This is a genomic window from Streptomyces sp. SA15 (assembly GCF_002291145.1).
Lineage (GTDB): Bacteria > Actinomycetota > Actinomycetes > Streptomycetales > Streptomycetaceae > Streptomyces.
In genome coordinates this window covers 113,310-168,095 of record NZ_NTGE01000150.1, presented here as the reverse complement: position 1 = coordinate 168,095, position 54,786 = coordinate 113,310, and the positions used below count along the sequence as shown (strand labels likewise).

Sequence of the window (54,786 nt, the reverse complement as noted above, 5' to 3'; positions counted from 1 at the left end):
CGGGGCGCCTCATTCTCAGACGATCTCGGAACTCCGCCGAGCCGACTTGGAACGCTGGCTGGATGAAGCATCTCGCGAAGGCGCGCCGCCCGGCGGGCAGGGCGTGCCCGTCAGCTGGCCCGGGGCCAGGAGCGCAGCAGCGCGTTGATCTTCTCTGCGGTGCAAGTTGGGTCGAGGAGCAGGTCTTTGAGGGCGATGGCGTCGTCGCGGGTGGGTTTGACGGAGATGCCGGCGGCTTCCAGGTACATGACGCCGGTGGCGGCCGCGACGGCCAGATTGGAACGCTCCAGCCAGCGGCATCGGCCCAGGGTGTGCACGAGGGCTGAGGCCTTGGCGTAAGGGCCGTCGTAGACCTCCCGTTGCAGCAGTTCAGCCTGGTGGCGTGCGACGGCGGCGACGGGGACGCCGTAGTCGTCGGGGGCGGGATCGTTGGCTCCGGCCACCTCGGCGACCTGCAGGATCCAGGGGACGTCGATGTGCAGTTGCATCAGGCGGCGCGCGCTCCGGGGGACGTCTGTTGTGCGTTCTCGGCCTCGTCGAAGACGTCCTGGTGTTCGGCGAGGAAGCGAGCGGCGGCCTCTACCGCGTGGGCGCGCAGGCCACTGGCGTCGTCCTGGACAAGGCGGGCGAGGTAGTCGCCGACACTCAGGCCGAGGTCCGCCGCGCGCTTCTTCGCGAGGTCCGCGACGTCCTGATCCACTCGTGCGCCCAGTTGTTTTTGCTTCTTTGCTGCCATGCGTGCATGGTAACATCCGTTACCGCCCTGCGGGTGCCCGGGGGCGCACGGGCCTTCCACCGGGGACCGGGCGCGCTGGGTGTCCATCTCAGCGGTGGGACTGGGGCCTCTCTGCGGGCCCGGCGGACGACCGGGAGTCGATGACCGCGGAGCTGGCCGCGAACGCACTGGAGCACAGCGACAGCCGGACTGTCACGGTTGCTTGTCCCCTCACCGCCGAAACAGCGACGATCAGCGTGAACGACGAGGGCGACGGCCGTATGGCAGTGCCACCTCTGCTGTCGTGGCTTCCAGGCCCGGAGCTCGAACACGGCCGCGGCCTGCTGATCACAGACGCGCTCGCCGCCCGCTGGGGCACCCGGCCGTGCGGCAACCGGCCTGACCGTCTGGGCCGAGGTCCTCGTCGTTGCAGAATTTCCCAATCTCCTTGGCCTGAGACGATTTGTTCCTTCATTCTGAGCCCATGAGATGGATCGGGGGAATGCGGCGGTTCGCCGGTAGGGTCGGGCTGTCGCTCCTGGCCGCCGCGCTCTTCGGCGTGGCGCTGTATATGGCTTCGCTCGGCATACAGAAGACGACGCAGTGGCTGACCGTGTCGGGCGGCGTGCTCGCGCTGGTGCCGGTGGTGCGGCAGCCGGTGAGGACCCTGGTCGGCTGGGCCAGGCATGGCGGCACGCTGTCCCGGGCCCAACTGCCCAACGTGATTGACCTGTTGGTGCGGTGTGTGCGGGAGAAATGGATCGCCGAGGAGGGGGAAAGCCGCCACCACGACCCCCGCGCGTTCTTCCCGATCCACTGGTCGGTGACCCCGGCGGCTCGAGCCGTCATGACCTGGCTCACCTGGGCCGACCTGCTGACGGATGCCCAGACACCGCCGGGCCACGGCCTGGATCCGCGGGCGCCCGTCGGGGAGTACGAGGCGCTGCGTGAGACGTATGCGCGACAGCTGAGGTACGGGCGGCTCGTCGTCCTCGGCCGGGGCGGCGGAGGCAAGACGCATCTGGCCCGCCGCCTCGCCCGCGATCTGTTGGAGGAGCGGGAGCCGGGCGGGCCGGTGCCGGTCTTCTATTCGCTCGACTCGTGGGACCCGAACGAGGAGGAACTGCGCTCCTGGGTGACGGGCCTGCTGACACGTGACTTCACCTGGCTGGCGACGCCGTGGGCGGAACCGCCCGAGGAGGGACTCGACGGGCTCGACGCCCCCGATCGCAACCCGCGCGCCGTGGAGCGGCTGGGTGCCCGACTCGTGCGCGACGGACATCTGCTGCTGGTCCTGGACGGGTTCGATGAAATCCCGGAGTCATCCCGGCCCAAGGCGCTGGAGCGGCTCGTGGAGTTCGGCGCGTACGCCCCGCTGGTCATCACCAGCCGCACTGACGAATACCGGCAGGCCGTCGACGTGGTGGGCAGCGGGCTTCCGGCCGCCGCCGCAGTGGAGCTCTCACCGGTGTCCGGCGAGGCCGTCAAGGCGTATCTGGAGTACAACACCGCCCATATCCCGCCCGGCCGTTGGAACGCGGTCTGGGAACTGCTCGACCGCACGCGGAGCAGCCCGGTCGCCGACGTGCTCCAGGTCCCGCTGATGGTGTGGCTCGCGCGCAACGTGTACGCGCCCCGCGACTCCAACCCGGCCGAGCTGGTCATCTTCGAGCACCCGGAGGCCGTCGAGAAGCATCTCCTCCAGGAACTCGTCAGGGTCGCCTACGACCGGCCCGACCCTGAACGGCACAGCGGTCCCTGGACCGTGCTCCGCGTCCGGCGCTGGCTGCGGTTCATCGCACAGTGGGTGGAGCGGGAGGGCCGGCGCGACATCGAGTGGTGGACGTTGCCGTCGGCGGTCACCTCCACCACGGGGCGGCTGGTGAGCGGACTGCCGGTGGGACTCGCGGCCGGAGTGCCGTGCGGGTTCGTCATCACGGAGCTGTGGGGGTGGCCCGCGGGGCTCTCCTCGGGGGCGGCGCTCACCGTCCTCGGCTGTGCGCGTGCCTTCTCCCCGGCCCTGCGGCCGCTGGGCGAGCGGGTGCAGGGGCCGGTGCTCGGGCGGGCCTGCGCCCTCGCCGTCGGACTCGCGGCCGGGATGCCCGCAGTGGTGGACGGAGAACTCGCCCTCGGGGTCGGGCAGGGCACGTCCACCGGCATCCTCGCGGGACTCGCCGCCGGGTTCGTCATCCACGGGGGCCGCACGAAACCCACCGCTATGCGGGTCCGCATCCGGGGTCATCGGCTGAACATCCTGCGCCGCGTCAGCGCGGGACTCCTCCTCGGTCTGCTCTTCGGCACCGTTCTCGGCCTCCTGCTCGGGCTGGTCAATGGGCCCACCACCGGCCTTGTATTCGGCGTTCTGTCGCTCGCGATGGGTCTGGCCCTGGGCATCGTCGACAGCCTCCACCTTTGGATCGACAACCCGGCCAACCTCAACCGCTCGGTCAGCCCCCGCTCCGTCCTCGGCGCGGACCGGGCCGCCGCGGCGGCCCGGGCGCTGGTGGCGGGCCCTGTGGTGGCCGTCGGGGCGGGGTTGACGGCCGGGTTCGGACTGGGCGCGCAGACGGGGGTGCTGGTGGGCGCCTTGGTGGGTTTGGCCTTCATGGCCACGGACCGGATGGTGGGGGTGACCGGCACCTGCTGGGGCGCGTTCGTCCTCACCCGGGCCTGGCTCGCCGTGTCCCGGCAGGTGCCCTGGCATTTCATGGGCTTCCTCGACGACGCCCACCAGCGCGGCCTATTGCGCCGCAACGGCCCGGTCCACCAGTTCCGCCACATCCGCCTGCAGAAACAGCTCGCGGAGGACCCGGTGGCCACTCGGCCGTCGGCCCCCTGACGCTGCTGGCCCCTGCTGGGACACAGCTGGCAGGGCAATTGCCCCGCGGGCGTCGCCGTCGGCGCGGCCGAGCCGCTGTGCGTCGGCGCGGAGACCGTCGTACCGCTGCCCGCTGAACAGGTCCAGTTGCTCAGGCCGGACTCGAAGCCGGCGTTCTTCGCGTTGTTCCGCGGCGGGCGCGGCGGGCGCGGCGGGCGCGGCGGAAGCGGCGGACACCGGGCCCGCGCCCGCCGTCCCGAGGCCGAGGACGGCTTGGTCCAGACCAATTCGCCTGTCAATAGCGCTCGCTCAACTCACCCCCGCCACGAAAGTCGTCGTGGCAAGTGCGCCCCATCTACCCCGGAATCGCCCCCTTTTGAGCCCACAAGAGAAGCAGGAAGTCACAGAAACGCTGTTCTCCGGTCATAGAGCCGTGGATACAGTGCTCAGGTAGTTACGCAGTGAAGTCGACCGGGTGCGCCGGAGTCACGCCGACGGACCGACGGGCATGGGGATTCGGGGAGCTGCGTTGTGCCAACTGCCATTGCCGTGACCAGCGCCGACATGGCGCTGCCGCCGCAGGACGAGCGAACCATGCCCGCGGCCGTCCTGCCGGACCTGGACCGCCAGTCCCTCGACCAGTCGCTGGCCGCTCTGCAGTCGCTGATCGACCAGCACGGGCATGTGATCGTCGTGTACTCGGGCGCCGTCTCCCCGGGAGTGGAGCGGCGCCTGTACACCGTACGGAATCTCCTCGAGAGCGACCGGATCGCCCTGTTCCGCCCGGATCTGCCGCCCCTCGGGCTCGCCGTCCTGGCCCGCCAGTTGCGGCAACTCGCCTCCTGCGACCTCAGCCCCGGCGTGCTCGCCTCCGCCGGCCGGCTGCTCACCCACTATCTCCACGCCGGGGCGCTCCTCGGCTCCGTCGCCAAACTCGACCGCGTTCCCGTGGGCCTCAAGTCGCACGCCAAGTCCTGGGTGCCGGGAAGTCAGTTCGGCGTGCTCGCCCATCCGCAGCCTCAGCTCGTACGGATCGGGCCCGGCGCCACCCTCGCGGGGCCGGAGTTCGCCACGTCGATGCTCGTCGCCAAGGGGCAGATCCAGTCCGACTGGGTCACCGCCGACCTGGCCAGGGCCTGGAGGGTCCAGGGCCTGCGCGAGGCCCCGCTGCCTGCCGAGTCCTCGGCCTGGTGGGGGACCGGCAAGCTGATCGAGTTCTGCACCTTCCTGCCCGACCTGTCGGTGCTGTACCAACTGGTCGCCTCGGTACGGCAGAGCGCCTGCCACTGGTGCGGCATCGAGGTCATCGGCGACCGGTGCGTCTTCTGCTCCGCCACGGCACCCGTATCACCCGCGTACGAGAGCTCACGTGTCCAGGAGACCTACGAGACCTCATCCGCGTACGGCAGCTCGCGCGCGTTGGAGAGGTCACCCAGGTATCAGAACCAACTGCCCGCCGGGCCCGGATGAGCCGAACCGGCCGCCCCGTACCACCCCCGACCCCCGCACGACCCAACCCCCCAATGAGGTTGCACGGTTCATGAACTCCCGTCAGCGCCGCGGCGTGATACTCCTGCTCCTGTCGGTCCTGTGCGCCCTCGGCGCGTTCGCCGGCGTGCTGTCCGTCATCAACGACGTCGAGTCCAAGGTCGGCCCCGAGGTCACGGCGTACCGGCTGAAGTCGGACGTGAAGCCCTACACCAGCCTCAACGCGGGCCAGTTCGAGAAGACCCGGATGCCCGAGCGCTGGCTGTCGGACACCGCGGTCACCGACCTCGCCGAGATCCGCGGCAAGATCGCCGTCACCACGCTGAAGGCGGGCTCCCTGCTGCAGAGCGACATGATCGTCGATCAGCCCGCTCTGCAGCCCGGGCAGCAGGAGGTCGCCATCATGATCGATGCGGCGACCGGCGTCGCGGGAAAGATCACGCCGGGTTCGACGGTCAACGTGTACGCCACCTTCGAGGGACAGCGGGAGGGTGACCCCGCTCAGTCCAAGATCATCGTAACCAATGCCCGGGTCCTCGACGTCGGCGACCTGACCCCCCTCAAGCCCGATGCCGACGACCGCGCCCGGCAGGAGACCGACGCCGTCCCCATCACCTTCGCGCTCGCCACCATCGACGCCCAGCGCATCACGTACGCCGAGTCGTTCGCCGAGGAGGTCCGGCTCGCGCTCGTCGCGCCGGGCACCGACACCGCCGTACCGGAGCAGGACCGCACCTACGAACTCGCGAAGGACAAGTGAGGCCCGCATGCCCACGAGGATCCTCCCGGCCGTCGGAGACGTGGACGCGGTCCGGTCCATCACGACGCTGCTGAGCCAGCTACCGGACGCCGAGCCGGTGCCCCCGGTCGTCGACTCCACCCAGCTCATCGACACCCTCGCCCGCCTCGCCGCCGAGTCGATCGACGAACTGCCCGAGGTCGTCGTCGTCCACGAGCGCATCGGCCCCGTCCCGGCCCTGGAACTCATCCGAGAAGTCGCCCTCCGCTTCCCGGCCGTCGGCGTCATCCTCGTCACCTCCGACGCCAGCCCCGGCCTCTTCCAGGCCGCCATGGACTACGGCGCCCGCGGCCTGATCGCGCTGCCGCTCGGCTACGAGGAGCTGGCCAGCCGCGTCCAGGCGGTCGCCCAGTGGTCGGTGGGCGTACGGCGCCACCTCGGCGCCGGCGGCGATGTGTTCACCGGCGTCGGCGGCACCGTCGTCACGGTCAGCGGCTCGAAGGGAGGCGTGGGGGCGACGATGACGGCGATCCAGCTCGCCCTCGCCGCCCAGGCGTCCGGCCGCAGCGCCGCCCTGCTGGACATGGACCTCCAGACCGGCGACATCGCCTCCTACCTGGACGTCCAGTTCCGCCGGTCGGTCGTCGACCTCGCCGCCATCACCGACATCTCGCCGCGCGTCCTCGCCGACGCCGTCTTCCGCCACGACACGGGCGTGGCCCTGCTGCTCGCCCCCGGCGACGGCGAACGCGGCGAGGAGGTCACCGACCGCGCCGCCCGCCAGATCGTCAGCGCCCTGCGCTCCCGCTACGAGGTCGTCGTCGTCGACTGCGGCGCCCAGCTGAGCGGCGCGGGCGCGGCGGCGGTGGAGATGGCCGACATGGCGTTGCTGGTCACCACCCCGGACGTGGTCGCGGTCCGGGGAGCCAAGCGGACGGTCCGGATGTGGGACCGGCTGCAGATCCGCAAGGCCGAGGAGACGACCGTCGTCGTCAACCGTCATACCCGCGGTACGGAGATACAGCCCCCGCTGATCCAGAAGATCACCGGCACGGCGATCGCGGGTACGGCGATCCCCGCCAACTTCAAGGAACTGCAAGGCGCGGTGGACGCGGGCCGCGTGCACGAGCTCGACAGCAGGAGCACGGTGAAGCAGGCCCTGTGGGGGCTCGCCGGTGAGTTGGGGCTGGTCAAGGCGTCCGAGGGGGCTCACCGGGGTGGCGGCAGGCTCCGGGGGGATCGGGGGGCGGTCAGCTTCCGGCGGCGCAGAGAGCTGGGGAGGTAAGGGTGCGTGATCCCAGGCGGCGGGACGACGGCCAGGTCACCATCGAGTTCCTCGGCATGACCCCGCTGATCATCCTGACACTGGTGCTGATGTGGCAGTTCGTGCTGCTGGGATACACGTACACGCTCGCGGGGAATGCTGCCGACGAGGCGGCGCGGGCGGGGACGGAAGTTCCGAACGGGGGTGCGCGGCAGGCCGCGTGTCAGCAGGCGGGCCTGGACAAGCTGCCGGACGCGTGGAGCGGCACGGTGGAATGCGACACGGCCGGTGGCTACGTCACGGCAACCGTCAAGCTCGAGGTCCCCGTCCTCTTCCCCGGCGCGATCGGCTTCCCGTTCGATGTCGAGGGCCACGCCGGCGCCGTAGAGGAGGTGAAGGACTGAGATGCCGTACGACGGTAAAGGCCGCGATCGAGGCCAAGTGGCCCTCGAGTACCTCGGCTTCCTCCCGATCCTGGTCCTCGTCGCGATGGCCGGCGTACAGCTCGGGCTCATCGCCTACACCGCCCAGCAGGCCGGTACGGCGGCCAGGGCCGGGGCGCGGGCCGCCTCGCTCGACCCGGGCACCGCCCAGGAAGGGTGCCAGAACGCGGTCAGCAGCTGGCTGGCCGGCGAGACCGAGTGCGGAGAGGCGCGCGGCGCCGACGAGGTCACCGTGACCGCCACCGTCGACATCCCGTCGATCGTCCCCGGCTGGAACTTCGATCCCGCCACCAAGACCGCCACCATGCCGCTCGACGCGACCGCGACCACTGACTGACGCAGGAACGAGGAGCACCCCACCATGAGCCTGCGAGCACGCATCAACACCCCCGAGGAGAACGGCAGCCGGGGCGAGGACGGCCACCTGGTCTCCTCCTACCGGGCCAAGCTGCTGGAGGAGATCGACCTCGCGGAGATGAGTTCGCTGGCGGCGGCCGAGCGCAGGGCGCGGCTGGAGCGGGTGCTCGGGCACATCATCAGCCGTGAGGGCCCGGTCCTGTCGACGGTGGAGCGCTCCCAGCTGATCCGGCGGGTGGTCGACGAGGCGCTCGGCCTCGGCATCCTGGAACCGCTGCTCGAAGACGCGTCGATCACGGAGATCATGGTGAACGGCCCGGACGCGATCTTCGTCGAACGCGGCGGCCGAGTCGAGCAGTTGCCGCTCCGCTTCCCCTCCCACGACCAACTGATGCAGACGATCGAGCGGATCGTGTCGACGGTCAACCGGCGGGTGGACGAGTCGAACCCGATGGTCGACGCCCGGCTCCCCTCCGGCGAGCGCGTCAACGTCATCATCCCGCCGCTGTCGTTGACCGGCGCCACCCTCACCATCCGCCGCTTCCCCCGCTCCTTCACCCTCCAGGAACTGGTCGGCTTCGGCTCTCTCGACGAGCACATGCTGTACCTGCTCGCGGGCCTGGTGCAGGCGAGGTTCAACATCATCGTCTCGGGCGCCACGGGCACCGGAAAGACGACCCTCCTGAACGCGCTCTCGGGCCTCATCCCCGACACCGACCGCATCATCACCATCGAGGACTCGGCCGAACTCCAGCTCCAGCAACGGCACGTGGTCCGGCTGGAGTCGCGGCCGCCGAACGTCGAGGGCAAGGGCCGGGTCACCATCCGCGACCTGGTCCGCAACTCGCTGCGCATGCGCCCCGACCGCATCGTGGTCGGTGAGGTCCGTGGCGGCGAGTCGCTGGACATGCTCCAGGCGATGTCGACGGGCCACGACGGCTCGCTGGCCACCGTGCACGCCAACAACGCCGAGGACGCGCTGATGCGGCTCAAGACCCTCGCGTCCATGTCGGACGTCGAGATCCCCTTCGAGGCGCTGCACGACCAGATCAACAGCGCCGTCGACGTCATCATCCAGCTCACCCGCTTCGCCGACGGCGCCCGCCGCATCACGGAGATCGCCCTGCTCGACAGCCACGGCAGCGAGCCGTACCGGCTGGCCACGGTCGCCCGCTTCGACGCCCAGCCGATGTCCGCCGACGGCCGTATCCACGGCGCCTACCAGCACTTCCCCCTCCCACGCCGCACCGCCGACCGCCTCTACATGGCGGCCCAGCCCACGCCCCAGGCCTTCGGCGTGGCCCACTCCGCCGACCAGCTAGCCACCCGAGAAGCCAGGTAGGACCGCCCCCATGGAACTCGAGACCCTCGTCACGCTCACCACCGGCATCACGCTGCTGACCTGCGTACTGGCCGTCGTGGGCGTGCACACGTACGCCAAGGGAAAGGCCCAGCGGGCGGCACTGGTCGACCGCCTGACCTCCGCCGGCCAGATACCGGTCACCGGCCGCCGACGCCACTTCCGCAACCTGGACCGCCGACTGCGCCGTACGAACCTCGGCCGGAAGCTGGAACTCCGCCTGGTGGCGACCGGCCTGGACATCACCCCCGGCGAGTTCTTCGCCGCCATGCTCGCCGTGGTCGCCGGCCTGTGGCTGATCGGTCAGGCGACCCTGGCGCCCTTCTTCGGCCCGCTCGCGGGTCTGCTGGGAATCTGGGCGGCGGTCCAGTTCCTCAACTGGCAGCGGCAGCAGCGCATCGAGAAGTTCATCAACCAACTCCCCGAACTGTCCCGCATCCTGGCCAACGCCACCCACGCGGGCCTGGCGCTGCGTACGGCGATCGGGATGGCGGCGGAGGAACTGGAGGCACCGGCGGGCGAGGAGCTCGCCAAGGTGGCCAACCAGTTGGCGGTCGGCGCGACGATGGACGACGCGCTGGGAGAGATGGCGGACCGACTCCCGTCCCGGGAGCTGGTCGTCCTGGTCACCACCTTGGTCCTGTCCAACAGGGCGGGCGGCCAGGTGGTGAGCGCGCTGCGCAACCTGACGGAGACGCTGGAGGAGCGCAAGGAGACGAGGCGCGAGGTCCGCACCCAGCTGTCCCAGGTCAACATGACCTCGTACGCGGTGCCGGTGCTGGGCGTGGGCTCGCTGTTCCTGATGAACGGCGTGAAGGACGGCGCGCTGGACCGTATGACGGGCTCACCGGTGGGCCAGGGGGCGGTCATCATCGCCTTCGCGCTGTATGCGGTGGGCTTCATCCTGATCCGCCGCCTGTCCCGTATCGACGTCTGAGCCGGGAGGGACGGACACATGGCACTCCTGCTGGCACTGCTGATGGGCCTCGGCGTCTGGGGGATCTTCGCGGGCATCCGCATGTACCGGGCGGAGGCGAAGCTGCCCGGTGACCTGGCGGTGGCCCTGGAGGTCGGCGCCACCCGCACCGGCGCGGTGGACTCCCTGATCGACCGCCTGGGCATGCGCTACGCCCCCGCGGTCCTACGCCTGATGGGCCCCAAGCAGGTCGCCAAGTACCGCCGCAAGATCGACCTCGCGGGCAACCCCGGAGGCCTGACCATCGACCGCTACGCGGCCCGCAGGGCGGTCTACGGCTTCCTGGGCGGGGTCGGCTTCCTGGTGTTCCTGCTGCGGGGCGACGTACTGGTGGCCCTGTTGCTGCTGGCCTTCGGCGCGTTCTGGACGGAGGTCGGCATCTGGTCGGCGATCCGGATCAGGAAGGACGTGATCGAGCGGACGCTGCCGGACTTCCTGGACGTACTGGCGGTGGTGGTGAGCGCGGGATTGGGCTTTCGCCAGGCGCTCGACCGCGTCGCCTCGAAGTATGAAGGCCCCTGGGCGGACGAACTCCGCATCACGCTCCGCCAGATGGACCTCGGCATGAGCCGCCGCCAGGCCTTCGCGGAACTGCGGCGCCGCAACGACTCCGAGCAGGTGGCGATGTTCGTGACGGCGTTGCAGCAGGGGGAGGAGCTGGGGGCGCCGATCGTCGACACGCTGGTGTCCTTGGCGAAGGACATGCGTCGCACGGACGCGCAGAACGCCCGCCGGAAGGCCGCGCGGGCGGTTCCCAAGGCCACGATGATGATCACGACGTTCATGGTTCCGGCGACGATGATCCTGTTGGGGGCGGGGTTGATCTTGGGGTCGGGGACGGACTTTGGGTCGATTACGGGGGAGTAAGGGGGGAGAGTCATGTTGACGGTGAGGTCGGCGCGGGCGAGGAAACCGGTGCACGGAGGCGAGGTCGCCGATGGCGCCCTGCCCCCACAGGGGCCACCCGCAGAGGACGACGAAAGTAGAACGGGTGGTGCGGGTGGGAACCAACACCCGGCCGAAGGCCGGGCGCACTCCAACACACCCGCACCCGCAATCCCAGTACAGGTAAACGCCCTCCAAGCCATGTGCCGCCAGGTATTCGGCTTCCGCCTGGCCATGATCGCCCTCGCCGCCCCCGCCGCCCTCCTCAACGCCACGCCCGGCGTCGGCGCCCGCCTGGTCGGCGCAGCGGTAGTCCTCACCTTCATGACCTCGTACGCCCTCTTCAGAGACTGGGAACGCTTCGGCCCCCTCCTCCTCCGCCACCCCACCCTCCTCGCCCTGGACACCCTCTTCGGCTCCCTGCTGCTGATCTCCGCAGGCCCGGACAGCACCCTCGCCTACGTCAGCGTCTGCACACCCCTCCTGGCCGGCATCGCCTACAGCTGGCGAGGCGCGGCGGTCTTCGCCTCCCTCCAGTCCCTGATCCTCCTCCTGGTCCACACGACCCTGGACAACGGCCGCACAAGCCCCGCCGAGGCCCTGCTCCTCCCCGGCTTCTGCGTCATCACGGGCGCGGTCGGCTCCACCCTGCGCAACCTGATGCTCCGCTTCGGCGCGGCCACGCAGGCCCTGACGACCGTCAAGGCCCGCCTGGCCGTCACGGAGGCGGTCAGCGCGGAACGGGCCCGCCTGGCCAGAGAGATGCACGACTCCGTAGCGAAGACCCTCCACGGCGTGGCCCTGGCGGCTGACGGTCTGGCCGACTCGGCGGGCGCACGCGTCAAGGACCCCGCCCTCATCAAACAGCAGGCAGAACTGGTCGCCCGCTCGGCCCGCAGAGCGGCAGCGGAATCCCGAGAACTCCTCGCGGACCTGCGCCGCGAATCCGACCCGGCCCACACGACGGACGTACTGTGCGAACTGGCGGCCCGCACCCAGGACTTCACGACCCGCACCGCACTCCCGGCGACCTACACGCCCACCGGCGACCGATCGACGACTCCCCGTGTCCCACCGGCCGTTGCCCGCCAACTCCTCGCCATCGTCGCGGAAGCCATGGAGAACACCCACCGGCACGCGTCCGCGACCCACGTCGACGTACGCGCCGGAGTCCATGGCGACCTCCTACGCATCAGCGTGTACGACGACGGCCGTGGCCTGCCCTCCGACACCACCCTCGAACACCTCCGCAGAGCGGGCCACTTCGGCCTGGTCGGCATGGTCGAGCGGGCGGCGTCGATCGGAGCCCGCATCGACATCGGCCAGGGAGCCCACGCGAAGGGCACGGAAGTCCGAGTGGAACTCCCCTTGGCAGCCCTGAAGCCACACACCACGCCCTGACCTCACCCCCAGAAGAGGAGGCCAAAGATGCCCCGCACCCCCCTACGGGTCCTCGTGGCGGACGACAACCCGGTGGTACGGGCAGGCCTCACCGCCCTGCTCACCGGCCGAGCGGACATCACGGTCGTAGCGGAGGCGGCCGACGGCCGGGAGGCCTGCGAGGCGGCCGACCGCCATCACCCCGACGTGGTCCTCCTGGACGTCCGCATGCCCGGCATGGACGGCATCGCGGCACTCCCCTACCTGGTGGGGATCGCCCCGGTGATGATGCTGACGTACAGCCGAGAGGCGGAGATCGTCCGGGAGGCGCTGCGGCGGGGAGCGTGCGGTTATCTGGTCCACGGCGAGTTCACGGTCGACCAACTCGTCACGGCCGTACGGGCGGCGGCCGCCCCGCGTACGGATGCGACTGCATACGAAGATATGGAAGCCATCATTCCGCAGATGAACCGTGAACTACCCTCTCCACCAGGTCATTTCCCCTTGAGAGGCGACCCTTTACCCCTCACTTCCCGCAAAGGGCTTTCGCAACTGCAACCGAGTATGGGACAGTCATCGAGGTTGCGGTTCCGGCTGAGTACGAGGGAGGCGGAGATCATGGACCTCATCGCATCGGGCATGAACAACCAGCAGATCGCCGCCACCTGCTTCATCAGCGAGAAGACGGTCAAGAACCACATCAACCGCATCTTCGCCAAGCTGCACAGCACGCGCCGCTCCGAGGCGGCGGCGAAATGGCTGGGTACGGCGCCGGGTTCACTCCGAGGGCTGGGGTGAGCGGTGGTGAAGCGAGGGGGGAATTGGGCCCTGGGGCCCTGTGCCGGACGGGTCTTTACGGTCTACGGTGCGCGTGCCGGAGGCGACGACACCCGAGGGGCAGACCATGAGCAACTGGATCAACACGACCGTCTCGTACGTTCGGTCCCGCGCCGCTCGCAACGACGAGGGGCAGACTGCGGTGGAGTACCTGGGGATCATTGCGGTTGTGGTGGCGATTGTGTTGGCTATCACGGGGACGGATATCGGCAACACGATCTACACCGCGATCACGGACAAGATCAACGAAGTCATCGGTGGTTGACACGGCGCCGTAGGTACAGCGACGCAGGGCAGGCTTTCCCCATCTACATCATGGTGGTGGCGGGCCTGCTTTTTCTCGCGTTCGCCTACCTCGCGGTCGGCCAGGCCGCAGCGAATCGAAACGGTGCCCAGACAGCCGCCGACGCGGCGGCGCTCGCGGCGGCCCTTGACACCCGGGACCAACTGGCGGGCAAGTGGGTGGAGGACGTACTCGACCCCACTCAATGGCACGACATCTTCCACGGTGACGTAGAGGGACTCGTCGACTCCTGCTGGCGCGCCGACCAGCTTGCCGCGCAGAACGACGCTGAAGCGTACTGCCAGCCGGACGGGCCTTTGGCCTACACGGTCGACGCGCAGACCAACAAGACCGTCGGAGACTCGATCGTTCCTGGTAACGAGGCCAAGCAGTCCACAGAATCCGCCACCGCCGTGATCGAGCCGCTCTGTACGTTCCCCGGGGAGGACGTCGGGGACGGCGTACTGCCAGAGCTCACCTGCGAGGACGGGGTGGTCTGGGAGCTGGACCCTGACGACCTCACCGATCTCCCGGATCCCGAGGACCTCTTCGACGTCCACCTGGCAGATTGACAAGCGAACGACGAGTGATGAAGGAAGCAGAGTGATGAGCATTCGGTTCACTGCGAAGGCCCGTAGGGGGATGGTCGCGTTGACCGTCGCGGCCGGACTGGCCGTCGGTGTGGCCGGCTGCGGCGGAGGCGGCGACGACAAGAAGCCGGAAGCGTCGGCGTCTGCTTCCAAGGATGGGTCCAACCCGAGTCCTCAGGAGGGTCAGGCCGACGAGCCGTTGGCGGAGCTGAAAGGGGCAAGTGGCCTGCTCCTCCAGATCACCTCTGCTCAGCGTGATGCCGGCGGCTTCGTCACCGTGAGCGGTGTCCTGAAGAACGACGGCGCCCAGCGCATCACGGTGCCCCCTGCGGTGCGGGGGGACGAGACGGAGATCCTTCGGCACGGCATGTCGCTCGGGGGCGGGACCCTCGTGGACAGCAAGGAGAAGAAGCGCTACTACGTGCTGCGTGACACGGATGGCCGTCCGCTCACGACCACAGGCTTCTCGTCGCTAAAGTCGGGTGAATCCCTCGCGGTATTCCTCCAGTTCCCGGCACCTCCGACGGGAACAGCCGAGGTGACCTTCCAATTGCCGACCTTCGCCAGTGCCCCCATCGAGATCTCTGGGTGAGGCACACCATGACACCCACGGCACCGCGCCTGACTCTGACCCTCACCCTCGCCACGATCCTCATCCTCACCACAACGCCGGCCCAAGCCGACGACAACCCCAGCGTGCCCCCAGGCACCGAACCCACCGCCACCGCCCCCGTAAACGTCGACGCCAACGACCCCGACCTCAAGCTCCCCGAGGGCGCCACCCTCGCCGAGTCCAAGGTTCTCGACATCAAGCTGGTCGTCGAAGACCAGAGCGGCGACGAACGCCGGGAAGACACCAACGCGGACGTGAAGTTCGCCCTCCAGGCCGAGGTGCTGTTCGGCAAGGACAGCGCGAAGCTGAGCGCGGAGGCGAGGGCCCGTATCTCGACGATCGCCGAGGAGATCAAGACCCAGAACTCGACGAGGATCCGCGTCTTCGGCTTCACCGACAACCTCGGCTCCTCCGCCCACGGCGACGTCCTGTCCCGGCAGCGCGCCAACGCCGTACAGGCAGTCCTGGACCAGGAGCTGAACGACTCGAACATCACGTTCGAGGTACGCGGCTACGGCGAGCAGTACCCGATCTCGTCCAACGCGACGGAGGCGGGCCGTAAGAAGAACCGACGGGTCGAGGTGTCGTTCCCGCGGACGGAGAACTGACCGCACGGCAACCGGAAGGCATACTCACCGGCATGCCCGACGCCATGATTCGCGTAGCCGCCGAAGTCCACGACCAGCTCGCCGCCGTGGCCAAGGCACGTCGGATGAGCCTCCGTGCCCTGGTGCAGGAGATCGCCGCTCAGACACTGACCCCCGAGCAGATCAAGGAGCGCGCCGATCGCACCCGTACCCTTCTCGCCGAGCGGTTCGGGCACTACGTGACGGACGAGGAATCCGCCGAGATGCGGCGCAAGATGCGAGAAGCCGCCGCCGCGCACCGTGCTGCTCTCGCGGAGGCGGAGCCGACCGTTAGCAGGTCCCCAGCTCCCGGCCTTCCATGCCGCTGCGTCCAGTGTGACGTGCGCCTGTGGGCGCCCGTCCTGCGCCTCCGGGAGGCTGAGCGCGAGCGCACGGGGTTCGTGGCGCGCACGCGGGTGTCCTGCCGGATGCTCGTTGGAGTGACCGTGTTCCAGAAACGAGGTGCGTGCTTCGAAGTGCTGCTTACGTTCGCAGGGTGATCGAACCGTACGTGATCGAGTTGGAGCCAGAAGTGAGGGGCTGGCTGGAAGGCCTCTCCCCGCAGCACTACCGCCAAGCGGAAGAGAAGGAGCTGTGCGAAGCCGAGCATGGACCCGCGCATGATGAGTTCACTCGTGAGTTCCGGGAGGATCTGTGAACCACACCCGCTGGAAGCTGTCGCGGGAACGTAGAGCCGCTGAGGACTGCGTCGAGCCCTCGGAGGTGGTTGCGGAGCGTGAGCAGATTCGTCTGGCGCTCGCACTGGGACAATTGGTCTACGACCGTCGCGTGGCCCTTGGACTGACCCAGACGGCCTTGGGTGAGCGCCTTGGGATGACCGCCGACGAAGTGGAAGCCGTCGAACTGGGCGGTTTGCTCCCGATCACCGCGGATCTGCTGGTCAGGCTGGCGGCGGCACTCGATGTCACGGTTGACCTGCATGTCGTTTCCGATGGGAGCAACACTGTGGTGTTCGACGAACACGCGGCGTGAAATAGGAGTGTCGACCGCGATCGTCACTCTGCCCCATGGGCAACCCTCATACCGTCATAGCCCTGTCTCCGCCAACAGCACGTGCCGCCAGCACAACCGTGACATCCCAGGTGCTCGGTCCGCTGGCGCATGCAGCGATCGCACATGGCTCACCCCGGCTCGCATCGTGGGCGCTCTGATGTGACGGAGCGCTTGAAGGACGTCCTGCGGGGCACGGGTGTCTGAGAAAGTCGCGTTAGCAGTTGCTGTGCGGCGTGCGTTCAGTTCTTCTCGCTTGGTGACGCAGAAGGAGTTCACCGAGAACTGAGCGGCAACCCTTCCGGCCGTCGGGGCGACCTCAGGTAAGGACAACCGAGGAAGACGGAAGGGAGTTGCCTCGTGTCACGTACGTGGAGAAGCAGCAGCCTGGCGGCGGCGGCGGTCTGCGTCGTCGCCCTGTCGGGGTCGCTGACACCCGTTACGGCCGCACACGCTCCGGGCATGGTCCCCGCGGGCGGTAGTAGCACGACCGCGGCGACCATCGCGTTCCCTGGAGCCGAGGGGTTCGGGGCGCAGGCCACCGGGGGCAGGGGCGGCGAGGTGTACCACGTCACCAACCTGAACGACTCCGGTCCTGGCTCCTTCCGCGACGCGGTGAGCAAGGGACCCCGAATCGTCGTCTTCGACGTGGGCGGTTACATCACGCTCGCCTCGCCGCTGCACGTCGCCAGTGACATCACCATCGCCGGGCAGACCGCTCCGGGCGACGGGGTGGCCACCCGGGGGTACCAGGTCTCCTTCTCGAACTCCGACAACGTCATCGTCCGGTACATGCGGTTCCGGCACGGTCTGACGCCGAATCAGAATCGCGATGCCGTGGGGATCGACAAGGGCAGCAACATGATCTTCGATCACGTCTCCACTTCGTGGGGGCGCGACGAGACGTTCTCCATCAACTCGAGCACCGACATCACCGTGCAGTACTCGATCATCGCCGAGGGTCTCGCACCGCACTCGTGCGGCGGCCTCGTGCAGAGCGACGGGGTGACGCTGGGCCACAACCTGTACATCCACAACAAGACCCGTAATCCGAAGTCGAAGGGGCGGCTGCAGTACGTCAACAGCGTGGTCTACGACTGGGGATCGGACGCCTACATCCTGGGCGACTCGGCGGGCGTCAGCAACGCCAACGCCATCGGGAACTACTTCGTCAAGGGCCCCTCGTCCAGCGGCGGGCCGTTCTCCCGGGCGAACGCCAACTACCGTATCCACGCCGCCGGGAACTTCTACGACGGTGATGTCGACGGGCGGCTCGACGGCCGCGAGACCACCCGGGCCGACCTCGGCCCCGCCACCGTCGAGGACAAGCCCTTCGCGTTCCCGCCGGTCACCGTGGAGACGGCACAGCAGGCGTACGACGCCGTACTGGCGGGCGCGGGCGCCTCGCTGCACCGGGACTCCGTCGACACCCGCCTGGTCAACGACGTGGTCCACCAGACAGGAGGCATCATCAGCGACCCGGCGAGCGTCGGCGGCTTCGGTACCCTGCGCGGCGGCACGCCGCCGCCCGACACGGATCGCGACGGCATGCCGGACGCCTGGGAGCGCGGGCAGGGACTGAACCCCGAAGACCCGTCCGACGCAGGCCGTACCGACGGCGGCGACGCCAACGGGTACACCAACATCGAGAGATACCTCAACGAGCTCGCGGGAGGGTGACGCCGTATCCGTATCTCTCCACGGCTCTCCCTACGGGCGCAGGAGCAACTTGCCGCGCGCACGGCCGGACTCGCTCAGCTCGTGCGCCTTGGCGGCGTCGGCGAGCGGGAAGCTCCGGGACGACACGAACGCCCGTACGCGCGTTGTCGGCCTCGCCGTCTCCGCCCTCGCCGAACTGCGCTCCCGGGTCGAACTCGACCGGACGCCGGCGGAGGAGCGGGCCGGGGACGCCTTCGAGCGGCTCGCTGTGTCACTGCGCCGGGTCCTGCGCGCCCGCGGCGTACGGCTGGAGCTGGGCCCGCCCGGCGCGGAGGAAGGCGCGGTCCGGCTGCTGCCCGCCGATGTCACCCACACGACGCTTGCCGTGGTCAGGCCACCGTGCACGCGTCACTGGACGACCAGGGCCTCGGTCCGGACGGTGACGGAGAGCACCGCGTCCACGTCGGCTGGAAGGTCGGTGCGGACACACTGCGCGCCAGCGTGCGGGACAACGGGCCCGGGACGCTGTCCCGCGGCACCCTCGACGCCCGCCGCGTCACCGAGCGTCTGGCACCGCTCGGCGGGTACGGGTGCTGGTGGTACGGGCCCGCGGACCGGCTGCGACGGCGTTGAGAAATGCCGTACCGGAGGTGTCGGTAAGTACACCATCGGCTGGGTGGGCAGAGCCATCGTGGGATCTCAAGTGCGTTCGTAGCCTCGTCGGTATGGCTGACAAGGGAAACAGTGGCGGCGCGCATGCCGCAGACAGCAGTACGGACACGTACGGCACGGCCCCGTATTCCTCGGGTTCCTCGGGTTCCTCGGCACTGTCGCGACGCCACGCGTTACGGCGGCTCGCGGCGACGGCCGGCGGCGCCGCACTCGCCGTAGGCGTCGGCGCGGGAGCCGCTCGGGCGGTGACCGACACCGGCCGCACCACAGGACGTACCCGCACCGGCGTCCGCACGTATGTCCTCGTCCACGGCACGCACAGCGCCGGCGCGTTCTGGACAGCGATGGGGAGGGAACTGGCGCTGCGCGGACATCGCGTCGTCGCCGTGGACCAACCCCTGCACGGCACCGAGCGGTTCATACCGGCCGCCTACCAGACACAGGACCTGCGCGCGCTCGCGACAGAGCCTTCGCCCGTCGCCGCGCTCACCCTGGACGACTTCGAGCGGCGCGTCACGGGCGCCGTACGCCGTGCCGCGCGGCTCGGCGGTCCCGTGGTGCTGGTCGGGCACAGCATGGGGGGCGCCTCGGTCAGCAGGGTCGCGGACGCCGTACCCGAACTCCTCGCGCACATCTGCTACATGGCCGCCTTCTGCCCGAGCCGCAGCATGCCGTCCCTGAACGCCTGTACGGCGTCTCCCGAAGGGCAGCGCGCCATCAGCCCGGTGGAGCAGATCGTCGGCGATCCGGAGAAGCTGGGCGTGCTGCGCCTCAACTGGCGGACCGCGGACCGCCGTGACCTCGCGGTGTTCAAGGAGATGATCTGCGCGGACCACACGGACGCCGAGTTCCTGCGGGTGATGGAGGGCATGCAGACGGACGAGTCGATGACGGCGTACGCGGGGCGGGCCGTCGGCCGGGCGGGGACGTGGGGGCGGATTCCGCGCACGTATCTGCGGTTCGGCAAGGACAGGACCGTATCGACCGAGCTTCAGGACCGCATGATCGCGGAAGCCGACGAACTCACCCCGGACAACCGCTTCATGGTCCACAACTTCCCGAACGCCGGGCACCTCGGCCCGCCGGACCCCACCCGCGTGACGGACCTGGTGCACGGCCTGCCCCTCTAGGGCGCCTGTCCCGGTGGTCGGCAGGGCTGTGACCTGGTCCTACGGCCGATGTCAGTGGGGGCTGGCATGGTGGACCCACTGACGTCACACGGAGGGCAAGGGGCAGGCCGATGGGGGACTTCTTCGAGCGGATCGTCGACGTGGAGGTGACGGACGCGGACGCCGGGCCGCTCGCGGAGCGGATCGTCGACTGGATGGTCGAGGACGGGCTGATCACGCGGGAGGTGTCCGGCGACGGGGTGTACAGCCCGAGCACCGACACCGGATACCTCCCCGGCCCCAACTGGCGCCGCTCCGTGGCCGATTCCCCGGACCCGGACCCGACATGGCTTCCCGGCCCTGTCGCCGTCATGGTCGGCCGGGACTACTACGTCGGGGGCCAGGGAGTGGACGAGGCGGACGCCGCGACCTGTCCGCGCTGCACCGCGAGGACCGTGATCATCGACTACCCGGAGGAGTTCGAGCCGGACGATGAGGCCTGGCAGCCCTTCGCGGTCGGTATAGCGGCATGGAAGGAGACCGGTGAGGGCAACGCCGTCTGTCCGTCCTGCGCGGCACAGGTCCCGGTCACGGAGTGGGATTTCGGCTCCGGCTTCACCCTCGGCACCCTGGCGTTCGACTTCTGGGACTGGCCGCCGTTGTCCGCAGGGTTCCTCGCCGAGTTCGCCGGCCGACTGGGCCATCGTACGGCGGAGCAGACGGGCAAATTCTGAGTGGCGCGGTCCTGATCGGCAGCGATTCGGCGGATCGCCCGGACAATCCCTACTCGGCCACCACCTCCACCCGCACCCCGACCCCTACCCCCCACCCCGCCATCACCCCGGCCTCCGCCTCCAGCACATGCCGGGCCCGCACCCGCGGCAGCCCCAGCCGCCCCGGAGCCATGGTGCGTACGGCGATGACCTTGAGGTCCCGGTCGAGGTAGGCGACATCGATGGGGATGCGCATACGGAAGGTGTGCACGCTGTTGGCTGGAGAGAGCAGGATCGCCCCGTTGACGGAGTCACGGCCCAACAGCCCTTTGGTCCGAGCCCGATACGACGCCGCGATCTCCAGCGGAACCGAAACACGCCCCTGGCCCCCATGGACGACCAACTCCCCCCGCCCGTCACTCCATCGCCCCATACCGCCCCCTCATCCGGCCGGCGCCCCCGATGGGGCGGCTGACTCGTAAAGATGTTGTCCGACGCGGTGGCGGTCGGTAGGAAGTTCTCATGACTGGACTCGGTGCCGTGTTCCGCCCCCAACTTCCCCCCGAGCGGCTGCGCGCGCTCGCCCGGCTCGCCGACGAGACCGGGCTCGAAGAGCTCTGGCTGTGGGAGGACTGTTTCCGGGAGGGCGGGATCTCCACCGCGGCGGCCGCCCTCGCCTGGACCGAGCGTGTGCGCATCGGTGTCGGGCTGTTGCCCGTGCCGTTGCGGAATGTCGCCATCACCGCGATGGAGGCGGCCACGCTGCACCGGATGTTCCCCGGGCGAGCCATCCTGGGCGTCGGGCACGGCGTGCAGGACTGGATGGGGCAGGTCGGCGCTCGCGCCGAGTCGCCGCTCACGCTGCTCCGTGAGCATCTCACCGCGCTGCGCGCCCTGTTGCGCGGGGAGCGGATCACGACCGACGGACGGTACGTCAAGCTGGACGACGTCGCCCTCGACTGGCCGCCGGACAGTGCCGTCGAGGTGCTCGCCGGTGCCACCGGGCCGCGCACGCTGCGGCTGTCCGGTGAGGCCGCGGACGGCACCGTCCTCACCGCCTCCACCGCGCCCGACGGCGTACGACGGGCGCGCGGGCTCATCGACGAGGGGCGCGAGGCGGCCGGCCGCACCGACCCGCACAAGGTGATCGTCTACCTCCTCACCGCCACCGGCCCCGATGCCGCATCCCGGCTGCGCGCCGAGCTGGTGGACGAGGGTCTGGAGTCCGTCCCGGACCTCGGCGTCGCCGGGGACGCCGGCGCGGTCGCCGAGGCCGTCCAACGACTGGCGGACGCCGGCGCCGACACGGTGATCCTCCAGCCGACCGCCGACGAACCGGACCCGGAGGGCTTCCTGCGGTTCGCGGCGGAGGAAGTCCGGCCGCTGGTGCCGTGAACGGACGAGCACGTTCTGCTGGTGTTGCCGGGATCCTCAGTTGGTAGTGCCGGGGTCCTCAGTGCCGAGAAATCAGCAGCGCCCACCGACAACGCCCTGCAACGATCACCTCATGGCCGAGCAAGAGCAGACACGCACCTTCGAAGACCTCGTCGCCGAAGGCACCGCCGTCCCCACCGAGGGCTGGGACTTCTCCTGGTTCAAGGGGCGGGCCACCGAGGCCCGGCCCTCCTGGGGATACGCGAAGGCGATGGCCGGGCGGCTGGGTGGTGCGACCGCCGCGCTCGACATCCACACCGGGGGAGGGGAGGTCCTGGGCTTCGCTCTCGGCGCCGCCGCGCAGGCACCCGTGCTCACCGTCGCGACCGAGGTCTGGCCGCCGAACGTCGCCAAGGCCACCGCCCTGCTCCGCCCGCGCGGCGTCGCCGTCGTGGCCTCGCCCGAGGGCGCGCCGCTGCCCTTCGCGGACGACACCTTCGACCTCGTCGTGAGCCGGCACCCCGTGCGTCCCGACTGGCCGGAGATCGCCCGTGTGCTGGAGCCCGGGGGCACGTACTTCGCCCAGCACGTGGGCCCCGGCAGCGCCTTCGAGCTCGTCGAGCACTTCCTCGGGCCCCAGCCCGACCAGCGGCACAGCTCCCGCCACCCCGACCGGGAGCGCGAGGACGCCGAGGCCGCCGGCCTGGAGATCGTCGACCTGCGCGCCGAGCGGCTCCGCATGGAGTTCTACGACATCGCCGCCGTCGTCCACTTCCTGCGCAAGGTGATCTGGATGGTCCCGGGCTTCACGGTCCAGGAGTACGAGCCCCGACTTCGCGCGCTGCACGAGCGGATCGAGGCCGAAGGCTCCTTCGTCGCGCACAGCACCCGCCACCTCTTCGAGGCCCGCAAACCAGGCCGGTGACCCTCACGCGTGCGGCCCCACCGTCACCTCCCCGATCACCAACTCCGCCCGGGCCTGAAGTACTTCGCCCACCCGCGCCGCCCGCTCGCCCAACTCCCGCTCCTGCCGTGCCGTCAGGCTCCCGAGCGGCTCCACCGTGACGGTCGTACGACGTCCCTGGCGCCGCTGGTGCCAGACCCCGGCCACCACATCGTCGACCAGCAGCACCGGATAGTTCCCGGCCTGGCCGCCCGCCAGGGCCCGCCGGTACGCCTCCCCGGGGAACAGCAGCTCGCGGGGCTGCGCGGCGATGCCGTACGCGTCGAAATACGGCAGCAGCCGCACATCCCGGACCGGCCCCTCGGGGAAGACGGTGTCGCCGGCGACCACCCACGCGCGCGTGCCCTCGAAGACGACCTCCTCGATCTCGCCCGCCGCCGCAAGCTCCCCGAACAGCCCGCCGGCCCAACCGGTCGGCGCCGCCAGCCACTTGGCGAAAAACGCCGCGGTCGACGGCCCATAGGCGTGCAGATACCGCCGTACGAGCTCACGTACCGCCTCCCGCGGCGGCAGCGGGTCGAAGTGCGGCGGGCGGGTGTACGTCACCTTGCGGCCCCGATTCGGCCCGAAGCACAGCGCGCCCGACTGGCCGGCCCGGTGCATCACCTGCCGCCAGCGCGGCCACATGTCCTGGAACGCGGGCATCACCAGGTCACCGGCCCAGGAACCGGTGCGGGCGACAACCTCCTCGCCCAGCTCGTCGAGGGTCAGACACACGCCCTCGAGGGCGTCCCCGATCGCCGCCACCACCTGCTCGGCCTGCTCCTCGCCGATCCGGACGTCCGCGGGGAAGGGACTCGGGCCGACCGGAACCGCCGGCAGCGCGGCGCACCACAGTGGCAGGTCGCCGGTGGCGAGCAGATGTACGGTCCCGCGCGGACCGTACGTCTTCACCAGCGAACGCTCCTCCCAGAGCGCAGCGCGTACGTCCGCCCGTGTCGTCCCGGTGCCGCGCACCCCCACGGACACCTCCGCCGCGGACAGCACCTGCGCGTGCGCGGCGAGCATCGCGCCGACGACGTCCGCGACCGGCGTACCGGCCTGGGCCGGCGCGACCAGGAACTGCCGTTCCAGCCGTCGCGCGCTTGCCTGGGCCCAAGTGAGGTTCAAGGTCATGGCCCGACGGTAGGAGGCAATGAGGTCAGATCCTGTCCGCTTCCGCATTGTTATCCGCAGCGGCTGGCCTTCCCTTTCGCCTCTGGCGTAGGTTCAGACCAAGTCAATTCGCGCCAGCAAAGCTGCGCGGGCGGCACCGCGCAGTGGAGGGGGCTGCGCGGCGCCGCGACCCCCTGCGAACGTCAAGGGGCCGTTCATGGCCGGGGTCACCCGGGGGAGGGAACCCGGTTCCCTCACGGCTCCACCCCGAATCCACCCGGATCCGGCCATGAACCAGCCACAAAACCGCCCTCGCGTGGCCACCGCCCCGTTGCCGCCCGACTCCGGAGAGTAGTTGTGGCACGCCAATGCACGCAGCATCACTTACAAAGGGTTATGGTGGAAGCCCCCCCTCGGGCCGGTCCGTCTCCCCCCCACGGACCGGCCCGTTTTTCTGCCCACGAGGGGGATCGTTCTCCGTGCACGAGGGGGCCTCCCCAAGGCGCGGCAACTGTGCCTACCCAAGGGGTGCGGGGCTGTGACATATGCGGCTCCGCCGCGTGGGCGCGACCAGCCCCCACCGGCCCGCAGCCGCCAGAACACGGACGCACCACCCACCCAAGGCGCCCCAGCCCGCCCGCGCGATACCCTTCGCTTCGCGGGGACCGCCACCGCACGGAGGGGCTGACAATCACGTGAACCTGCGCGACACACTGCGCAGCCTGCTCGTCAGGCTGTACGCACGCCGGGTGGAAGGCCACCTGGACCACGCCCAGGTGCCCAAGCACATCGGCGTCATCGTGGACGGCAACCGGCGCTGGGCGAAGGCCGCGGGTTCCACCACCGCCCAGGGTCACCGGGCCGGTGCGGACAAGATCGAGGAGTTCCTCGGCTGGTGCACCGAGACGGACGTCGAGGTCGTCACCCTCTGGCTGTTCTCCACCGACAACTTCGGCCGGCCTCAGGAGGAGCTCGCCCCGCTCTTCGGGATCATCGAGGACACCGTCCGCTCCCTCGCCGCCGACGGCCGCTGGCGCGTGCACCACGTCGGCACGCTCGACATGCTGCCGCAGGGGATGCAGCGCACCATCAAAGAGGCCGAGGAGTCCACGGCGCACGTCGACGGGATACTGGTCAACGTCGCCATCGGCTACGGCGGCCGCCAGGAGATCGCCGACGCGGTCCGCTCGATGATCCTCGACGCCGCCGACAAGGGCACCTCGATGGAGAAGCTCGCCGAGTCCGTCGACATCGACATGATCGGCCGTCATCTCTACACCGGCGACCAGCCCGACCCCGACCTCGTGATCCGTACCAGCGGTGAGCAGCGTCTGTCCGGATTCATGATGTGGCAGACCGCCCATTCGGAGTACTACTTCTGCGAGGTCTTCTGGCCGGCCTTCCGCAAGGTCGACTTCCTGCGCGCCCTGCGTGACTACGCGGCACGCCACCGCCGTTACGGCGGCTGAGGGACCCGATCCGGCGCGGTACGACGCGGTACCGGCGCAATCCCGGCGTAATCCCCGCAAGGGCTCCGCGGTCTGTGCGGTCTTTCGAAGCGCGCCCGAGTACCCCCTTTTGGGACGGAAGTAACAAGGAGTTCACCAGCGCGCCGTCATATGCGCTGGCATGGCACCGCATGTTCGAGGGCATAAGCCAGTCAGGTCGACACCCGAACCACGGGTGTCGGATCTCAGCGGGCGGCACGGGGCCGTCCGCCCGGGAGGCCCTTTGCACCAGCCCGATCGTGCGGTCACAGCACGGACGAAGGCGGAGGGCCGGTTCTCGGCCCGTGCAAGCGGCCGTCGACCGGTCCAGTTCCACTCCGTCGCTCCCCGACCTCATCCGAGGGGGTACGTCCTTCCGTGGTGACCAGCACAAAGCGCCACAAGCCAGACCGGCGCACGTATGTTCTCGACACCAGCGTTCTGCTGGCCGATCCGCACGCCCTGAACCGCTTCGACGAGCACGAGGTAGTGCTCCCCATCGTCGTGGTGACGGAGTTGGAGGCCAAGCGGCACCATCCCGAACTCGGGTACTTCGCCCGGCAGGCACTGCGCCTGCTGGACGACTACCGGGTGCGGTACGGCCGTCTCGACGCCCCCATCCCGACCGGGGACCTCGGCGGCACCGTGCGTGTCGAGCTCAACCACTCGGACCCCAGCGTGCTGCCCAGCGGCTACCGCCTGGGGGACAACGACTCCCGCATCCTCGCGGTCGCCCGCAATCTGCAGGCCGAGGGATTCGACGTCACCGTCGTCTCCAAGGACCTGCCGCTCAGGATCAAGGCCTCGTCCGTCGGTCTCCTCGCCGAGGAGTACCGCGCCGAGCTCGCCATCACGGACTCCTCCGGCTGGACCGGAATGTCCGAACTGACCCTGTCCGGCGAGCAGGTGGACATCCTCTTCGAGGAGGGCCACCTCCACGTCCCCGAGGCCGCCGACCTGCCCGTGCACACCGGTCTGACCATCCAGTCCGAGCGCGGCAAGGCACTGGGCCGGGTGTCGCCGGAGGGCAGCATCCGGGTGGTGCGCGGGGATCGCGAGGCGTTCGGCATCAAGGGCAGGAGCGCGGAGCAGCGCATCGCGCTGGACCTCCTCCTCGACCCGGACGTCGGGATCGTCTCGATGGGCGGCCGGGCCGGCACCGGCAAGTCGGCGCTGGCGCTGTGCGCGGGGCTCGAGGCGGTCCTGGAGCGCCGTCAGCACCAGAAGGTGATGGTCTTCCGCCCGCTGTACGCGGTGGGCGGGCAGGAGCTCGGCTATCTGCCCGGCTCCGAGGCCGAGAAGATGAGCCCCTGGGCGCAGGCGGTCTTCGACACGCTGTCGGCGGTCACCAGCCGCGAGGTCATCGAGGAGGTCACCGCGCGGGGAATGCTGGAGGTCCTGCCGCTCACCCACATCCGCGGCCGCTCCCTCCACGACGCGTTCGTGATCGTGGACGAGGCGCAGTCGCTGGAACGGAACGTCCTGCTGACCGTTCTGTCCCGTATCGGGGCGAATTCACGGGTGGTTCTCACCCATGACGTGGCCCAGCGGGACAACCTGAGGGTGGGTCGATACGACGGTGTCGTCGCCGTCGTCGAGAAACTGAAGGGACATCCGCTCTTCGCCCACGTCACGCTGACGCGGTCCGAGAGGTCCCAGATCGCGGCCCTTGTGACCGAAATGCTGGAAGACGGGCACATCTGACCCACACACCCCATCTCGGGGTGGTTACGCGACAGTTGGCGCCGTCCGGGAAAGGCAGTGAGCCTAGCCGGGCGGCGCCTTCGCGCGTGGAGCTTTCTCAGAATCCCCTGGGTCAAACAGGATGTGAGCTTTCACACGCAACACAGAATTGCCTTGCGGCGTCCGGTTACGGCAGAGTCTCACTCCTGTCAGGCCCCGCATACGACACATCTGTACCCCCAGCGGTACGGCACAACAGAAGCACCACCATCAACTCCATATGGCTGTCGTATGCCGCCCGAGTTACCACGCGGCGCTCCCCGCAAGGGAGTTGCCCACCGGGCCCGCGCCTCCCGTGACCCCGTAGTTGGGGAGGCCAGTGCCAAGGGGCACGATTGCGTCCGCCAGGGTCACCGAAGCGGGCGATGCTGGAAGGAAACCGTGTGAGCCCGATTTCGGTCCGGGGATTCGCAGTGGCCTCCGCCACGGCGGTCACCGCTGTCGGAAGCGTCGTCGGAGTTGCCTCGGGCAGCACCGCGCAGAACAACGACGCCGAGGCGACGGCAGCCGACTCGACGCTCCTGGCGGACATACCCGCGGGTCAGCAGGCTCAGGTGCAGACCGCGTCCCTGACGCAGCAGGCCGACGCACAGGCCATCGCCGCTGACGCGAGCGCCAAGAAGATCGCGGAGGAGTCGGCCCGCAAGGCGGCCGCCAAGACCGCGCAGGAGAAGAAGGACGCCGCCGAGAAGGCGGCGCAGGCCGCCAGGGACAAAGCCAAAGCGTTGGCCGATGCCAAGGCGAAGGCGGCCAAGGACCCGTCCGACTTCCCCGTCTTCAGCTCGTACTCCGTCTCGCAGATCCAGTCGATGGCGGCGCAGGTGGTTCCGAGCGGGCAGTTCCAGTGCTTCAGCAACATCGTGGACCACGAGTCCAGCTGGAACTACAAGGCGGTCAACGCCTCCTCCGGGGCCTACGGCCTCTTCCAGGCCCTGCCGGCCTCCAAGTACTCGTCCGTCGGCTCCGACTGGCGGACCAACCCGGCCACCCAGATCAAGTGGGGCCTCAACTACATGAACGACCGGTACGGCAGCCCCTGTGAGGCCTGGACCTTCTGGCAGGCCAACCACTGGTACTGAGCCCTCGCGCCGTCGGCCTTTCGCGCCCGGCCCCGTCTCAACCTCGCGCAGCCCCTCCCCGTCCTTAGGGGAGGGGCTTTCGCCCTGTACGGTCTGACGGGACGACTCCGGGGGAGTGGTGGGGAGAGACGGGGGAAGAGGACGGATCATGTCGCGAGTGCCAGGGTGGCTCGGTCGGGTCGGCGCCGGACTGACCGCGGTCAGCGAGAGGTTGGACGAACGCCGCGCCGAGGTGGAGCGGGAGAACGCCGAGGCCGAGCCGGCCCCGCCCGCCGACCACGCAACCCCGCTCTCGCCCGCCGACCACGCAACCCCGCTCTCGCCCGCCGACCATGCAGCCCCGCCCTCGCCCTCCGACCACGTTCTACCGCCACCGGAGCACGCTCCCGCGCCGGCCGCGCGCCCCGACCCCGCGCACGCCGTGCCGTGGGGGATGCGGGTGGCGGCCGAGGCCGGCTGGCGGTTGCTCGTCCTCGCGGGCACGCTGTGGGTGTTGATGCGGGTCATCAGCGCCGTACAGCTGGTGGTGCTGGCGTTCGTGGCGGCCCTGCTCATCACGGCCCTGCTGCAGCCGGCGGTGGCACGCCTGATGCGGATCGGCTTTCCACGCGGTCTGGCCACCGCCCTCACGGCGATCCTCGGCTTCGTCGTCATGGGCCTGATCGGCTGGTTCGTGACCTGGCAGGTCATGGAGAACATCGACAATCTCTCCGACCAGGTCCAGGACGGCATCGACGAGTTGCGCAACTGGCTGTTGAACAGCCCCTTCCACGTCACCGACAAGCAGATCAACGACATCGCCGAGAACCTGCGGGAAGCGGTCGGCGCGAACACCGACCAGATCACCTCGGCGGGCCTGGAGGGCGTCACGGTCGTCGTCGAGGCGCTGACCGGCATTCTGCTGGCGGCGTTCTCGACGCTCTTCCTCCTCTACGACGGCCGGCGCATCTGGGAGTGGACGCTGAAGCTGGTGCCTGCGGCGGCGCGGCCGGGTGTCGCGGGCGCGGGTCCGAGGGCGTGGCGGACGCTGACGGCCTATGTCCGCGGCACGGTGATAGTGGCGTTGATCGACGCGATCTTCATCGGCCTGGGCATCTACTTCCTGGACGTACCCATGGCCGTCCCGCTCGCCGTCTTCATCTTCCTCTTCGCCTTCATCCCGCTGGTGGGTGCGGTGGTGTCGGGTGCGCTGGCGGTGGTGGTGGCGCTGGTGACGCAGGGCGTGTTCACGGCGGTGATGACGCTGGTGGTGGTTCTGGCGGTGCAGCAGATCGAGGGCCACATCCTGCAGCCGTTCATCCTGGGCCGCGCGGTGCGGGTGCACCCGTTGGCGGTGGTCCTGTCGGTCGCGGCGGGCGGGATGGTCGCGGGGATCGGCGGTGCGGTGGTGGCGGTTCCGTTGGTGGCGGTGACCAACACGGTGGTGGGCTACCTACGGGCGTACTCGGCTACGGCGCCGACGGATCCGGGACCACCGGCGCCGTAGCGGACGGTTCGCCTGCCCACCACCCCGCTCGGTGGGTCGGAACCATCCGCCACCCGACTCGGCCAGCTGGCCGATGACGCTCGCCCTGGTGGTGCACCTTTCGAGGTACCGAGTCGGGTGGTGGGTGGGCATAGGCCGGGGGTCCAGGGGGCGGAGCCCCCTGGCGGGGTCGAAGGGGTGGCGCCCCTGGTGATGGGACGGGTAGGGGCGGCGGGGGCGAAAAAGCCGAGGGCCCCGCCCACCACGTAGGTGCACGGGACCCCGGAGACACGGCCGAGTTACTCGGAGAGCACCGCTTCCGCATCCAGCGTCACGCCGACCGCCTGGATCACCGAGGCGATCTTGAACGCCTCCTGGATCACCTCCCGATCCACCCCCGCCTTACGCAGCACCTGCTCATGCGAGTCGAGACACATCCCGCAGCCATTGATCGCCGACACCGCGAACGACCACAACTCGAAGTCGACCTTGTCGACACCCGGGTTGCCGATCACGTTCATACGGAGACCGGCCCGCAGATTGCCGTACTCGTGGTCCGACAGCAGATGCCGCGTGCGGTAGAAGACGTTGTTCATCGCCATCACAGCGGCCGCGGCCTTCGCCGCCGTATACGCCTCCGGCGACAGATTCGCCTTCGCCTCCGGCCCCAGCTCCCGCAGCACGATCGGCGACCGAGAGGCGATCGCCGTCGCCAGCACCGTGCCCCACAACTGCTGCGCCGGCAGCTCGGAGTTGCCGATGACCGAGCCCAGGTTGAGCTTCAGGTCCTTGGCGTAGTCCGGTATCGCGGACTTCAGGGAATCCAGCGACATCGGATCACTCACCCGCCAGCAGCTTGACAGGGTCCAGCGTCTCGTCGCCCTTGCTCCAGTTGCACGGGCACAGCTCGTCCGTCTGGAGCGCGTCGAGGACCCGGAGGACCTCCTTCGGGTTACGGCCCACCGAACCCGCGGTCACCATGGAGAACTGGATCTCGTTGTTCTGGTCGACGACGAAGACCGCGCGCTTGGCGAAGCCGTCCTCGTCCTCGATGCCGAGGTCGCGCATCAGCTCGTGCTTGGAGTCGGCCATCATCGGGAACGGCAGGTCCCGCAGGTCGTCGTGGTCCTTGCGCCAGGCGTGGTGGACGAACTCGGAGTCGCCGGAGAAACCGAGGACCTGGGCGTCGCGGTCGGCGAACTCCTCGTTCAGCTTGCCGAAGGCGGCGATCTCGGTCGGGCACACGAAGGTGAAGTCCTTGGGCCAGGCGAAGATCACCTTCCACTTGCCTTCATAGGTCTTGTGGTTGATCTTCTCGAACTCCGCGCCCTTCTCCAGCGAGACGCAGGCGGTCAGTTCGAACTCGGGGAACTTGTCACCGACAGTGAGCACACGCTCTCCTTGCAGCGAAGAAACACCCGATATGTGCCAGGTGTTTCCCATGGGTTGGACGATCCCGATGGTGGCACAGGGTGCATTGATTACGGAAATAGCTACACTCGGTCGAGTTGATCGGGAGCGGCTATTAGTGACCGTGAGTGAAGCATGACCCTGAACAGAAGTATGGCCCTGAACAAGAAGAAGCAGCCCAGCCTCGCCCAACTGCGCGCCTTCGCCGCCGTCGCCGAGCACCTCCACTTCCGTGACGCGGCCGCCGCGATCGGCATGAGCCAGCCCGCCCTCTCGGGCGCCGTCTCCGCGCTTGAGGAGACCCTCGGTGTCACCCTGCTGGAGCGCACCACCCGGAAGGTGCTGCTCTCACCCGCCGGCGAGCGGCTCGCCGTACGCGCCAAGGCCGTACTGGAGGAAGTGGGGGCGCTGTTGGAGGAGGCGGAGGCCGTCCGGGCGCCGTTCACGGGCGTACTGCGCCTCGGTGTCATCCCCACCGTAGCCCCCTACCTCCTGCCGACCGTCCTCCGGCTGGTCCACGACCGCTATCCGGATCTCGACCTCCAGGTCCACGAGGAGCAGACCGCCAATCTCATCGAGGGGCTCACCAGCGGACGCCTCGACCTGCTGCTGCTCGCCGTTCCCCTCGGCGTCCCGGGCGTCGTCGAACTCCCCCTCTTCGACGAGGATTTCGTGCTCGTCACGCCCCTCGACCACTGGCTCGGAGGCCGCGAGGGCATCCCGCGCGAGGCGCTGAAGGAGCTCAACCTGCTGCTCCTGGACGAGGGTCACTGCCTGCGCGACCAGGCCCTGGACATCTGCCGGGAGGCGGGACGCGAGGATGCCCCCGTCACCACGACCGCGGCCGGGCTCGCCACCCTCGTCCAGCTCGTCGCCGGCGGCCTCGGCGTCACCCTGCTCCCGCGCACCGCCCTCAAGGTCGAGACGACCCGCAGCGATCAACTCCTCACCGGCTACTTCGCCGACCCCGCCCCGACCCGCCGCATCGCCCTCGCCATGCGGACAGGGGCGGCGCGGAGCGCGGAGTACGAGGAACTGGCGGCCGCCCTGCGCACAGCCCTGCACCCGCTGCCGGTACGGGTGTTGGACGCCGACGCCTGAGAACGGTCGTAGCAGAGACAGCCGTAGGACACACGGCCGTACGAGACACGGCCGTACGAGACACGGCCGTACGAGACACAGCCGTACACAGGCCACCGGCCCCTCCCCGAAGAGAAGGGCCGGTGGCCTGCGACTCACTCCGTCCGCAACCCGTCCGGCCGCATCAGCCGCAGCAGCGGCGGCAGGCTGAGCAGTGTCACCACCAGGACGACCGCCGCGCCGACGCCGGTCATCGACAGCACGCTCGGCCAGTCCACGCGCACCGCGTTGTCCGTCATCCGCAGCAGCACCGCGCCCAGCGTCATCCCCACCACCGACGCCAGCAGCAGGCCCAGCGCGATCGGGATCGCCGTCTGCCAGAGCACCGACAGGCTCAGCGTGCTGCGCCGGGTGCCGAAGGCGACCAGGGACGACAGCAGCTTCTTACGCTCGCGCAGCTGCTCCAGCTGCGACACCAGCAGGCTCGCCCCGATCAGCGCCAGCACACACGCGGCGCCCGCGAACAGGCCGGTGCGGATGGCGGTGTAGCGGTCGGCCCGGTCGACCGAGTACCAGTCCATGGGCTCGTTCAGCGGGTCGATGCTCGCCGCCGTGTTGCGCACCAGGTCGCGCACGTCCGGCACGGACTCGTCGAGGTTGAGATACAGCTGCCCGCTCAGCGCCGGCGCGGCCGCCTCGGGCAGTGCGCTCGGGGTGAGCAGGAAGCCGCCCCGCTGCGAACCGGTCGGGCCCTCGCGGGTCTGCGCCTGCTTCAGGTCCGACGGCAGTACCCAGGGGGTCTCCGCGGTCCTCGGGCCGCCCTCGTAGGACGGGTCGAAGTACAGCGTGCGGCCGGCTCTCGCCAGCTTCGGGGTGTCGTCGTACTCGGCACCCCGTACGGCGAACACGTCGCCCTCCCGGCACGAGGGCAGGTCGGCGACCTCCCGCAGCGACGCGCAGTCCCCGACGGTGACCGAGGCGCCCAGCTGCGGATCCGTGCGCCGCTCGCCGAGATAGCCCTCCGAGTACGCATAGATCTTGCGCACGCCCTCGGTCCGCCGGAGCTTCTCGGCGGCCTCGTCGAGCGGCATCTCGCCCGGCGGCACCTGCACCTGCATCTGCGCCAGCGAGACGTCGTAGCCGGTGTCCTCCGTGTAGTTGCCCTCCACCCCGGCGAACAGCATCTGCAGCGCGATCGCCCCGGCCACCGCGACGGCGATGCCGTTGACCATGCGGGCCGCCGTACCGCTGCTCAACTGGAGCCTGCGTACGGCCAGTTGCCAGGCCACGCCGCCTCCGCCGAGTCGGCCGACGACCGTTTCGACGATCCACGGCAGCAGCGCGGTCACGCCGATGAGCAGCAGCATGACGCCGCCGATGACCAGGTACTGGTTGAAGTCGCCGTCGTCGCGGCCCTGCCCGATCATCGGGTAGAGCAGCGCGAGCCCGGCCAGCGGCAGCAGCAGCCGCCACCACAGCCGGCGCCGCGCGGGCTTCGCCGTACGCACCACGCCGAGCGGCTCGATCACGACACCGCGCAGCGCGAACAGCGTGACCAGAACGGCGGCCGCGGGCACCGCGAGGCCGACGAGAAGGGCCAGCGCGGGGGAGGGGTTGAGGTAGCTCGGGAAGACGCTGATCTCGAAGACCTCCACCGAGCCCGCCACTTGACGGCCGATCAGGAAGAAGACCGCACCGAGGACCAGCCCGAGCACCGCGCCCGCGAGCGCCTCACCGGCGGCGATCCGCCGGGTCATCCGGCTGTCGGAGCCCACCAGCCTGAGCGCCGCGAGCCGCCGGTCACGCCGCTCGCCGCCGAACCGTACGGCCGCGGCGATGAAGACGGCGACCGGCATCAACAGCACCACGAAGACCACGAGGATCAGCATGATCAGTACGGGATCGGCGTCCTCGGAGGTCGGGTTTCGGTCGCCGAACCCGTCGATCCGGGACACCCGGCCGCTGTCGACGTGCGCCGCGAGCCCGTCGCCGCCCCGGTAGAAGGCGAGCTCGGCCGAACCGACCAGCCCGCTCTCGTCGATCGTGCCGACCACGCGCTGCGGCAGCCGCTCCCGCAGCAGCTTGCCGTCACTCGACTCCAACAGCTTCTTCAGCGCGGGGGAGACGACCATCTCGCCCTCCGCCGGAAACTCCTCCAGCCCCGGAGGCAGCGGCGCCCGTGCCCCCTCGGGCTCCAGCTCCCGGCCCCGGACGTCCTTGTCGCGGAAGGTCGTTCCCACGTTCGCGACCAGCAGCGTGTCGTTCGCCTTCGGCAGGGGCTTCTCGCTGTAGGAGATGTCCATGCGCGCGGCCTCACGGTCGCCCCGTACCGCCAGCGCGTTCGGGATCGCGGTGGTCAGCAGCAACAGCGCCACCCCGAGCCCGACACCGACGGCCGTCAGCAGGGCCCGGACCCAACCCTCGCGCCCGCCGGCGAAGGCGAACCGTACCCCCATGGCCAGATCCGCGGCCCACTGCCGCACGCTCATACGATCCGCTCCATGTCCCGGGACTTCCCGTCCCGTACGACGATCTCGCGGTCGGAGTACGCGGCCACCCGCGCCTCGTGCGTGACCAGCACGACGGCGGCGTTGGTGGACCGGGCGGCGTCCGTGAGCAGCTCCATCACGCGCTCGCCGTTGAGCGAGTCGAGCGCGCCGGTCGGCTCGTCCGCGAACAGCACCCGCGGGCTGGTGACCAGCGCCCGCGCGACGGCGACCCGCTGCCCCTGACCGCCGGACACCTCGCCGGGCCGCTTCTTGCGCAGGTCGTCGACCTCCAGCCGCTCCATCCAGGACAGGGCGGTCCGCTCGGCCTCCTTCCGGGAGGTGCCGTTCAGCCGGAGCGGCAGGGCCACGTTCTCGACGCAGGTCAACTCGGGCACCAGCTGCCCGAACTGGAACACGAACCCGAACTCGCTGCGCCTGAGCGCACTGCGCTGGGCGTCGTTCATGGTGGCCATCTCCCGGCCCTGGTACGTGATCGAGCCCGAGTCGGGCGGCACGATCCCGGCGAGACAGTGCAGCAGCGTCGACTTGCCGGACCCGGACGGGCCCATCACCGCGACGACCTCACCGGGATGGATGGAGAACTCGGCGCCGTCGAGCGCGAGGGTCGGCCCGTAGGCCTTGCGCAGCTGCTCGGCCGCGAGCAGGGAACCGGCGGGAGGAGTCACTTGGTCACCGCCTCGGCCAGCTTGTCGAGCCGCGCGGCGGTGAGCTCCAGCCAGCGCAGATCGGCCTCGAGATGGAACAGCGCGTGGTCGCAGATGAGCTGGTCGGCCAGATCACCCTTCCGCTTGCGTTCGGTGAGCATCCGCATCATGCGCAGGTGCTCGGCGCGCTGCGTGTCGAGGATGTCGGACGCGTCGCGCCGGGTGAGCAGCGCGAGGACGACCTTGGTGTACAGCGTGGACTGCAGATACGGCTCGGGCTTCTCCGGCGTGGCGAGCCACCGCTGTACGTCGGTGATCCCGGCCTCGGTGATCGCGTACCGCTTGCGCTCCGGTCCGCCGCCGGGCTCGATCCCGTCGACCTCGACGAGCCCGTTCTTCAACAGCCGGGACATCGTCGAGTAGACCTGGCCGTAGTGCAGCGGCCGGTCGTGACCGAACTTCTCGTCGAAGGCCCGCTTCAGGTCGTAGCCGTGGCGCGGGCCGGACTCCAGGAGTCCTAGGAGGGTGTGACCGATGGACATGGGAGGACTGTACATGCGGTGTATACGCCGCATGTATACGTTGAGTGTTTAGATCGGGACGGAGGATACGGCGGTGCAGGTGGGGGCCCATTGTCACGGTTCTGCTACATGGCCCGAGCCTCCGGGCGGCGGGCTCCCGGGCGGCGAGCCTCCGGGCGGCGAGCTCCCCGGCGGCCGGCCCCGGCGAGGCAACGGACCCGTCTCCTTGGGCAGTCGGCCCGCCTCCGCCAACGCCTTCCGCAGCAGGAACTCGATCTGCGCGTTGGCCGAGCGCAGCTCGTCCCCGGCCCACCGCGCCAGCGCGTCGTACACCAGCGGGTCCAGCCGCAGCAGCACCTGCTTGCGCTGCTGCGGCCGCCGCTTGGGGGAGCCCCCCTGGGAAGGTGCCGTCACTGGTAGAGGGTCCCGGTGTTGAGGACCGGCTGCGGCGACCGGTCACCGCACAGCACCACCATCAGGTTCGACACCATCGCCGCTTTCCGCTCCTCGTCCAGTTCCACGATGTCCCGCTCGGAGATCCGCGCCAGCGCCGCCTCGACCATCCCCACCGCTCCGTCGACGATCTGCCGCCGCGCGGCGACGACCGCGCCGGCCTGCTGCCGCTGGAGCATCGCCGAGGCGATCTCGGGGGCGTACGCGAGGTGCGTGAAGCGCGACTCGATGATGTGCACGCCGGCCGCCTCCACGCGCGCGTGCAGCTCGACGGCCAGCTTCTCGGTGATCTCCTCGGCGTTGCCGCGCAGCGAGAGGCCGTCCTCGTCATGAGCGTCGTACGGGTACTCGATGGCGATGTGCCGCACCGCCGCCTCGGTCTGAGTGGAGACGAACTCCAGGAAGTCGTCCACCTCGAAGGTGGCCTGGGCGGTGTCCTCGACCTTCCACACCACGACCGCGGCGAGCTCGATCGGGTTGCCGTAGGCGTCGTTGACCTTCAGGACCGCGGTCTCGTGGTTGCGGACGCGGGTGGAGACCTTCGTCCGGGAGGTGAACGGGTTCACCCAGCGCAGCCCGTCCTCGCGGATCGTCCCTCGGTAGCGCCCGAAGAGCTGGACGACCCGGGCCTCGCCCGGCGCCACCATGTTCAGCCCGCACATGGCGAGGGACGCGGCGAGGGCGACCAGGATGCCGCCGATGATCAGGCCGGCCTTGGCGCCGGTCCCGTCGACCGCCGTCGCGGTCACGACCATGCCTATGCCGAGCAGCAGTCCGGCCAGGCCCAACAGCAGCGCGAGCCCGCCGCCGATGCTGTGCGCGGCGAACTCCCGCACGCGCGGGGCGGGCATCTCGGGTACGTCGGCGGTGGGTTCGGAGTCTTGCGTGGGTGTGTCGTGCGTGGGCGTGTCGTGCGTGGACATGGAGTCCCCCGTTTCTGTTACGGCGAAGCCCTGGCCGGCTCCGCTCATAGCTTCAGTCTATCTAAGTGATATCACTTTACCCCGTCCCGGCAACCCTGACCCCTCCTCGATGGTCGGTTCCATGGAGGCGGGTGCTGATTGTCACGTCCGTAAAAGACCGGATCGAACGCCCTTTGTCACATCAAGCGGTGTTAGTTTTCTCAGCTGATGTGAGCCAGGAACCCTGTGTGACTGCCGAGAACGAAGCGGAGCGAACGGACCCATGGGACGAGCGGAAGAGAGACGAGCGCGCCAGCGCGGCGGTCACCGCGCGGCGCCCAAGAGCCGCCGCCGCTCGTCTCGCGCGGCCGGCAAGACCGGGAAGACCGGGAAGAGCGGCATACGCAGGCTCTTCACCTGGAAGAAGATCCTCGGCACGTTCTTCGGCCTGTGCCTGCTCGGCATCGGCGCGTTCATCGCGCTGTACCTGATGGTGGAGGTACCCAACGGCAACGCGGCGGCGCAGGCCGCGCAGCGCCAGAGCAACGTCTACAAGTACAGCGACGGCACGACCCTGGCCCGCGACGGTGAGGTCAACCGCGAGATCGTGGACCTGTCCAAGGTCCCGAAGGACGTCCGCTATACCTTCGTTGCGGCGGAGAACAAAACCTTCTACACGGACGCCGGCGTCGACCTGAAGGGCACGGCCCGCGGTCTGCTCAACACGCTGTCCGGCAAGGGCAAACAGGGTGGTTCGACCATCACCCAGCAGTACGTCAAGAACTACTACCTCGACCAGGACCAGACCGTCACGCGCAAGCTGAAGGAACTGGTCATCGCGTTGAAGGTGGACCGCGAGAAGTCCAAGGACGACATCCTCGCCGGCTACATCAACACCAGCTACTACGGCCGTGGCGCCTACGGCATCCAGGCCGCCGCCCAGGCCTACTACCGCGTCGACGCCGAGAAGCTCACGGTCCAGCAGGGCGCGTACCTCGCCGCGCTGTTGCAGGCGCCGAGCCAGTACGACTGGGCGGCGGCGAGCGAGACCGGCAAGAAACTGGTGAAGCAGCGCTGGAACTACGTCCTGAACAACATGGTCGAGGAGGGCTGGCTGGACAAGGCCAAACGCGACGCCATGAAGTTCCCGGTGCCGAAGGATCCGCAGGGCGCGCCCGGTCTGGACGGCCAGAAGGGCTACCTGGTCGACCTCGCCAACCGGCAGCTCGAACAGCAGTTGATGGAGCAGCAGGGCATCTCGCAGTCCGAGGCGGAGGCCCAGGTCGAGGACCAGGGCTGGACCATCACCCTCAACATCGACAAGAAGCGGCAGGCCCAGCTGGAGAAGTCGGTCAAGGCGGAACTGACCAGCAAGCTGGACCCCAAGAAGCGGTCGGTCGACAAGAACATCCAGGCCGGCGCCGTATCCGTCGACCCCGAGACGGGGAAGATCGTCGCCCTGTACGGCGGCGTCGACTACTACAAGCACTACATCAGCAACGCGACTCGCACCGACTACCAGCCCGCGTCCACCTTCAAGCCGGTGATTCTCGCCGCCGCCCTGGAGGAGAAGGCGAAGACGCAGGACGACAAGCCGATCACCGCGAACACGATCTACGACGGCACCAGCAAGCGCCCCGTCAAGGGCAGCGCCATCGGCTTCGCCCCGGAGAACGAGGACGACAAGGACTATGGCGACGTCACCGTCCAGACGGCGATGAACAAGTCCATCAACTCCGTCTTCGCACAGATGGGCGTCGACGTAGGCATGGACCATGTGCTGTCCATGGCCGACAAGCTCGGCATGGACACAGCCGACCTGAAGGCGGTGCCCGCGCAGACCCTCGGCACCATGGGCGCGAGCCCGCTGCAGATGGCCGGGGTCTACGCCACCCTCGACAACCACGGCAGGAAAGTCACGCCGACCATCCTCAAGTCGGCCGAGCACAACACCCGCACGGTCGACATGCCCGACCCGGTCGGCGACCAGGTCCTCACCCCCGAGGCGGCCGACACGGTCACCTCGGTGCTGACCGGAGTGGTCGACGACGGTACGGCACGCAAGGCCGTGCGGGACAACTCGAAGCGCGACGGCCGCCCGGTCGCGGGCAAGACGGGCACCTCCGACGACAACAAGTCCGCCTGGTTCACCGGCTACACGCCCGACCTGGTCACCTCGGTCGGCCTGTTCGGCGAGGACGCGAAGACCCGCACGCAGACCAAGATGTACGGCGCGGCCGGCCTCGACCGCGTCAACGGCGGTGGTTTCCCGGCGCAGATCTGGGCGGCGTACACCTTCGGCGTCTCGGCCGAGGACACCAAGTTCGACCTGGACACCGACCAGGGCGCGGCGGTCAAGCCGACCGAGAAGCCAACCCCGACCCGGGCCCCGACCCGCCCGCCGACACAGGAGCCGACGACGGAGCCCCCGACGACGGCACCGACCACCTCGAAGCCCCCGACGTCCAAGCCGCCGACGCAGACCCCGACGACGAAGCCGCCGACGACCCCGCCGCCGAGCCCGTCGACGACCCCGCCGGTGGAGGAGATCCCGGAGGACAATCCGACGGACCCGGTCGACGGTCAGTAGCGACAAGAAAGGGCGCCCGGCCAACGCCGGGCGCCCACAATCTCCCCCTGTACTCCCGGCCTGCGCCGAGAAGCCAACGGGCGCTGAGCCGTGGTGAGTTTCTCCTGACTTACCGCGCCGGCCCGCGTTCGCCACATTCGCGCACTGCCCCACAGATCGCATACCAGTAGACGTGATTCACATCAGTTTTCGAAACCGAGCCAGTATCGAAAGATACAGTCGGGGATTCGGGTGTCCGACTGAATGGCCGGCTGATGCTGATAGCGCCTGTGGGAAACAGGAAGAAGGGATGGAAAGGAGGGCGTCGCCATGATCCACATGTGGGACATCGACGGGAAGCCCGGCGAAGACGACGACTCGGCTGCGATGAGGTCTCCGCGTCTGAACTACAACGACCTTGAGATCTACGACATCCTGCGCCGCTACCAGGGCCCTGACGAGCCCGCGTTCACCGAGGCGAAGAAGAGGATGGGGCTGTACTACGTAATGGAGAAGTACAACTCGATTTCCCGGCACATGTAAAGGAAGCAAGGCGCATGGGAGACGCACCGTACGCGGGCCACGACTCCGTCGCCACCCTCCTGCTGTTGCTGGTCGGTATCATCGCCACCCCATGGCTCGCCGTGTACGGGGTCAGGCTGTTGATTCGCGCCAGGGCTGCCAGGACAACGGCGGCGACCTGCAAGTCCGCCGCGGCCCTGGCGTGGGCCGCAATGGTCGGCATGTACACCTGGGGGCTACTTCACCTGCTCTTCTTCGACGATCAGGCCCAGGCTCAGGCATGCAACGCAGCGATCGGCATGAGGCAGCAACTCACTGGTTACGCTCCCTCGTTCATCCCGCTGCGTTTCGGATGCCGCACCAGTGACGGACACACGGTCGAAGCAGTCATCCCCTCGTACGTCAACCCAGCAGTAGCCGTGTTGGGGATATGCGCTGTAGCTCTCACCGGATTCGTGATCGCCCGACGCAAGGAGGAAATCAAGTGACGGCAAACATGCTGCGGCGCACCGTTCTACGTCGTGCCAGCGGAATCCAGTCGAAGAACGGCTGGGAGATGGAGAAGGTCGTCGACGACCGCGGCACTCGGGTCGCGGAGAAGATTCGCGGCTGGACCTACACCCCCGGCAAGGGCGCCGGCGTCCTGGTGGATCCCCTCCAGCCCAAACGCCGCACGGCTGCCAAGCGGCTCGCCGGTCAGCAGACCTGACTTGATCCTCGTCCGGCGTCGAATGGTGCATCGAACCTGATCACTCTGGTTCGGTAACCGGTCGCGGCGCAACGGCAAGGCCTCCTGGTAGCTCGGGTACCGATCCCACCCGAGCACTACCAGGAGGCCTTGTTGCCGCCGTAGATCACATTCGGAAAGCGGATGGCTTCTCAAGTCCGATTCAGCTCGAACCAAACCACCTTCCCGGTACTCAACCGAGTCGCCCCCCACCGCCTGGCCAGCCGATTCACCAAGTACAACCCACGCCCGCCCTCATCCGTGACCCGCGCCTGCCGCAACCGCGGCAACTGCGGCACGTCGTCGCCGACTTCGCACCGCAGCACATCGGTCCGCAGCAACCGCAACGTGATCGGCCGCGACGCATACCGCACCGCGTTCGTCACAACCTCGCTGACCAGCAGCTCCACAGAGTCGGTGAGGTCCTCCATGCCCCAACGGGACAACGCCTGCCGCGCCAGCCGCCGCGCCCGGCCGGGCGCCGCGTCCTCCGGCTCCAGGAACCAGTACGCCACGTCGCTCGGCGCGATCCCGTCGAAGCGGGCGGCGAGCAGCGCGATGTCGTCGTCCCGGTCGCCCGGGCCGAGCATGTCGAGGACCTCGTCGCAGAGAGCTTCCAGCGGCGGCGGATGATCGGGCCCGGTCAGCTGTGCGGTCGCTTCCAGCTTCTCCCGCAGCTGCTCTATCCCGGTCCACACGTCCCGCAGCCGCGACTCGACCAGCCCGTCCGTATAGAGGAGCAGGGTCGCTCCGGCGGGCGCGTCGAGTTCTACGGCTTCGAAGTCGACGCCGCCGACACCGATCGGCGCGCCCGGCGGCACCCGCAGCACCTCGGCCTGGCCGCCCAGGTGCAGCAGGACCGGCGGGGGATGGCCGGCGTTGGCGATGGTGATGCGGTGCGAGACCGGGTCGTAGACGGCGTACAGGCAGGTCGCCATGCGGTCGGTGCCGAGGCGTTGGGCCTGTTCGTCGAGGTGGTGGAGCACTTCCTGCGGGGGCAGGTCGAGGCCGGCGAGGGTCTGCGCGGTCGTCCGGAGCTGCCCCATGATCGCGGCGGACGTCATGGAGTGCCCCATGACGTCACCCACCACCAGCGCGACGCGGCTGCCGGGCAGCGGGATGGCGTCGTACCAGTCGCCGCCGACCCGTGCGGTCTCGGCGGCGGGCAGGTAGCGGGACGCCAGCCGGACGCCCGTGGGCCGCGGCAGGGTCTCGGGCAGCATGGTGCGCTGGAGCTCGTCGGCGATGTACGCCTCGCGGCCGTACAGCACCGCCTTGTCGATGCCGAGCGCGCTGTGCGTGGCGAGCTGGGCGGCGACGAGCAGGTCGTCGGGGTCGAAGGCCAGGCGGTCCGGGCGACGCAGGAACAGCGCGGCGCCGATCACCCGGCGCCGGCCACGCAGCGGGGCCAGGATGGCGCGCTGCCCGCTCGGTACGACGAATTCGCCGCCCTCTCCCAGGAGTTCGGGCAGCGCGGCGCGCGCGGCCGGCGTGTCCGTGAAGACGGGACGCACCCCGCGCAGCACTTCGGCGAGCGCGCTGCCGGGCCGTACCTCGCACAGCTCGGTGCCGAGCGTGTCGAGTTCCGAGATCTCGGTCGGCTCCGGCTGGAACGCGGACGTGAACCCGCCCTCGGTGTCCTCGGCCCCTTCTCCGATCGGCCGCAGCCGGTCGGTGCGCCGCAGCCGTAGCACCAAGGGCCCGACGGGCCGCTCGTCGCCGACCGGCAGCGGGTCGCGCAGATAGACGAGGATCGCGTCCGAGAAGGTCGGCACGGTGGCCCGGCACAGCCCCATCACGATCTCGTCGAGGTCGATACCGCGGGCGATCCGCCGGGTCGCGGCGCCCACGAACCGCAGCCGGTCGCCGTCCCGCCGCATCGGCGTGGGCCGGCCGGGCGGCAGCCCCTGTCCGCTACGGCGCTCCGGGCCACCGGCGCCGTCCGGGGACGTCCGGTCCTGCTCGGTGCCCGGCTGGGCCGGGATGGTCTCGGGGACGGGCCGCGGACGGTGGGTGTCGGGCTCGGCGGCAGCGGCGGGCTGGGAGTGCTCGGGGTCGGTACCGACGGGTCTGGTGTCCTTACCGCTCGATGTCGTCGTGCTGGGTGTCGCTGTGCTGGGTGTCGCTGTGCCGGGTGTCGTCGTACCGGGCCCGGAAGGCGGTGTCTCGCCGGCGCGTGCCTGTGGCGGTAAGGCGCCGGCGCACGCGCCCGGCGCAGGCGCACCGGCCTCGGAGTACTGGGCGGGCGGCGTCGAGGTACGCACGAGCGCCCCGCGGGGCTCCGCGGGGTCGGCGCCCGTCTGGGGGCGCTCGAAGGAGGTCGGCTGCTCCGTCACGCGTGTCGAATCCATCCGTCGTCCGGGGCTGCGCGCCGCGCGCGCAGTTGGTCCCGCCGAAGACCCGATACCCGGAATACGTGTCCCAGGAACGAATTTCCCGCGTGGTCAGAGGCTGTTCCTGTGCCACCCACGGACCGTTCACGGTCCGTCCCGGTGTTGCCCTCGTACCCCTCGCTCACGTCCTGCCGCCCCTCGGTGACGATCGGTCAAGCCCAGCGTGCTTTCCGGTAGTTGCCACTGCGCATCCTTGCGGAGGACGATCCTACGTTTCCTGCCCCGGGGCGCAGCAAGGGTCTCATGTGGACATGTGCGCGGGCGTACGATCCCAGTCTTCCGGCAGGGGCGGTACCCCCCAGGACGGATCCGGGCGCCAGTGCTGCCAGCCGTCCGAGAACGGCGGCCCCCAGGCGCGGATCACCTCCACCGCGGATCGCCCTGCCTCCCGTACTTTCCCGGCCAGTTGAGCGTCCATCAGGCCGTCCCGCTGGGCCTGTGTGAACTCGTCCTCGTCCCGCCACTGCCAACCGCGGTCCGGGCCCACGGTGATGTCGAGGAAGTGATCCTCGGAGTCGACGCCCCCGCCCCAACGGGCCAGCGGCTCCTCCAGATTCACGTACCAGTTCTTGAACTGCCAGCCCGGCTCCCAGAACAGCCACACCGACCAAGCCTCACCGGGCCGCGCCAGCTTCAGCACACCCGTCCCGAACCACCGGTCGCGCTGCACGGTCCGCGGCTTGGTGTAGCGGGTCTCCAGCGGCTCGACGTGCACGGGAGTGCCGTCGGCGAGCACCGGCTTCACGCACTCGGTGCCGGGAGCCAGCCACACGGCGAGCACCTCGCTGTCGTCCCGGACGACGGTGACGGGACGCGCGATGTGGAAGCGCGCGCCGCCGTTCTCCCGGTAACGCCACAGGATCTGACTCCCGGGCGCCCAGAAGACCGCCGACCCGCCTGCTTCCACTTCGGCTCTCACCGCTCCACCGTCCGCCATGCACAGATATTAGGTGCCATAGGCATACGACGCTGCGGCGCGCGTCACGGTTCACGCCGGGGACGTCATGGCTCCCGAGACCGTTACGGATGCGTCATCCGCAGGACATCCAGCGCCTCGTCGAGCTGCTCGACGGTGAGGTCGCCGCGCTCGACGTACCCGCCTTCGACGACGACCTGACGGATCGTCTTCCGCTCGGCCAGCGCCTTCTTGGCGACCTTGGCGGCCTCCTCGTACCCGATGTACTTGTTGAGCGGCGTCACGACGGACGGCGACGACTCGGCGTACTCGCGGGCCCGCTCCCGGTGGGCGACGATCCCGTCGACGGTCCGGTCGGCGAGCAGCCGGGAGACGTTGGCGAGCAGCCGGACGGACTCGAGCACGTTCTTGGCGATGACCGGCAGCATGACGTTGAGCTCGAAGTTGCCGGCGGCGCCGGCCGTGGCGACGGTGGCGTCGTTGCCGATGACCTGCGCGGACACCATGAGGACGGCTTCCGGGATGACCGGGTTGACCTTGCCCGGCATGATCGAGGATCCGGGCTGCAGGTCGGGAAGGCTGATCTCGGCGAGCCCGGTCCGGGGGCCGGAGGCCATCCACCGCAGATCGTTGGCGATCTTCGTCAGTCCGACGGCGACCGTGCGCAGCTGTCCGCTGGTCTCGACGATCCCGTCCCTGGCGCCCTGCGCCTCGAAGTGGTCGCGCGCCTCGGTCAGCGGCAGCCCGGTGACCCGGGCGACCTCCTCGATGACGGCGGCGGAGAAGCCGGGTGGGGTGTTGATGCCGGTGCCGACGGCCGTACCGCCCAGGGGCAGTTCGGCGAGGCGGGGGAGGGAGGCGCCCAGCCGCTCGATGCCGTAGCGGACCTGGGCCGCGTACCCGCCGAATTCCTGCCCCAGGGTCACCGGGGTGGCGTCCATGAGATGGGTCCGCCCCGACTTCACGACGTCCGCGAACTCCTCGGCCTTGCGCTCCAGGGCCCCGGCGAGATGGTCCAGGGCCGGGATGAGGTCGCGGGTGACGGCGGCGGTGGCGGCGATGTGGATGGAGGACGGGAAGACGTCGTTGGACGACTGCGAGGCGTTGACGTGGTCGTTGGGGTGCACGCCCTTGCCGAGTCGCTCACTGGCCAGCGTGGCGATGACCTCGTTGGTGTTCATGTTGGACGAGGTGCCGGAGCCGGTCTGGAAGACGTCGACGGGGAAGTGCTCGTCCCACCGCCCCTGGGCGACCTCGTCCGCCGCCTCCTGGATCGCGTCGGCGATGTCCTTGTCGAGCACGCCGAGTTGCGCGTTGACCTTCGCCGCCGCGCCCTTGATCCGGGCGAGGGCCTCGATGTGGGCGCGCTCGATGCGCTGCCCGGAGATCGGGAAGTTCTCCACGGCCCGCTGCGTCTGCGCCCGCCACTTGGCGTCGACGGGGACCCGGACCTCGCCCATGGAGTCGTGCTCGATGCGGTAGTCGCTCATGCCAGGTACAGCGATCGGGGCGCCGGGGATGTTCCGGGCGCTCGGCCACTCGGGTGACGTTGCCGTGTGACCCAGGTCTCATGGCGGCCGTGCAGCAGACGAAGGTGTGTTCGCGTCGAGGAGGGGTGACAGGAAGGGAGGAGCGTGTGGAGACGGACTTCCACGGTTTCGTCGCCGCCAGGTCGGCCGCGCTGTTCCGGGGTGCGCTCGTTCTGACGGGGAACCGCGACGCCGCCGAGGACCTGGTCCAGGAGACCCTGGAGCGGGCCTGCCGCAAGTGGCGCACGATCTCCGACAAGGACGCCCCGGACGCCTACGTGCGGCGGATCATGGTCAACCTGGCCAACGACCGCTGGCGCCGCTTCCGCCGTACGGTTCCGCAGGCGGACGGCCCCGACCGGGCCGCCCCGGGCGACGAGTACGGACAGGTCGACAGCAGGGACCAGTTGGTGCGCGCACTGCAGCAATTGCCCATGCGGATGCGGACAGTGGTGGTGCTGCGGTACTTCCACGACCTCTCGGACATCGAGATCGCGGCCGATCTGGACATCTCGCCGAGTACGGTCCGCTCGCAGCTCGCCCGGGGGATCGAGAAACTCAGAAGCCAGTTCCCCGCACTCTCCGACCCTTCATCACGGCAGCACACGGAAGGAATCCGATGACCTCGAACGACGACGCGCGGCCTTCCGGCTGCACACCTTTCGAAGAGGAACTGATGAACGCCATGAACCGTTACGCGGACTCCGCCGAGGCACCCGAGTTCGACGCGCCCCGGATCGTACGGCGCACCCGTCGTCGTCGGACCGTCGGCATCGCCGCCGTGGCCGCCGCCGTCATCGTGGCGGGCGGGGGAACTGCTCTGGCGACCTCGGTCGCGGGCGGCGACTCGAAGCCGGCGGCGAGCAGCACGGCTGCCAAGAGCGACGCCACCACCATGCTGTTCCGTTTCTCCGACGGCGGCACCGTCCCGATCGACTTCTCGGGCTTTGACCTGGTGCTGGCCAAGCAGCAGCTCCTGAAGACGCAGACGAAGCTCGGCACCGTCAGCAAGAAGGCCGTCAAGGGCTGCAAGCCGGGCTCGGTGCTCGAGGTGACCCCGCACGCCCCGAAGACCGTCAAGAAGGGCGACACGGTCAACTTCACCATCTGCGCCGGCTGACCCGACGCTGAGACGACGCCCGCCCCTGCTCCCATCAGGGGCGGGCGCCCGTCACAGCATCACACCAGCCCCGGCCCCCGCACCGGAATCGTCGTGAACGTCGGTGCGGGCGCCGGGTCCTGGAAGAAGTCGTTGCCCTTGTCGTCGACCACGATGAACGCCGGGAAGTCCTCGACCTCGATCTTCCAGACGGCCTCCATGCCGAGCTCCTCGTACTCGACGACCTCGACCTTCTTGATGCAGTCCTGGGCGAGGCGCGCGGCCGGGCCGCCGATGGAGCCGAGGTAGAAGCCGCCGTGCGACGCGCACGCGTCCGTGACCTGCTTGCTGCGGTTGCCCTTGGCCAGCATCACCTTGGAACCGCCCGCCGCCTGGAACTGCTCGACGTAGGAGTCCATGCGGCCGGCGGTGGTCGGACCGAAGGAGCCGGACGCGTAACCCTCCGGCGTCTTCGCCGGGCCCGCGTAGTACACCGGGTGATCCTTCAGGTACTGCGGCATCTCCTCGCCCGCGTCCAGCCGCTCCTTGATCTTGGCGTGCGCGATGTCACGCGCCACGACCAGCGGGCCGGTGAGGGACAGCCGGGTCTTGACCGGGTACTTGGTGAGCTCGGCGAGGATGTCGTCCATCGGCTGGTTGAGATCGATCTTGACGACGTCACTGTCAGCCTCGAGGTGCTCGTCCGTGGTCTCCGGCAGGAAGCGCGCCGGGTCCGTCTCCAGCTGCTCCAGGAAGACACCCTCGGCGGTGATCTTCGCGACGGCCTGGCGGTCGGCCGAGCAGGAGACGGCGATCGCGACGGGGCAGGACGCACCGTGGCGGGGGAGGCGGACCACGCGCACGTCATGGCAGAAGTACTTGCCGCCGAACTGCGCGCCGATGCCGATCTTCTGCGTCAGCTCGAAGACCTTCTCCTCCAGGTCCTTGTCCCGGAAGCCTTGGCCGAGCGGCGAACCCTCGGCGGGAATCTCGTCCAGGTAGTGCGCGGAGGCGTACTTCGCGGTCTTCAGCGCGTACTCGGCGGACGTACCGCCGACGACGATCGCCAGGTGGTACGGCGGACAGGCGGCCGTACCCAGCGAACGGATCTTCTCCTCCAGGAACTTCATCATGGAGGCCTCGTTCAGGACCGCCTTCGTCTCCTGGTAGAGGAAGGACTTGTTGGCGGAGCCGCCGCCCTTCGCCATGAACAGGAACTTGTAGGCGCCGCCGTCGGTGGCGTACAGCTCGATCTGGGCGGGGAGGTTGGAGCCGGTGTTCTTCTCCTCCCACATGGTGAGCGGAGCCATCTGGGAGTAGCGGAGGTTCAGGTTCTTGTACGCGTCATAGACGCCGCGGCTCAGCGCTTCTTCGTCGCCGCCCTCGGTCAGCACGTTCTGCCCGCGCTTGCCCATGACGATGGCCGTGCCGGTGTCCTGGCACATGGGGAGTACGCCCGCCGCCGCGATGTTCGCGTTCTTCAGCAGGTCCAGCGCCACGAACTTGTCGTTGCCCGACGCCTCGGGGTCGTCGATGATGCGGCGCAGCTGCGCCAGGTGGGCCGGGCGCAGATAGTGCTGGATGTCGTGGATGGCCTCCTCGGCCAGCTTGCGCAGCGCCTCCGGCTCGACCTTGAGGAACGTCCGCCCGTCGGCCTCGAAGGTGGAGACACCCTCGGCGGTCACCAGCCGGTAGGGGGTGGTGTCCTCTCCCATGGGGAGCAGATCGGTGTACGCGAACTCAGGCATCTCGCCCATTCCTCACTCGACAGACGGCGGCCCGCCGACACTGGCGGGCGCCCACCAGCGTAGAACCTGCCGCCGACAAGCAGCTTGTGAGGTAATCCTCAGTTGGTTGTCCACAGGTCTAGTCGCGATCTATCGCGTTTCGGTACGCTGCTGCCGTGGACCTTCAGAAGCGCGCCGAAGCGCAGGATCAGCCGCAGACCGCACCGCCCGCCGCCGAGCTGCGCGCCTCGGACGCCGAGCGCGACCGTATCGCCGACATCCTGCGCGAGGCCCTCGCCGAGGGGCGCCTCACCGCCGACGAGCACGCGGAGCGCGTGGAGAGGGTGCTGAGCGCCAAGACGGTCGGTGAGCTGGAGAACTTCATACGGGACCTGCCGGCCGCGCACGAGCGCCGCGCCGCCTTCGTCCACACCCCCGCCCCCCACCGCCCCACGGACGCGATACCCACCGACCCGGACGACAACGTGGTCGCGGTGTTCAGCAGCGCCGTCCGCAAGGGCCGCTGGCGCGCGGGCCGCCGTATCCACGCGTACGCGGTCTTCGGCAGCGTCGAGATCGACCTCAGCGAGGCGATCTTCGAGTACCGGCAGGTCGTGATCAAGGCGATCTCGGTCTTCGGCAACGTCGAGGTCCGCGTCCCGGAGAACGTCTCGCTGCGCGGCACCGGCGGCGGTGTCCTCGGCAACTTCGAGGTGGACACGCTCGATTCGGCCGACCCCGACGCCCCCGTCGTCTATGTGGACGGCTGGGCCGTGCTGGGCAACATCGAGGGCCGGCCCAAGCGCGGCAAGCTGGTCGCGGACATCCTCGATCGCGTGCACCGCAAGGTCGACAAGAGTTTGCGCAAGCATCTGGATCGTTGACGGTTGTGAATTCCGCCGCGGGGGAAGCAAAGAGGTCGACCCTCAGATCGCGTACGAGGGCAGGCGGAAGCAGCCGGGGCCAGCGGTTCGGAACTCAGTGCATAGGCGCGCGCACAGCGGGTAGGCCTTGCTGCATCGTCTCTCGCTCGCGAAGCCGTCGTCAGGAGTAGACCGTGCTGCAACCGCCGCATTCGTCCCTGCAGGTAGCTGCCGTTCCGGCCCAGCGGGTGCCAGTGCGGGACAGGGACCAAGACGCCCCCTGGCACACCGAGGCGGTGTGCCGGCGCGACGAGGCCGGCCTGTTCTTCGCACCCTCCAAGGAACCCACCGCCGCCCGGCTCTCCCGCGAGGAGGCCGCGAAGCGAGTCTGCGCCCGCTGTCCCGTGATGGTCGAGTGCCGAGAGCACGCGCTGCTGCAACCCGAGCCGTACGGCGTCTGGGGCGGCCTCACCGCCGCCGAACGCCGCGTAGTCCTGGCGAGGCGCCGCCGCCGCGACATGGAACTGAAGAAGGCGGCGAGGGCAGCGGGCCGCATAGCGGCAGCGGGCTAGGCCCTGTCACACCGACAAGCGAGGGGCGCCCCCACCGCACCGGGGGCGCCCCTACGTCGTAGGCGTCTATTTCGGCGACTATTTCGCCCGGTCGAAGTCGATCGCGCTGTACGCCCGCAGCTTGCTCAACCGATGCTCGGAGTTGATCCTCCGCACCGTCCCCGACTTCGACCGCATGACAATCGAGTCGGTGGTCGCGGTCTCCGACCGATACCGCACGCCCCGCAGCAACTCGCCGTCGGTGATACCGGTCGCCACGAAGAAGACATTCTCGCCGGACACCAGGTCGTCGGTCGTCAGCACCCGGTCCAGGTCATGCCCCGCGTCGATCGCCCGCTGCCGCTCCTCGTCGTCCTTCGGCCACAGCTTGCCCTGGATCGTGCCGCCGAGGCACTTCACGGCACAGGCCGAGATGATCCCCTCCGGCGTCCCACCGATGCCGAGCAGCAGGTCCACGCCCGTGCTCTCGCGCAGCGCCAGGATCGACCCGGCGACATCGCCGTCGGAGATCAGCTTGATGCGCGCGCCGGTCTCCCGGATCTCGTTGATGATGCCCTCGTGCCGGGGCCGGTCCAGGATGACGACGGTGACGTCCTCGGGCGTGGACCGCTTGGCCTTGGCGACTCTGCGGATGTTGACGGAGACGGGTGCGTCGATGTCGACGAAGTCGGCGGCCTCGGGGCCGGTGACCAGCTTGTCCATGTAGAAGACGGCGGACGGGTCGAACATCGAGCCCCGGTCGGCGGCCGCGAGGACGGCGATCGCGTTCGTCATGCCCTTCGCGGTCAGCGTGGTGCCGTCGATCGGGTCGACGGCGATGTCGCACTCCGGCCCGGTCCCGTCGCCGACGCGCTCCCCGTTGAAGAGCATCGGCGCCTCGTCCTTCTCGCCCTCGCCGATGACGACGACGCCGTTCATCGACACGGTGTGGACGAGGGTCCGCATGGCGCGCACCGCGGCACCGTCGGCGCCGTTCTTGTCGCCACGCCCGACCCAGCGGCCCGCGGCCATCGCCGCGGCTTCGGTGACCCGGACGAGTTCCAGGGCGAGGTTGCGGTCGGGAGCCTCGGAAGGGACTTCGAGTTCGGACGGCAGATGATGATGCTCGGTCATCGGAGCGCACCTTTCTGATACGACGACGGCCGGATGAGGGTATGGACCAGACTCTATCGTCAGGCAGACAAAATGAGCAGGGGGCCCCACGGATGAGCGGACCGGGGCACCTGCGACGATAGGGACGTGGCAGGTTCGAACGGTAAGCAGAAGACGGCCCGGGACATGATCCTCTCCATGGGCGTGATCACCCTCGTGGCGGGGGTCATCTACCTCTTCATCCCGCACGACGACTCCGCTCCGGAGATCAAGAAGGTCGACTACCGCGTCGAACTGCTCACGGCGCGCCGAGCGGCGTCCTACCCGGTGGCCGCACCCGAGGGCCTGCCCACCGAGTGGAAGGCGACCTCCGTCCGCTTCCAGGGTGACGACTCCGACGCCTGGCACCTGGGCTTCCAGGCCCCCGGTGGTGAGTACGTCCAGATAGAGCAGTCGACTCAGAAGCCGTCGAAGTTCATCGACGAGGCGAGCCAGGGCGCCGAGGCGACCAGAACCACCCAGAAGATCGACGGCCGGACGTGGACGCGGTACACGGGTGGCCGGTACGACGCGCTGGTGCACGAGGGTGACGGCGCGACGACGGTGGTGGCGGGCACGGGCTCGTTCGAGCAGCTGACGGAGATGGCCAAGGCGCTCAAGATGGCCTGAGCGCGACGCACGCGAGAGGCCCCCGGCGATGCTGCCGAGGGCCTCCCGCATGAAGTGATCAGACCGCCGAACTGATCAGACCGTCGAACTGATCAGACCGTCGAACTGATCAGACCGCCGAAGTGCTCAGACCGTGGTGACGACCTGCTCGTACTCCAGGCGCGGGGAGCGCGGGAACCAGGCGTCCTCGCCCGGCTTGCCGATGTTGATGACCATCAGCGGGGTGTGGTCGTCGTCCAGGAACTCCTTGCGGACACCCTCGAAGTCGAGACCGGTCATCGGGCCGGCGGCGAGGCCCGCGGCGCGGACGCCGATGATGAAGTACGCGGCCTGGAGGGCGGCGTTCAGCCCGGCGGCGTTCTCGCGGGCCGGGCGCTCGGCGAAGAACATGTCCTTGGCCTGCGGGAAGTGCGGGAAGAGGGCCGGCAGCTCCTCGTGGAACTCGTTGTCCGCGGAGAGGATCGCGACCAGCGGGGCAGTGGCGGTCTTGGGCTGGTTGCCCTCGGCCATGTGCTTCACCAGGCGCTCACGGGCCTCGGGGGAGCGGACCAGGGTGATGCGCAGCGGGGTCTGGTTGAAGGCGGTCGGGCCGTACTTGACCAGGTCGTAGATCGCCTGGATCTGCTCGTCGGTCACCGGCTCGTCGGTGAAGGTGTTCGCGGTACGGGCCTCGCGGAACAGCAGGTCCTGGGCGGTGGGGTCAAGGACGAGAGACATGGATGAACCTTCTCGGGATGTGTGTCGTACCCGGAAACGGACCGGGGACCGGTTGACGTCCTCGACGGTACGCGAATGAAGTTCAACCTTCAACAAAGGCCGGGGTGTGGTGATCTGCTTCACACTCCGGGGTCTCGGTGTCGCCTGCCCGCTACTCGGTCTCCTCGGCGCTTTCCTCCCGCTCAGCCTTCTGCTCTTCCGCGAGGGCCGCGTCCAGCCGCGCCCGTGCCCCCTCCAGCCACCGCCGGCACACCTTGGCCAGCTCCTCGCCGCGCTCCCAGAGCGCGAGGGACTCCTCCAGCGTCGTACCGCCCGCCTCCAGCCGTCGTACGACGTCGATCAGCTCGTCCCGTGCCTGCTCGTACCCGAGCGCCTCATCCGCCTTGCTGGTCATTCGCCCACCCTATGCAGTGCCTCATGCAGTGCCTCATGCATCGACTCGAACCACGAACTCACCCTCGGAAACCCGCGCGCGCAGCACCTCGTCCGCCGTGACCTCGCCGGGGTCGCGGACGACGTGCCCGTCGCCCTTCTGCAGCACGGCGTACCCCCGCTTCAGGGTCGCAGCCGGCGAGAGGGCCACCACGCGCGCGTGCGTGTGCGTCAGCTCCGAGTCGGCGCGGTCGAGGTGATGGCCGAGGCAGCGCCGGGTCCGCTCGACGAGCGACGCCACATGATCGGCTCGTTCGTCGATCATCCGGTGCGGATCCTCTATCGACGGCCGCGCGAGGGCCTGGGCGAGCCCACGCTCCTCCCGCTCGATGAACGCCTCCACGCATCGCCGGGCACGGTCCTGCAGCATCCGTACTCGCTCGTACTCCTCCCCGACGTCGGGGACGACCTTCTTGGCGGCGTCGGTCGGGGTGGAGGCGCGCAGATCGGCGACATGGTCGAGGAGCGGGCTGTCCGGCTCGTGTCCGATGGCGGACACGACGGGCGTACGACAGCCTGCGACGGTTCTGATCAGCTGCTCGTCGGAGAAGGGCAGCAGGTCCTCCACGCTGCCGCCCCCACGCGCGACGATGATCACATCCACGCCGTCGATCGCGTCGAGCTCCTTCACTGCCTGCACGACCTGCGGCACGGCGTGCACGCCCTGCACGGCGACGTTGCGCACCTCGAAGCGGACGGCGGGCCAGCGGTGCCGGGCGTTCTCCAGGACGTCCCGCTCGGCGGCGGAGGCCCGCCCGCAGACCAGGCCGATGAGCTGGGGCAGGAAGGGCAGCGGCTTCTTCCGCTCCGGCGCGAACAGCCCCTCGGCGGCAAGGGACTTCTTCAACTGCTCGAGGCGCGCGAGCAGTTCTCCGACCCCCACGGGCCTTATCTCGGCGGCCCGCAGGGACAGCTGCCCACGCGGCGCGTACCACTCGGGCTTCGCCAGTACGACGACCCGCGCCCCCTCGCTCACCACATCGGCGACGGCGTCGAACACCTGGCGATAGCAGGTGACGCTGACGGAGATGTCGTACGACGGATCACGCAGCGTCAGAAACACGACGCCCGCGCCCGGCCGCCGCGACAGCTGCGTGATCTGCCCCTCGACCCACACCGCCCCGAGCCGGTCGATCCAGCCCCCGATGAGCCGCGACACCTCACCGACGGGCAGGGGAGACTCCGCGGACGTATTGACAGCCATGCCGCGAGAGTAACGGCCACGTACGACAACGCCCCGCCATCCCGGCTTCCGTCTCGCCACCAACCCGACACACGTGCGATCTCTGACCGTCCGATCGCGGCCTTACGATGGGGTGCATGACTGCTTCGCCTGGCCGCCGTGTCCTGCTCGCCGCCCCCCGTGGCTACTGCGCGGGTGTGGACCGCGCCGTGATCGCCGTCGAGAAAGCCCTGGAGCAGTACGGCGCTCCGGTGTATGTCCGCCACGAGATCGTCCACAACAAGTACGTCGTGCAGACCCTGGAGAAGAAGGGCGCCGTCTTCGTCGAACGGACCGAAGAGGTGCCCCCGGGCAACATCGTCATGTTCTCCGCGCACGGCGTGGCCCCGACCGTCCACGAAGAGGCCGAGCGCGGCCGGCTCGCCACCATCGACGCGACCTGCCCGCTGGTCACCAAGGTCCACAAGGAAGCCGTCCGCTTCGCGGGTGACGACTACGACATCCTCCTGAT

Annotated in this window: 59 protein-coding genes and 1 pseudogene (1 of these 60 cut by a window edge); 39 read left to right on the top strand and 21 right to left on the bottom strand. The window is 69.4% G+C overall.

Annotation, left to right across the window (positions count from 1 at the left end; genetic code table 11):
• Window positions 1-110: 110 nt before the first annotated feature.
• Together CLM62_RS34625 and CLM62_RS34620 are read right to left on the bottom strand one after the other, a co-directional pair.
• Window positions 111-488 (bottom strand): fic family toxin-antitoxin system, toxin component, encoded by a 378-nt coding sequence (locus CLM62_RS34625; protein WP_095753840.1) that lies wholly within the window; start codon window positions 486-488, stop codon window positions 111-113.
• Window positions 488-736 carry a hypothetical protein gene (locus CLM62_RS34620; RefSeq protein ID WP_095753839.1) on the bottom strand — a complete coding sequence of 83 codons (249 nt, stop codon included), beginning with the start codon at window positions 734-736 and terminating at the stop codon, window positions 488-490. Before CLM62_RS34620 ends, CLM62_RS34625 begins: the two co-directional genes overlap by 1 nt.
• Window positions 737-1,199: 463 nt before the next feature.
• Here CLM62_RS34620 and CLM62_RS34615 point away from each other — a divergent pair, with 463 nt between their 5' ends.
• On the top strand, window positions 1,200-3,554 hold the full coding sequence (locus tag CLM62_RS34615; RefSeq protein WP_095753838.1) for an NACHT domain-containing NTPase: 2,355 nt from the start codon (window positions 1,200-1,202) through the stop codon (window positions 3,552-3,554).
• Window positions 3,555-3,592: 38 nt separating this feature from the next.
• Here the strand turns inward: CLM62_RS34615 and CLM62_RS53265 are convergent.
• Window positions 3,593-3,770: pseudogene (locus CLM62_RS53265) on the bottom strand (chitinase); the annotation flags it as partial.
• A 327-nt stretch (window positions 3,771-4,097) separates the two neighbouring features.
• Here CLM62_RS53265 and CLM62_RS34610 point away from each other — a divergent pair.
• From CLM62_RS34610 to CLM62_RS34530, 18 genes are all read left to right on the top strand, one after another.
• Entirely contained in the window at window positions 4,098-5,003 is a 906-nt protein-coding gene (locus CLM62_RS34610) for a hypothetical protein (protein ID WP_095753868.1), read from the top strand.
• A 70-nt stretch (window positions 5,004-5,073) separates the two neighbouring features.
• Entirely contained in the window at window positions 5,074-5,781 is a 708-nt protein-coding gene (cpaB, locus tag CLM62_RS34605) for a Flp pilus assembly protein CpaB (protein ID WP_095753837.1), read from the top strand.
• A gap of 7 nt (window positions 5,782-5,788) precedes the next feature.
• Window positions 5,789-7,045: an AAA family ATPase gene (locus tag CLM62_RS34600; RefSeq protein ID WP_095753836.1), complete on the top strand. Its 1,257-nt coding sequence runs from the start codon at window positions 5,789-5,791 to the stop codon at window positions 7,043-7,045.
• Between the two features lie 56 nt (window positions 7,046-7,101).
• Window positions 7,102-7,428 carry a TadE/TadG family type IV pilus assembly protein gene (locus tag CLM62_RS34595; RefSeq protein WP_257004248.1) on the top strand — a complete coding sequence of 109 codons (327 nt, stop codon included), beginning with the start codon at window positions 7,102-7,104 and terminating at the stop codon, window positions 7,426-7,428.
• A 1-nt stretch (window position 7,429) separates the two neighbouring features.
• Complete coding sequence (locus CLM62_RS34590) at window positions 7,430-7,804, top strand: TadE/TadG family type IV pilus assembly protein (protein WP_095753834.1); 375 nt, start codon at window positions 7,430-7,432, stop codon at window positions 7,802-7,804.
• Window positions 7,805-7,828: 24 nt separating this feature from the next.
• Window positions 7,829-9,166: a CpaF family protein gene (locus CLM62_RS34585; RefSeq protein WP_095753833.1), complete on the top strand. Its 1,338-nt coding sequence runs from the start codon at window positions 7,829-7,831 to the stop codon at window positions 9,164-9,166.
• A 10-nt stretch (window positions 9,167-9,176) separates the two neighbouring features.
• Complete coding sequence (locus tag CLM62_RS34580) at window positions 9,177-10,121, top strand: type II secretion system F family protein (RefSeq protein ID WP_095753832.1); 945 nt, start codon at window positions 9,177-9,179, stop codon at window positions 10,119-10,121.
• 18 nt (window positions 10,122-10,139) lie between these two features.
• Window positions 10,140-11,027, top strand: a complete 888-nt coding sequence (locus CLM62_RS34575; protein ID WP_095753831.1) for a DUF5936 domain-containing protein — start codon at window positions 10,140-10,142, stop codon at window positions 11,025-11,027.
• 12 nt (window positions 11,028-11,039) lie between these two features.
• On the top strand, window positions 11,040-12,446 hold the full coding sequence (locus CLM62_RS34570) for a sensor histidine kinase (RefSeq protein WP_095753830.1): 1,407 nt from the start codon (window positions 11,040-11,042) through the stop codon (window positions 12,444-12,446).
• Window positions 12,447-12,473: 27 nt separating this feature from the next.
• Window positions 12,474-13,223, top strand: coding sequence for a response regulator transcription factor (locus CLM62_RS34565; RefSeq protein ID WP_095753829.1), 750 nt, complete (start codon window positions 12,474-12,476; stop codon window positions 13,221-13,223).
• Between the two features lie 106 nt (window positions 13,224-13,329).
• On the top strand, window positions 13,330-13,527 hold the full coding sequence (locus tag CLM62_RS34560) for a Flp family type IVb pilin (protein ID WP_095753867.1): 198 nt from the start codon (window positions 13,330-13,332) through the stop codon (window positions 13,525-13,527).
• Window positions 13,524-14,117: a pilus assembly protein TadG-related protein gene (locus tag CLM62_RS34555; RefSeq protein ID WP_095753828.1), complete on the top strand. Its 594-nt coding sequence runs from the start codon at window positions 13,524-13,526 to the stop codon at window positions 14,115-14,117. The genes CLM62_RS34560 and CLM62_RS34555 overlap by 4 nt, the downstream gene beginning before the upstream one ends.
• Before the next feature lie 34 nt (window positions 14,118-14,151).
• Window positions 14,152-14,727, top strand: coding sequence for a hypothetical protein (locus CLM62_RS34550; protein ID WP_095753827.1), 576 nt, complete (start codon window positions 14,152-14,154; stop codon window positions 14,725-14,727).
• An 8-nt stretch (window positions 14,728-14,735) separates the two neighbouring features.
• The gene (locus tag CLM62_RS34545; RefSeq protein ID WP_095753826.1) at window positions 14,736-15,356 is read left to right on the top strand and encodes an OmpA family protein; all 621 of its coding nucleotides are present in this window, start codon (window positions 14,736-14,738) and stop codon (window positions 15,354-15,356) included.
• 32 nt (window positions 15,357-15,388) lie between these two features.
• Complete coding sequence (locus tag CLM62_RS52165) at window positions 15,389-15,874, top strand: hypothetical protein (protein WP_257004245.1); 486 nt, start codon at window positions 15,389-15,391, stop codon at window positions 15,872-15,874.
• Complete coding sequence (locus tag CLM62_RS50395) at window positions 15,871-16,032, top strand: hypothetical protein (protein WP_179382357.1); 162 nt, start codon at window positions 15,871-15,873, stop codon at window positions 16,030-16,032. The genes CLM62_RS52165 and CLM62_RS50395 overlap by 4 nt, the downstream gene beginning before the upstream one ends.
• On the top strand, window positions 16,029-16,367 hold the full coding sequence (locus CLM62_RS34535) for a helix-turn-helix domain-containing protein (RefSeq protein WP_095753825.1): 339 nt from the start codon (window positions 16,029-16,031) through the stop codon (window positions 16,365-16,367). Before CLM62_RS50395 ends, CLM62_RS34535 begins: the two co-directional genes overlap by 4 nt.
• A 378-nt stretch (window positions 16,368-16,745) precedes the next feature.
• Window positions 16,746-18,065: a hypothetical protein gene (locus CLM62_RS34530; protein ID WP_218835648.1), complete on the top strand. Its 1,320-nt coding sequence runs from the start codon at window positions 16,746-16,748 to the stop codon at window positions 18,063-18,065.
• Between the two features lie 30 nt (window positions 18,066-18,095).
• On the opposite strand, the gene CLM62_RS52160 is transcribed toward CLM62_RS34530, so the two are convergent.
• A complete protein-coding gene (locus CLM62_RS52160; protein ID WP_257004244.1) occupies window positions 18,096-18,191 on the bottom strand; it encodes a zinc-binding dehydrogenase in 96 nt (31 codons plus the stop codon).
• Between the two features lie 252 nt (window positions 18,192-18,443).
• Between CLM62_RS52160 and CLM62_RS50385 the strand changes: the two genes are divergently transcribed.
• From CLM62_RS50385 to CLM62_RS34510, 3 genes are all read left to right on the top strand, one after another.
• Entirely contained in the window at window positions 18,444-18,677 is a 234-nt protein-coding gene (locus CLM62_RS50385) for a hypothetical protein (protein ID WP_095753822.1), read from the top strand.
• 92 nt (window positions 18,678-18,769) lie between these two features.
• The gene (locus CLM62_RS34515; protein WP_095753821.1) at window positions 18,770-19,846 is read left to right on the top strand and encodes an alpha/beta fold hydrolase; all 1,077 of its coding nucleotides are present in this window, start codon (window positions 18,770-18,772) and stop codon (window positions 19,844-19,846) included.
• Window positions 19,847-19,956: 110 nt separating this feature from the next.
• Window positions 19,957-20,559, top strand: coding sequence for a hypothetical protein (locus tag CLM62_RS34510; RefSeq protein ID WP_095753820.1), 603 nt, complete (start codon window positions 19,957-19,959; stop codon window positions 20,557-20,559).
• A gap of 49 nt (window positions 20,560-20,608) precedes the next feature.
• Here CLM62_RS34510 and CLM62_RS34505 read toward each other — a convergent pair whose 3' ends face one another.
• Window positions 20,609-20,971, bottom strand: a complete 363-nt coding sequence (locus tag CLM62_RS34505) for a DUF192 domain-containing protein (protein ID WP_095753819.1) — start codon at window positions 20,969-20,971, stop codon at window positions 20,609-20,611.
• Between the two features lie 89 nt (window positions 20,972-21,060).
• Here CLM62_RS34505 and CLM62_RS34500 point away from each other — a divergent pair, with 89 nt between their 5' ends.
• Together CLM62_RS34500 and CLM62_RS49020 are read left to right on the top strand one after the other, a co-directional pair.
• On the top strand, window positions 21,061-21,933 hold the full coding sequence (locus CLM62_RS34500) for an LLM class flavin-dependent oxidoreductase (RefSeq protein WP_095753818.1): 873 nt from the start codon (window positions 21,061-21,063) through the stop codon (window positions 21,931-21,933).
• Between the two features lie 112 nt (window positions 21,934-22,045).
• Entirely contained in the window at window positions 22,046-22,837 is a 792-nt protein-coding gene (locus tag CLM62_RS49020; RefSeq protein ID WP_107483842.1) for a class I SAM-dependent methyltransferase, read from the top strand.
• Between the two features lie 3 nt (window positions 22,838-22,840).
• Here the strand turns inward: CLM62_RS49020 and CLM62_RS34490 are convergent, their stop codons facing one another.
• Entirely contained in the window at window positions 22,841-23,992 is a 1,152-nt protein-coding gene (locus tag CLM62_RS34490) for a winged helix DNA-binding domain-containing protein (protein WP_095753816.1), read from the bottom strand.
• Between the two features lie 674 nt (window positions 23,993-24,666).
• On the opposite strand from CLM62_RS34490, the gene CLM62_RS34485 reads away from it, so the two are divergent.
• The 4 genes from CLM62_RS34485 to CLM62_RS34470 all read left to right on the top strand — a co-directional run bounded on the left by CLM62_RS34485 (window position 24,667) and on the right by CLM62_RS34470 (window position 29,766).
• Window positions 24,667-25,440 carry an isoprenyl transferase gene (locus tag CLM62_RS34485; protein ID WP_095753815.1) on the top strand — a complete coding sequence of 258 codons (774 nt, stop codon included), beginning with the start codon at window positions 24,667-24,669 and terminating at the stop codon, window positions 25,438-25,440.
• A 396-nt stretch (window positions 25,441-25,836) separates the two neighbouring features.
• Window positions 25,837-27,162 carry a PhoH family protein gene (locus CLM62_RS34480; RefSeq protein WP_095753814.1) on the top strand — a complete coding sequence of 442 codons (1,326 nt, stop codon included), beginning with the start codon at window positions 25,837-25,839 and terminating at the stop codon, window positions 27,160-27,162.
• Between the two features lie 422 nt (window positions 27,163-27,584).
• On the top strand, window positions 27,585-28,280 hold the full coding sequence (locus tag CLM62_RS34475) for a transglycosylase SLT domain-containing protein (protein WP_179382356.1): 696 nt from the start codon (window positions 27,585-27,587) through the stop codon (window positions 28,278-28,280).
• 148 nt (window positions 28,281-28,428) lie between these two features.
• Entirely contained in the window at window positions 28,429-29,766 is a 1,338-nt protein-coding gene (locus tag CLM62_RS34470) for an AI-2E family transporter (RefSeq protein WP_095753812.1), read from the top strand.
• 278 nt (window positions 29,767-30,044) lie between these two features.
• Here the strand turns inward: CLM62_RS34470 and CLM62_RS34465 are convergent, their stop codons facing one another.
• Window positions 30,045-30,578 carry an alkyl hydroperoxide reductase gene (locus tag CLM62_RS34465; protein ID WP_095753811.1) on the bottom strand — a complete coding sequence of 178 codons (534 nt, stop codon included), beginning with the start codon at window positions 30,576-30,578 and terminating at the stop codon, window positions 30,045-30,047.
• Between the two features lie 4 nt (window positions 30,579-30,582).
• Complete coding sequence (locus tag CLM62_RS34460) at window positions 30,583-31,137, bottom strand: peroxiredoxin (RefSeq protein ID WP_095753810.1); 555 nt, start codon at window positions 31,135-31,137, stop codon at window positions 30,583-30,585.
• 153 nt (window positions 31,138-31,290) lie between these two features.
• Between CLM62_RS34460 and CLM62_RS34455 the strand changes: the two genes are divergently transcribed.
• The gene (locus CLM62_RS34455) at window positions 31,291-32,256 is read left to right on the top strand and encodes a LysR substrate-binding domain-containing protein (RefSeq protein WP_179382355.1); all 966 of its coding nucleotides are present in this window, start codon (window positions 31,291-31,293) and stop codon (window positions 32,254-32,256) included.
• Window positions 32,257-32,390: 134 nt separating this feature from the next.
• Here the strand turns inward: CLM62_RS34455 and CLM62_RS34450 are convergent, their stop codons facing one another.
• From CLM62_RS34450 to CLM62_RS34430, 5 genes are all read right to left on the bottom strand, one after another.
• Window positions 32,391-34,724, bottom strand: coding sequence for an FtsX-like permease family protein (locus tag CLM62_RS34450; RefSeq protein WP_179382354.1), 2,334 nt, complete (start codon window positions 34,722-34,724; stop codon window positions 32,391-32,393).
• Window positions 34,721-35,410, bottom strand: coding sequence for an ABC transporter ATP-binding protein (locus CLM62_RS34445; protein WP_095753808.1), 690 nt, complete (start codon window positions 35,408-35,410; stop codon window positions 34,721-34,723). Before CLM62_RS34445 ends, CLM62_RS34450 begins: the two co-directional genes overlap by 4 nt.
• Window positions 35,407-35,931: a PadR family transcriptional regulator gene (locus tag CLM62_RS34440; protein WP_095753807.1), complete on the bottom strand. Its 525-nt coding sequence runs from the start codon at window positions 35,929-35,931 to the stop codon at window positions 35,407-35,409. The genes CLM62_RS34445 and CLM62_RS34440 overlap by 4 nt, the downstream gene beginning before the upstream one ends.
• A 93-nt stretch (window positions 35,932-36,024) precedes the next feature.
• Window positions 36,025-36,324 carry a hypothetical protein gene (locus CLM62_RS34435; protein WP_095753806.1) on the bottom strand — a complete coding sequence of 100 codons (300 nt, stop codon included), beginning with the start codon at window positions 36,322-36,324 and terminating at the stop codon, window positions 36,025-36,027.
• Complete coding sequence (locus CLM62_RS34430; protein ID WP_095753805.1) at window positions 36,321-37,286, bottom strand: SPFH domain-containing protein; 966 nt, start codon at window positions 37,284-37,286, stop codon at window positions 36,321-36,323. Before CLM62_RS34430 ends, CLM62_RS34435 begins: the two co-directional genes overlap by 4 nt.
• A 262-nt stretch (window positions 37,287-37,548) precedes the next feature.
• Between CLM62_RS34430 and CLM62_RS34425 the strand changes: the two genes are divergently transcribed.
• From CLM62_RS34425 to CLM62_RS34410, 4 genes are all read left to right on the top strand, one after another.
• On the top strand, window positions 37,549-39,855 hold the full coding sequence (locus CLM62_RS34425) for a transglycosylase domain-containing protein (protein ID WP_095753804.1): 2,307 nt from the start codon (window positions 37,549-37,551) through the stop codon (window positions 39,853-39,855).
• Between the two features lie 309 nt (window positions 39,856-40,164).
• Window positions 40,165-40,377: a hypothetical protein gene (locus CLM62_RS34420; protein WP_257004243.1), complete on the top strand. Its 213-nt coding sequence runs from the start codon at window positions 40,165-40,167 to the stop codon at window positions 40,375-40,377.
• Between the two features lie 14 nt (window positions 40,378-40,391).
• Entirely contained in the window at window positions 40,392-40,844 is a 453-nt protein-coding gene (locus CLM62_RS34415) for a hypothetical protein (protein WP_095753803.1), read from the top strand.
• Window positions 40,841-41,065, top strand: coding sequence for a hypothetical protein (locus CLM62_RS34410; protein WP_143659198.1), 225 nt, complete (start codon window positions 40,841-40,843; stop codon window positions 41,063-41,065). Before CLM62_RS34415 ends, CLM62_RS34410 begins: the two co-directional genes overlap by 4 nt.
• Window positions 41,066-41,235: 170 nt before the next feature.
• Here the strand turns inward: CLM62_RS34410 and CLM62_RS34405 are convergent, their stop codons facing one another.
• The 3 genes from CLM62_RS34405 to CLM62_RS34395 form a co-directional block, all read right to left on the bottom strand.
• Window positions 41,236-43,434, bottom strand: coding sequence for a SpoIIE family protein phosphatase (locus CLM62_RS34405; protein ID WP_095753801.1), 2,199 nt, complete (start codon window positions 43,432-43,434; stop codon window positions 41,236-41,238).
• Between the two features lie 283 nt (window positions 43,435-43,717).
• Window positions 43,718-44,413 (bottom strand): DUF402 domain-containing protein, encoded by a 696-nt coding sequence (locus CLM62_RS34400; protein ID WP_095753800.1) that lies wholly within the window; start codon window positions 44,411-44,413, stop codon window positions 43,718-43,720.
• A gap of 83 nt (window positions 44,414-44,496) precedes the next feature.
• Window positions 44,497-45,882 (bottom strand): aspartate ammonia-lyase, encoded by a 1,386-nt coding sequence (locus tag CLM62_RS34395; RefSeq protein WP_095753799.1) that lies wholly within the window; start codon window positions 45,880-45,882, stop codon window positions 44,497-44,499.
• Between the two features lie 146 nt (window positions 45,883-46,028).
• Between CLM62_RS34395 and CLM62_RS34390 the strand changes: the two genes are divergently transcribed.
• Together CLM62_RS34390 and CLM62_RS34385 are read left to right on the top strand one after the other, a co-directional pair.
• Window positions 46,029-46,544, top strand: coding sequence for a SigE family RNA polymerase sigma factor (locus tag CLM62_RS34390; RefSeq protein WP_257004241.1), 516 nt, complete (start codon window positions 46,029-46,031; stop codon window positions 46,542-46,544).
• Window positions 46,541-47,041 (top strand): PASTA domain-containing protein, encoded by a 501-nt coding sequence (locus tag CLM62_RS34385; RefSeq protein ID WP_095753797.1) that lies wholly within the window; start codon window positions 46,541-46,543, stop codon window positions 47,039-47,041. The genes CLM62_RS34390 and CLM62_RS34385 overlap by 4 nt, the downstream gene beginning before the upstream one ends.
• Window positions 47,042-47,100: 59 nt before the next feature.
• Here CLM62_RS34385 and CLM62_RS34380 read toward each other — a convergent pair whose 3' ends face one another.
• The gene (locus CLM62_RS34380; RefSeq protein ID WP_179382353.1) at window positions 47,101-48,768 is read right to left on the bottom strand and encodes a fumarate hydratase; all 1,668 of its coding nucleotides are present in this window, start codon (window positions 48,766-48,768) and stop codon (window positions 47,101-47,103) included.
• A gap of 155 nt (window positions 48,769-48,923) precedes the next feature.
• Here CLM62_RS34380 and CLM62_RS34375 point away from each other — a divergent pair, with 155 nt between their 5' ends.
• On the top strand, window positions 48,924-49,631 hold the full coding sequence (locus CLM62_RS34375) for a DUF1707 domain-containing protein (RefSeq protein WP_095753795.1): 708 nt from the start codon (window positions 48,924-48,926) through the stop codon (window positions 49,629-49,631).
• A 173-nt stretch (window positions 49,632-49,804) separates the two neighbouring features.
• Window positions 49,805-50,182, top strand: a complete 378-nt coding sequence (locus CLM62_RS34370) for a WhiB family transcriptional regulator (protein ID WP_095753794.1) — start codon at window positions 49,805-49,807, stop codon at window positions 50,180-50,182.
• A 78-nt stretch (window positions 50,183-50,260) separates the two neighbouring features.
• Here the strand turns inward: CLM62_RS34370 and glpX are convergent, their stop codons facing one another.
• Entirely contained in the window at window positions 50,261-51,295 is a 1,035-nt protein-coding gene (glpX, locus tag CLM62_RS34365) for a class II fructose-bisphosphatase (protein ID WP_095753793.1), read from the bottom strand.
• A gap of 126 nt (window positions 51,296-51,421) precedes the next feature.
• On the opposite strand from glpX, the gene CLM62_RS34360 reads away from it, so the two are divergent.
• Window positions 51,422-51,943: a DUF4245 domain-containing protein gene (locus CLM62_RS34360; RefSeq protein ID WP_095753792.1), complete on the top strand. Its 522-nt coding sequence runs from the start codon at window positions 51,422-51,424 to the stop codon at window positions 51,941-51,943.
• A 126-nt stretch (window positions 51,944-52,069) separates the two neighbouring features.
• On the opposite strand, the gene CLM62_RS34355 is transcribed toward CLM62_RS34360, so the two are convergent.
• From CLM62_RS34355 to xseA, 3 genes are all read right to left on the bottom strand, one after another.
• Window positions 52,070-52,660 carry a malonic semialdehyde reductase gene (locus CLM62_RS34355; protein ID WP_095753791.1) on the bottom strand — a complete coding sequence of 197 codons (591 nt, stop codon included), beginning with the start codon at window positions 52,658-52,660 and terminating at the stop codon, window positions 52,070-52,072.
• Between the two features lie 151 nt (window positions 52,661-52,811).
• Window positions 52,812-53,054 (bottom strand): exodeoxyribonuclease VII small subunit, encoded by a 243-nt coding sequence (locus CLM62_RS34350; protein ID WP_095753790.1) that lies wholly within the window; start codon window positions 53,052-53,054, stop codon window positions 52,812-52,814.
• A 33-nt stretch (window positions 53,055-53,087) separates the two neighbouring features.
• Window positions 53,088-54,296, bottom strand: a complete 1,209-nt coding sequence (xseA, locus tag CLM62_RS34345) for an exodeoxyribonuclease VII large subunit (protein ID WP_095753789.1) — start codon at window positions 54,294-54,296, stop codon at window positions 53,088-53,090.
• Window positions 54,297-54,403: 107 nt separating this feature from the next.
• Between xseA and CLM62_RS34340 the strand changes: the two genes are divergently transcribed.
• On the top strand, window positions 54,404-54,786 hold the 5' portion of the coding sequence (locus CLM62_RS34340) for a 4-hydroxy-3-methylbut-2-enyl diphosphate reductase (protein WP_095753788.1). It continues 634 nt past the right edge of the window; the window shows 383 of its 1,017 coding nt (coding positions 1-383); the start codon lies at window positions 54,404-54,406; its stop codon lies beyond the right edge, outside the window.

What these genes read in the sequence shown, in the direction of transcription:
- CLM62_RS34625 (WP_095753840.1), bottom strand. Translation starts at nt 488, where the DNA reads ATGCAACTGCACATCGACGTCCCCTGGATCCTGCAGGTCGCCGAGGTG.
- CLM62_RS34620 (WP_095753839.1), bottom strand. Translation starts at nt 736, where the DNA reads ATGGCAGCAAAGAAGCAAAAACAACTGGGCGCACGAGTGGATCAGGAC.
- CLM62_RS34615 (WP_095753838.1), top strand. Translation starts at nt 1,200, where the DNA reads ATGAGATGGATCGGGGGAATGCGGCGGTTCGCCGGTAGGGTCGGGCTG.
- CLM62_RS34610 (WP_095753868.1), top strand. Translation starts at nt 4,098, where the DNA reads ATGGCGCTGCCGCCGCAGGACGAGCGAACCATGCCCGCGGCCGTCCTG.
- cpaB (WP_095753837.1), top strand. Translation starts at nt 5,074, where the DNA reads ATGAACTCCCGTCAGCGCCGCGGCGTGATACTCCTGCTCCTGTCGGTC.
- CLM62_RS34600 (WP_095753836.1), top strand. Translation starts at nt 5,789, where the DNA reads ATGCCCACGAGGATCCTCCCGGCCGTCGGAGACGTGGACGCGGTCCGG.
- CLM62_RS34595 (WP_257004248.1), top strand. Translation starts at nt 7,102, where the DNA reads ATGACCCCGCTGATCATCCTGACACTGGTGCTGATGTGGCAGTTCGTG.
- CLM62_RS34590 (WP_095753834.1), top strand. Translation starts at nt 7,430, where the DNA reads ATGCCGTACGACGGTAAAGGCCGCGATCGAGGCCAAGTGGCCCTCGAG.
- CLM62_RS34585 (WP_095753833.1), top strand. Translation starts at nt 7,829, where the DNA reads ATGAGCCTGCGAGCACGCATCAACACCCCCGAGGAGAACGGCAGCCGG.
- CLM62_RS34580 (WP_095753832.1), top strand. Translation starts at nt 9,177, where the DNA reads ATGGAACTCGAGACCCTCGTCACGCTCACCACCGGCATCACGCTGCTG.
- CLM62_RS34575 (WP_095753831.1), top strand. Translation starts at nt 10,140, where the DNA reads ATGGCACTCCTGCTGGCACTGCTGATGGGCCTCGGCGTCTGGGGGATC.
- CLM62_RS34570 (WP_095753830.1), top strand. Translation starts at nt 11,040, where the DNA reads ATGTTGACGGTGAGGTCGGCGCGGGCGAGGAAACCGGTGCACGGAGGC.
- CLM62_RS34565 (WP_095753829.1), top strand. Translation starts at nt 12,474, where the DNA reads ATGCCCCGCACCCCCCTACGGGTCCTCGTGGCGGACGACAACCCGGTG.
- CLM62_RS34560 (WP_095753867.1), top strand. Translation starts at nt 13,330, where the DNA reads ATGAGCAACTGGATCAACACGACCGTCTCGTACGTTCGGTCCCGCGCC.
- CLM62_RS34550 (WP_095753827.1), top strand. Translation starts at nt 14,152, where the DNA reads ATGAGCATTCGGTTCACTGCGAAGGCCCGTAGGGGGATGGTCGCGTTG.
- CLM62_RS34545 (WP_095753826.1), top strand. Translation starts at nt 14,736, where the DNA reads ATGACACCCACGGCACCGCGCCTGACTCTGACCCTCACCCTCGCCACG.
- CLM62_RS52165 (WP_257004245.1), top strand. Translation starts at nt 15,389, where the DNA reads ATGCCCGACGCCATGATTCGCGTAGCCGCCGAAGTCCACGACCAGCTC.
- CLM62_RS34515 (WP_095753821.1), top strand. Translation starts at nt 18,770, where the DNA reads ATGGCTGACAAGGGAAACAGTGGCGGCGCGCATGCCGCAGACAGCAGT.
- CLM62_RS34510 (WP_095753820.1), top strand. Translation starts at nt 19,957, where the DNA reads ATGGGGGACTTCTTCGAGCGGATCGTCGACGTGGAGGTGACGGACGCG.
- CLM62_RS34505 (WP_095753819.1), bottom strand. Translation starts at nt 20,971, where the DNA reads ATGGGGCGATGGAGTGACGGGCGGGGGGAGTTGGTCGTCCATGGGGGC.
- CLM62_RS34500 (WP_095753818.1), top strand. Translation starts at nt 21,061, where the DNA reads ATGACTGGACTCGGTGCCGTGTTCCGCCCCCAACTTCCCCCCGAGCGG.
- CLM62_RS49020 (WP_107483842.1), top strand. Translation starts at nt 22,046, where the DNA reads ATGGCCGAGCAAGAGCAGACACGCACCTTCGAAGACCTCGTCGCCGAA.
- CLM62_RS34490 (WP_095753816.1), bottom strand. Translation starts at nt 23,992, where the DNA reads ATGACCTTGAACCTCACTTGGGCCCAGGCAAGCGCGCGACGGCTGGAA.
- CLM62_RS34470 (WP_095753812.1), top strand. Translation starts at nt 28,429, where the DNA reads ATGTCGCGAGTGCCAGGGTGGCTCGGTCGGGTCGGCGCCGGACTGACC.
- CLM62_RS34465 (WP_095753811.1), bottom strand. Translation starts at nt 30,578, where the DNA reads ATGTCGCTGGATTCCCTGAAGTCCGCGATACCGGACTACGCCAAGGAC.
- CLM62_RS34455 (WP_179382355.1), top strand. Translation starts at nt 31,291, where the DNA reads ATGACCCTGAACAGAAGTATGGCCCTGAACAAGAAGAAGCAGCCCAGC.
- CLM62_RS34450 (WP_179382354.1), bottom strand. Translation starts at nt 34,724, where the DNA reads ATGAGCGTGCGGCAGTGGGCCGCGGATCTGGCCATGGGGGTACGGTTC.
- CLM62_RS34440 (WP_095753807.1), bottom strand. Translation starts at nt 35,931, where the DNA reads ATGTCCATCGGTCACACCCTCCTAGGACTCCTGGAGTCCGGCCCGCGC.
- CLM62_RS34430 (WP_095753805.1), bottom strand. Translation starts at nt 37,286, where the DNA reads ATGTCCACGCACGACACGCCCACGCACGACACACCCACGCAAGACTCC.
- CLM62_RS34425 (WP_095753804.1), top strand. Translation starts at nt 37,549, where the DNA reads ATGGGACGAGCGGAAGAGAGACGAGCGCGCCAGCGCGGCGGTCACCGC.
- CLM62_RS34420 (WP_257004243.1), top strand. Translation starts at nt 40,165, where the DNA reads ATGATCCACATGTGGGACATCGACGGGAAGCCCGGCGAAGACGACGAC.
- CLM62_RS34415 (WP_095753803.1), top strand. Translation starts at nt 40,392, where the DNA reads ATGGGAGACGCACCGTACGCGGGCCACGACTCCGTCGCCACCCTCCTG.
- CLM62_RS34405 (WP_095753801.1), bottom strand. Translation starts at nt 43,434, where the DNA reads ATGGATTCGACACGCGTGACGGAGCAGCCGACCTCCTTCGAGCGCCCC.
- CLM62_RS34400 (WP_095753800.1), bottom strand. Translation starts at nt 44,413, where the DNA reads ATGGCGGACGGTGGAGCGGTGAGAGCCGAAGTGGAAGCAGGCGGGTCG.
- CLM62_RS34395 (WP_095753799.1), bottom strand. Translation starts at nt 45,882, where the DNA reads ATGAGCGACTACCGCATCGAGCACGACTCCATGGGCGAGGTCCGGGTC.
- CLM62_RS34385 (WP_095753797.1), top strand. Translation starts at nt 46,541, where the DNA reads ATGACCTCGAACGACGACGCGCGGCCTTCCGGCTGCACACCTTTCGAA.
- CLM62_RS34380 (WP_179382353.1), bottom strand. Translation starts at nt 48,768, where the DNA reads ATGCCTGAGTTCGCGTACACCGATCTGCTCCCCATGGGAGAGGACACC.
- glpX (WP_095753793.1), bottom strand. Translation starts at nt 51,295, where the DNA reads ATGACCGAGCATCATCATCTGCCGTCCGAACTCGAAGTCCCTTCCGAG.
- CLM62_RS34355 (WP_095753791.1), bottom strand. Translation starts at nt 52,660, where the DNA reads ATGTCTCTCGTCCTTGACCCCACCGCCCAGGACCTGCTGTTCCGCGAG.
- CLM62_RS34350 (WP_095753790.1), bottom strand. Translation starts at nt 53,054, where the DNA reads ATGACCAGCAAGGCGGATGAGGCGCTCGGGTACGAGCAGGCACGGGAC.
- xseA (WP_095753789.1), bottom strand. Translation starts at nt 54,296, where the DNA reads ATGGCTGTCAATACGTCCGCGGAGTCTCCCCTGCCCGTCGGTGAGGTG.